Origin of the sequence: Pseudoalteromonas sp. P1-11 (assembly GCF_001399995.1) — a bacterium.
Lineage (GTDB): Bacteria > Pseudomonadota > Gammaproteobacteria > Enterobacterales > Alteromonadaceae > Pseudoalteromonas > Pseudoalteromonas atlantica.
In genome coordinates this window covers 1-57,671 of the sequence record NZ_LJSP01000018.1, presented here as the reverse complement: position 1 = coordinate 57,671, position 57,671 = coordinate 1, and the positions used below count along the sequence as shown (strand labels likewise).

Below are 57,671 nucleotides of genomic sequence, written 5' to 3'. Positions count from 1 at the left end.
TGGGCGCTATTGTAATGGATAATGTAATAGTAGAGGACGACGTTATTATTGGTGGGGGGTCATTAGTACCGCCAAATAAACGATTGGAGTCTGGTTATTTATATGTTGGTAGTCCAGTAAAGCAAGCCCGCCCATTAACAGAGCAAGAGCTTGCCTTTTTAAAAGTATCGGCAGATAACTATGTGCAATTAAAAGACGAGTATTTAGCAGAGATCAACTAGATTCACTTCTATCTGCCCTGCCGAGTTATAACTTTCATCTTCTATAAGTTGCTCGGCACATTCTTCGTAATCAAATCGGTATTTATCGAAATGCTGCGTTGCATGGCTTTCATCTTGAAGCCCTAGCTTTCGTAAATCTATAATACACTCCACCAGCATCCCTGTTACTTGTGCAAAAAAGACTAGTTGGTGGGAAGGTTCTCTAAACTCGAGTCTATCTATAAACTGTATGGCTTGATTCATTTAAGCATGCCTTGTTTTAGTGCTTTAACAACAGGAAGTATAGCGGGCATTTTATTACGCCATACATAATATGCCTGTGCGGCTTGGCCTACCAACATACCACTGCCATCTAACAGCTTAGCGTGGTTATTATGCTCTGCAACCCAGTTCATAAATACGGTATTTTGCTGGGAGTAAAACATATCGTATGCCACCGTGCACTGACTTAGGTGTTTTTCGTCAAGTGCTGGTAACTCGTTGTTCATACTGCTAGAGGTAGAATTTACGATAAGTGAGTAATTGCTTACTGGTAATGTATCAAACCCATAGCCTGTTACCTTGCCATATTCAGCAAATAGTTGCGCTAAGTCTTGCGCTTTTTTTGCCGTGCGATTAACAATCGTTATTTCAGCTGGATTATGCTCAAGTAGCGGTAGTATTACCCCTCTTGCTGCGCCACCAGCACCAATAATTAAAATACGCTTATTGGTAATTGTCACTTCATTGGCAAGTAAATCATTAACAAAGCCCACGCCATCGGTGTTATCGCCTAATAAAGTGCCATCATCGCGTTTTTTAAGTGTATTAACTGCACCAACAATTTTAGCAAGTGGGGTGAGTTCATCAGCCATGGCATACGCTTGCTCTTTAAATGGCATAGTAACGTTGGCACCTATCCCGCCTTGCTCAAAAAAGGTGGTTACTGTTTTTTCAAAGTGATCGATAGGTGCTAATATTGCGCGGTAGTCGATTTGCTCGCCCAAAGATACAGCAAATTGTTTATGTATCGCGGGGGATTTTGAATGTTTGATTGGATTTCCAAAAACCGCATATTTGTCCATTTTAAAGCAACCTCTTTGCAGTTGTACACTGCCTATTAACGATGATAAGTAATATGATTAAACGACTTTTTTCAAAATCTAAACCAGCTCCTGAGCAACCAGCGCCCACTCCTGAGAAAACACCGTATGAAATTATTGGTGGAGAAGCAGGTACCCGTGCTATTGCTAATAGATTCTACGACATAATGGCCAGCGATGAATACGCCAAACCATTATATGATATGCATCCTCTGCCATTAGATAGAATTCGCCAAGTATTTTTTGAGTTTTTATCAGGTTGGTTAGGCGGCCCTAACCTATTTACTGAAAAACATGGCCAACCTATGCTGCGCAAACGCCATATGCCTTTTACTATAAATAAAGACCTGCGCGATCAGTGGATGTATTGCATGAATAAAACCCTCGATATAGAAGTAGACAACCCCCTACTGCGCGAAGGGTTAAAGCAGTCTTTTGGACAACTTGCCACCCATATGATTAATGAGCACTAATTGTAACTGCTTAGCAAAAAGGCGCTGTTAAGCGCCTTTTATTAGGGTTTATTGACCTTTGCGGATTAAACAGCCCCTACCTTAATTTAATATTTATAACTGCCACTCTCTGGCTATCAAATCAGTAGGTTTAGTGGTTAGCCACTCTTGTGGACGTAAATAGTATTGATACAAATTAGCCTCTGCGCTGTCGGGCGCGGGCTTATAATTGTATTCCCAACGCGCCAGTGGCGGCATCGACATTAATATAGACTCTGTGCGCCCACCGCTTTGTAAGCCAAATAAAGTGCCTCTATCCCACACAAGGTTAAATTCTACGTAACGACCGCGGCGATACAATTGAAAGTCGCGCTGCTGTTGCGTGTATTCGTCATTTTTACGACGCTCAATAATAGGTAAGTACGCATCTAAAAAGCCATTACCAACCGATTGCATAAATGCAAAGCTCTGCTCAAACCCTAGTTCGTTTAAGTCATCAAAAAATAAGCCGCCTACACCGCGTGTTTCGTCGCGATGTTTTAGGTAAAAATATTCATCACACCACGTTTTGTATTTTGGATACACTTGTTCACCAAATGGTGCACAAATGTCGTGTGCGACTTGGTGCCAATGCTGTACATCTTCAAAAACGGGGTAAAAAGGCGTTAAGTCAAACCCTCCGCCAAACCACCAAATAGGCTCTTCGCCTTCTTTTTCAGCTATAAAAAAGCGTACATTGGCATGACTTGTAGGAACATGTGGGTTTTTTGGATGAATAACTAATGAAACGCCACATGCATGGAAGCTTCGCCCTGCAAGCTCAGGCCTATGAGCGGTCGCAGAGCCCGGCATAGATGCACCAAACACATGCGAGTAGTTAACGCCGCCTTGCTCTATTACATTGCCGTTAGTGGTAACACGCGTACGCCCGCCACCGCCTTCGGCACGTTGCCAGCTATCTTCTACAAATTTTGCACTGCCATCGGCCTGCTCTAAACCTTGGCAAATGGTGTCTTGCAAAGCCATAAAATACGCTTTTACTTGTTCCAATAATTCGCTTTGCATATTAACCTCTAAATACTTTGCCGGTCATGGCATCTTTAATTGTGCTTGGCTGCGTGTTGCCCCCTAAGGGCTCATCAATGTAACAGCCTACCTTATCTGCAAATTGCTGCTTGGCTTGTTCAATACTTGTTACCGTTGGCTGTCCGGTTAAATTAGCACTAGTAGAGACAAGAGGCTTCCCTAATTGCTGGCATAAGCGCTTAACACTTGGATGATCAGTAACCCGTACGGCAATCGTATCAAACTGCCCTGTTAACCATTTAGGCGTATTTTCAGCTGCAGGCATTACCCAGGTAATAGCACCGGGCCAACTAGAGAAAATATCAGCGCGCTTGTCCATTGGCAGCTTTACATCGTCAACATACTTTAATAACTGGCCGTAGTTATCGGCGATTAAAATAAGGCCCTTTTCAACGGGACGCTGTTTTATTTCTAGCAACTTCTCAACAGCTTGCTGATTATCTGGATCACACCCTAAACCATAGACAGCTTCAGTAGGATATAAAATAACTTCACCTTGCTCTAAGCAAGATATAGCCGTAGGCAATGTAGAAAGGTCTGACAAAATATGCTCCAGAAATTTATATTAATCAGTAGTGGTAAGTTTATGCAGGCAACTTTTTTGTGGGCACTGTAGCACAGTACCATTGGCCATTTTTTTCTCAATAACAAGCGGCCAATCGCACTTAGGGCATGGCTTGGCAATGGGTTTGTTATTTAGAGTATATTTACAGCTTGGGTAACAATCGCATGAGTAAAACGTTTTACCAAATTTATTGCTGCGTGCAACTAGCTGCCCTTTTTTGCATTTAGGACACCCAGGTAATACATCATCGTTATTATTAGGTTCGTCATCGTGGGCGATATAATGACACTCAGGGTATCCTGTACAGCCAATAAACATGCCATAACGGCCGTTTTTAACCACCAGCGGTTTTGTGCACTGTGGGCAGGCTGAATCTTCAAGAACCTTTATTTCGTTGCTGTCGTGATGCGCTAATGGACGAATAAAGTCGCATTTAGGGTAACTAGCACAACCCAAAAACGGACCTGTTTTAGAGTTACGGATCACTAATTCAGAACCACATTGTGGGCAGACTTCGTATTCTTTTTCTAAGGCGTGTTTATCCGCCGAGAAAAGCGAATGGTCGATTTTACTCATGAGGTTCCTAATGGGTTGCTGAATTTTCGCCTAATATACCCAAACCACTTAAAGATACAAGCTGTGCATATATCTTTAAGTGGTTTGGTATACAATTTTAATGTAGAAGTTCGGTGGGTTCGTCAAATATAAGGTCTTCCATTTGCTCGTAAGCCTCTTCTGAGCCAGGTACGTTAAATAACACCATAAGCACCACCCACTTTAAGTCGTCGAGCGAAATATAAGGTTTATCTAATGCGGCAAGGCGGTCCATAACCATTTCACGGGTTACACTGTTAACGACCCTTATTTGCTCTAAAAACATCAAAAAGCCACGGCATTCAACGTTTAACATTTTGCATTCGCTATCGGTAAAAATGCGCATTGCTTGGTGAGGCTTTGTAATTAAGTAAGGCGACTCGTCGCTGCGTTGTAAATCGGCCAATTGTTCAAGCCAGTTTAACGCTTTAAAAATTTCGGTCTTATTAAAGCCCGCGCGAAGTAATTCATCGGTAAGCTCGTTTTCTTCAATATAAATATCGGCTTCACTGTGAATGTAGTTTTCAAAAAGATACATGAGAATATCAAACATATTACCTTCCTGTGCTTAGCTTTATATACCCGTCTAACACTCGCTCTATTTCGTCGTCTAACTCTAAATCGAGCAACCTTGCCAGCACTTTATCAATTGGCCACTTGGCGCGACGTACAATTTCATCAACACTGGTTACCTCATACCCTATACTATTTAACACCTCACACTGTGACTGTTTGTTTACAGGCTCCTCTTTATTATATAGACCGCTTTGATAAGAAAAGCTCACCTCATCTAAAATATCTGTTACATTTTCGACTAACTTAGCGCCCTGCTTTATTAAAAAATGACTCGCTTGCGATAATGGGTTTTTAATAGAGCCTGGTACTGCAAACACTTCTTTATTTTGTTCAATAGCGTAACGTACCGTGATCAATGAACCGCTTTTAATTTCAGCCTCTACAATAACCACGCCTAAAGACAGCCCAGATATAATACGGTTTCTGCGTGGAAAGTTATGCGCATTAGCGGCGGTACCCGGTAAAAACTCGCTTATTAATAAGCCATGCTCTAATACTTGGTCTGTTAATAATTTATGGCGTTTGGGGTAGTAAATATCAACCCCAGTCCCTAATACACCAATTGTTTTGCCATTATTGGCCAATGCGCCTTTGTGCGCGGCACCATCAATACCCCGCGCCATGCCCGAGGTAACAGTAATACCGGCTAAAGTAAGCTGATAAGCAAGCTCCGAAGCTATTTCAAGCCCCGTAGGGGTCGCGTTTCTACTACCAACAATAGCCACTTGCGGGCTAGATAACAGCGATATATCGCCTTTACAAAATAACAGTAAAGGGGCACTGGCTATGTGTTTTAGCTCGTTTGGGTATAGCGCATCAAAAATACACACCACTGTAATATTAAGCTGCTGTATTTGTTGCTCGTAATGGTTTACTTGCTGCCAATTGGTATTGAGTAAGTTGCAGGCTTGGTTTTGGGTAAGGCCAAGCTGTTGTAATTCACTTTGGTTTAAATCAAATAATGATTCGAGGGGGTGAGTATGTGATAAGGCTAACAGTGTTTTAATACCTAAGCCTTTACACATATAAAAGGCAAGCCAGTGGGCTAGCTTGCCAGATGACTGATCCATGCTCTCTCCTAGAGCACCGACTCGCTACAACTTAATGAATTACTACACTATCTCCAACGCGAATTGGGTGCTGATTTTTTGTTATTAATGCATAACTCACTTTGTCATACACTTTAAATACAATTAACTCACCCACTTTTTCGTGTGGCATTGTCCATGTTGTGGTGTCTTCATCTGGCTCGCTGCCAAATAATTCACCTGCATCAGATAAAAGCTTTTCAAATTTGCTCGAATCCTCTGGATAACGCGGTCCTCGTGGGCCATCAATAACGGTGGGTGATTGGCGTTCTAAATCGAGGATATGACCAACTTCAATTTGTTGCTCAGCACCTAAGTTTAGCACCACTACATCCATTGTGCTGAATTCTCTTACTTGGCGCGGCGAGTCAATAACATTGCCGGATACACTTTGCTTAGGACGATGCATATTAAAGTACGCTGGTAACATTTGCCCTTGCATAGCAGGGAGTAAAAAATCGCCTTGTTGTATTTCTTGTTTAACTGACTCAACCCGTAAAGACGATGGTACGCCATTGCTTTCATCGCCCGTTCTAAATGCACGAGCCATACCGACATAAGTAGCGCGAGTGGCTAGCTCTTCACCGGTTTGTGTATCTATGTAAGGTTCGCCTTTGTGATAAATAGCATACGCTTTATGTACTTTTAAATCGCCCTTAACGTATAAAATATGCCCGAGAGTTTGCGTTTTAGTATTTTCGTTTGCCCCTAAAATATAAGGCTTATCATCTATGTCATCGCTGTTAATCGCTTGCTCATAGCTTAAATAAGGTTTAATTATTTCAAGTGGCAAAGTGGTGATGGCGTTATTACCTTTTGGTGTAATACGCCCTTGCGGCGATAACTTTCTGTACGCTTTATTAATCACCAAACGCGGGTTACCGTCGGCGTCGTACACTAACGCGAGTGCATCGCCTGGGTAAATTAGATGCGGGTTATCTATTTGCGGGTTCATTTGCCACAACTCTGGCCACAGCCATGGTTCTTCTAAATAAATGCCGGAAATATCCCAAAGGGTATCGCCTTTTTTTACAACATATTGTTTTGGAGCATCTTTTTTTATTTGTAAAACATCAGCGACTGCAGGAAAAGCAGTACTTAGTGCAAACATAATTGCAGCCAATTGAGATTTCATTGGGCTTCCTTGTATTGTTTTTTCATTATTATTGACCAAAACCTGTTAAAGGGGAACGCGAATGGCTAAAATAAGAGCATACAATACCCTAAATTAAGCACAAGTGTAAAAAGGTAACTATGGCTAGGTTAGAAGTTTTAAGATTTCCAGATGAGCGTTTACGTACGGTAGCAAAAGAAGTTGCACAGGTTGATGACAACGTTCGCCAAATTGTAAAAGACATGCTAGAGACAATGTACGATGAAAACGGCATTGGGCTAGCTGCTACACAGGTTGATATTCATCAACGTATTGTGGTGATCGACGTATCAGAAGAACGCGACGAACCACTGGTTTTAATTAACCCACAAATTATTAAAAAAGATGGTGCAACAATTAGCGAAGAAGGCTGTTTATCAGTGCCTAACTCTTACGCAAAAGTAGACCGTGCTGAAACCGTAACCGTTGCTGCTCTTAACGAAAATGGTGAAGAATTTGTACTAGATGCAGATGAGCTATTAGCTATTTGTATTCAACACGAACTAGATCACTTACAAGGTAAACTATTTATTGATTACCTATCGCCATTAAAGCGTCAACGTATTCGCAAAAAGCTTGAAAAAGAAGCTAAATTTGCCGCGAAGTAATAAGCACCTTAGGAAAACTCAGTGACAAAACCACTACGCATTATATTTGCCGGTACGCCGGACTTTGCCGCTCGTCACCTACAAGCGTTAATTCAAAGCGAACACAAAATTGTTGGTGTTTACAGCCAACCAGACCGCCCTGCTGGGCGTGGTAAAAAGTTAAAAGCCAGTGAAGTAAAAGCGCTTGCGCTTGAACATGAGCTACCTGTTTTTCAGCCACAATCATTAAAAAATGAAGACGCACTCACTGAGCTTAAAAGCTTAAATGCCGATATCATGATTGTGGTGGCTTATGGCTTAATTTTACCAAAAGCCATTTTAGAGGCGCCACGCTTAGGGTGTTTAAATGTGCATGGCTCTATTTTACCGCGCTGGCGCGGTGCTGCGCCTATACAGCGCGCAATTTGGGCTGGCGATGAAGATACCGGCGTAACCATAATGCAAATGGATGAAGGGCTTGATACCGGCGACATGCTGCACATTAGCCGCTGCCCTATTGCTGCGGATGAAACCAGTGCCAGTTTATACACTAAACTGGCTGAGCTTGGTCCCGGAGCACTTGTTCAAACCATTAATAAGTTAGCCAATGGCGAGCTTATAGCTGAGCCGCAAAACGACGAGCTGGCAACTTACGCTAAAAAGCTTTCAAAAGAGGAAGCGAATATTGATTGGACGATGGATGCCGTACAAATTGAGCGTAATATTCGTGCGTTTAATCCATGGCCAGTGTGTTTTACTCAAATGGGTGAGCACAACGTAAAAATTTACCAAGCCTCCGTCGTTGAGCAAACAGGCCCTGCGGGCGTTGTTTTATCAAGCGATAAAAACGGCATTGTAGTGGCGTGTGGCAAGCAGGCATTAAGTATTACACAGCTGCAACCCCAAGGTAAAAAACCAATGGCAATTAGCGACTTTTTAAACGGTCGCAGTGACTGGGTAACTCCTGGCACCGTATTAGGCGAAAACAATGAGTAATGTTCAAAACGTACGTGCGCTTGCCGCTGAAACTTTATATAACGTGGTTGATAAAGGCGCTTCGCTAAATCAAGAGCTACCATTTGCCAGCCAAGGGCTGCCCCCTAAAGACAAAGCGCTATTACAGCAAATTTGTTACGGCGTGTTGCGCTACCTACCTAGCCTTGAAAACTACTGCCAACATTTAGTAGAACAGCCACTTAAAGGTAAGCGTCGTATTTTTCAGTTTTTGTTGTATGTCGGTATCTATCAGCTGCAGCATATGCGCGTGCCACCGCATGCCGCCATTTCTGAAACCGTTAATGCCCTTGGCCAAATGCGTGCATTAGGCTTAAAAGGCTTAATCAACGCTATTTTGCGTAGTTTTCAGCGCCAACAAAGCGAGCTTGAAGAAAAAGCCAAGCAAATACCAGTGTGTTTATATAACCATCCAAATTGGTTTATTAAACAAGTGCAAGCTGCGTACCCAGACAACTGGGAAGCGCTTCTTGAAGAAAACCAACAACAAGCCCCTATGTGGTTACGTGTCAATCAAGCACAATACAGCACGCAACAATACAGCGAAATGTTAACGGCTAACGATATAGAGCACACGTTAAACCCTGAGTTTGTTGATGGTATTAAACTAGCTAAGCCGCGTGATGTATTTTCGTTACCAGAATTTGATGTGGGCGCCTGCTCTGTACAAGACGCCGCAGCACAATTAGCCGCACGCTTTTTAGCACCTCAAGCTGATGAATACATTTTAGATGCCTGTGCAGCACCTGGCGGTAAAACATGTCATATATTAGAGCTTGCTGATGCAGAAGTATTAGCACTTGATAGTGACGCCACTCGCCTAGAACGTGTTAAACAAAATTTAACCCGTATCGGTTTAGGCGCAGACCTACAATGTGCAGACGCTTCGCAGCCACACACATGGTGGGATGAGCAACAGTTTGACCGCATTTTATTAGATGTCCCTTGTTCGGCAACCGGTGTTATACGCCGCCACCCAGATATAAAATGGCTTCGCCGCGCATCAGACATTGAAGATTTAGCTACACTACAAAGCGATATACTCAATAGCATTTGGCCGCTACTAAAACCAGGCGGCACAATGATATACGCAACCTGCTCGGTACTGCCGCAAGAGAACCAACAGCAAATCGCTAAATTTTTAGCTAATAATAGTGACGTTGAGCATATACCACTGCACGACAACGACACAGTTACCAGCCCTGGTTTACAATTACTACCAGGTGAAAGCGACGGATTTTATTACGCTAAGCTAGTTAAAAAAGCCTAATAGCCGTACACTCAATAGCCATTTATTAAACAGTAAATGGCTATTTTTTAATTAAATAGTAATTCGGGTAAATAATGAAAATAATCATACTCGGTGCCGGACAAGTCGGTGGTACGCTTGCTGAAAACTTAGTTGGCGAACAAAACGAAATAACCGTTGTTGATATAGACGGCAACCGCTTACGAGAGCTACAAGATAAGTACGACTTACAAGGGGTCACGGGGCACAGTGCACACCCAGATGTGCTCAGACGTGCAGGTGCTGAAGACGCCGATATGATTATTGCGGTAACCAGCTCAGATGAAGTTAATATGGTGGCGTGCCAAGTCGCGTATAGTATTTTTAATACGCCAACTAAAATAGCCCGTATCCGATCAGAGCAATATTTAAAATACCGCGAAAAACTATTTCATAACGATGACCTCCCGGTGGATCACTATATTGCCCCCGAAGCACTTGTTACCAAATATATTCGCCGTTTAATAGATTACCCGGGCGCGTTGCAAGTGCTGCAATTTGCCGATGGCATGCTCTCTCTTGTGGCTGTAAAAGCCTACTACGGTGGTTTATTAGTGGGTTATGCGCTTTCTGCTTTAAAAGAGCATATTCCGAATGTAGAAACCCGTGTAGCAGCAATTTATCGCCAAGGTAAAGCTATAAAGCCGCAGGGCACCACGGTAATAGAAGCGGACGATGAAGTATTTTTCATTGCTGCCACTAAGCATATTCGTGCGGTTATGAACGAGCTACAAAAGCTTGAGCGTTCTTACAAAAAAATTATGATAGCCGGTGGCGGTAACATTGGTGCAGGCCTTGCTCGCTCATTGGAAAAAAACCACAGCGTTAAGTTACTAGAGCGCAGTAAAGAGCGTGCTGAGCAACTCTCTGAAATGCTAGATAACACCGTCGTGTTTTGTGGAGACGCCTCAGACCAAGAACTACTATCTGAAGAGCACATAGAACAAGTTGATGTGTTTATTGCCGTAACCAACGACGATGAAGCAAATATAATGTCGGCCATGCTTGCAAAACGCATGGGCGCACAAAAAACCATGGTGCTTATTCAGCGTGGTGCTTATGTAGATTTAGTGCAAGGGGGTGAAATAGATATTGCTATATCACCACAACAAGCAACTATTTCGGCGCTACTTACACACGTACGCCGTGGCGATATTGTTAATGTGTACTCGTTACGTAAAGGCGCGGCAGAGGCCATTGAAGCCGTTGCCCATGGCGATGAAAACACATCAAAAGTAGTTGGCCGTGCGATTGCCGATATCAAGCTACCTGCAGGTACAACGATTGGCGCTATTGTACGTAATGACGACGTACTGATTGCCCACGACGACACGGTTATTATGTCTGGTGATCACGTTATTATGTTTTTAATCGATAAAAAGCATATCAACGTAGTAGAAAAGCTATTCCAAGTTAGCGCTATATTTTTATAGTTAAACACAAAAAAGCCGCTGACTAAGGCGGCTTTAGTGGAGTATGTTTTTTTAATGCTAGGCAACCCTGCTTAGCAGCTTCTAATTACTGTACTTTTGAAAACTCTTGCTCAGAAATTTCACCATTACCATCAGTATCTAGCTGGTCAAAAATTTTCACTAGCTGTGAATTTACCTGCGCTTCTTGCTTTGAAATTGCACCATCACCATCGGCATCAAACGAGGCAAAGTCGACTGCAGCATATGCCGCTGATGAAGAAGCTAATACGATAACGGCAAGTGCTGTATTTAATGTTTTCATAGTTGTGTCCTAATTAAGAGGAAATCCTTTTCTAAGATCCATGGGTTTAAAAATTAACTAAAAAGTGCTTTTGCCAATGTGCATTACTAAGTTTTAATGCACATTGGATTAGAGAAAATGACTCTTTGCTAAGTGAACATGCGCTGTCCTGCCTCAATTGGCAAAGATCATCACACCCTAGTATTTAGAGAACTCTTGTTTTGAAAGCTCACCATTTCCATCGGTATCAAGCTCCACAAACTCAGCCATTAAATCCGCATCAACCGATGCTTCAGCTTGGCTAATGGCGCCATTGCCATCTACATCTAGCGTGTCAAAATCAGTTCCTGCAAAGGCAGCAGAAGAAGAGGCAATAGCCATAAATGCGAGTGCTTTATTTAAATGCTTCATAATTTAATCCTTCAATATAAACAAATTAGTTAAGTTCACTACGTGGTGTACGCAATCCTTGTAATCCTTTTTCGTAAGCTCCCTTGCCTACTTAGGTTGTCATTGGCAACTCAGGATTGTTACCACACTTTAAGCTTCTGAAAATTCTTCTTTTGATAGCTCACCATCTTGGTCAGTATCTAATTCTGAGAACATGCTCATCAGTTTTGCATCAATTGATGCCTCTGATTTGCTAATCGTGCCGCTGCCATCTACATCTAACGTATCAAAATCGGTTGCTGCAAATGCCGCTGATGATGAAGCAAGGGCGATAAGTGCTAAAGTTTTATTAATGCTTTTCATAATATAATTCCTTCAAGTATATGTGTGCGATTAAGTGTTTTACTTTAAATCACGTTATTGTTCAGTACAGCCAGACTATTACAACTTGAATGCCAAGTTTTAAAAGTTCATTAATTTCAATCAGTTAAATGAGAGCTTGGCTATTTTTGATAAATTTGCGGGGGTTTTATGTTGCAAACTAGCAACAAAGGGTAAAGCTAAGTTTTTAAATACAATAAAAACAGCTAGTTACATAAGAGAAAAAAGCTACAATTTTCGGCGTAAATTGTAAGGATGAAGATTTATCGAAAAAAGAGACTAAATTTTAGCCGTGAGGGGAGCTAACGTATTAAAATAACTCACTCGTAAAACTAATCTATACTACTGATTTTTATAGAAAATAAAAATTATTTTGTGAAGTTTCAAAAAATATGACTGCCACTCAAATAAAAAATGGCCATTTGTTGCTATTAAGCGAAAGTGCTTATTCTAATGGCAGCTCAAGCATCGCGGGATCGATAAAATGCTCTTTCATAAATGCCTTCATTTCATCTTCACTGGCTAGAAGTTTAATACCACAATTAACTCCTGCGGCGTGTTCTTTTACACTGCATATTTCGCCAGTAAATGCTTTATTGTTGGTATCAACCGTCACCGTGCATTGCATATCTTTAATATTTTCATCGTTTTGATCGCCGCGTACATCAAACATCACCCCGGTAAGCGAGATGTCTTTAATCACCCCTTCAAGTACTCTATCGTCACTGAGAGTTAATTTTGCAGGTAATAAGGTAGGTATGCGTGTTTGCGCGCGCAGTGCAAATAACTGCACTTGCGTAGGGTAATTAATAAAAATGAGCCTAGCAGGGTGTGAGGCAACCGACATAAGCTGCTGCCTAAATGCTATTACTTGTCCGCCACTGCCTTCTATAACCGCTCTTACCACCACCATTACACCGTCTCGTAGGTAATCACTTGCAGCAGGTAAACGCTTTGAACTTGGGTAATTTAAAATAATAAATTTATTTTCTAACAAGCCAATAAACTCTGTTTTTACGCGTTTACTACTGGTAGGCGTAACAATTTCCAAGTCGACCAATCGCCCTGTTGTTAACTGGTGTAATTTATCTAAATTAGAATGTGGCATGCCTGTTCCTAAGCATCATTTGTATATTATTACCCACGCCAAAAGGTCGGCGTAAATAGCACGAGTAAGGTGAATATTTCTAAGCGACCAAATACCATGGCAATGGTTAATAGCCATTTGGCACCATCGCTCACCGCCCCATAATGCGAGGCAACATCACCTAAGCCTGGGCCTAAATTATTTAAACACGCCGCCGTAGCAGAGAACGCGGTAATGTTGTCCATGCCGGTTCCCATTAGTGCCAGCATTATAATAATAAACACCAATGCGTACGCTGAGAAAAACCCCCAAACCGCTTCAACTACTTTATCGGGCAAGGCTTTACGACCAAGCTTAATAGAGTATATAGCACGTGGGTGCACTAAGCGGTTAAGCTCACGTATGCCTTGTAGGTAAAGTAAAAACACGCGTACAACTTTCATACCGCCACCGGTTGAACCTGCACAGCCACCTATAAAGCTCGAAAAAATAAGCAATATAGGCAAAAACAGCGGCCAAGTAGAAAAATTATCGGTGGCAAAACCGGCTGTGGTACTCATAGACACCGCCTGAAATAAAGCCTGATCGAGGGTTTCATCGCCATCGGCAAATATTTCGTTAGATGAGAGCACCGTAAAACAAATAACCACCAGCGCTAACTGTATCAGTAAAAAAACTTTAAATTCAGGGTCGCGGATATATACCTGAATATTACGACTCGCTACCGCCGCGTAATGCAGTGAAAAGTTAACCGCAGCAATAATTAAAAAGAAAACACATATAAAGTTAATGACAGGGCTATCAAAGTGCCCTATTGAGGCATCGTAAGTAGAAAAACCGCCAATCGCCACTGTAGAAAACGCATGGCATATAGCATCAAACCACTCCATACCTGCCGCCCAATACGCCAACATACAGGTTACCGTTAACGACACATAAATGTACCAAAGGTGCTTTGCGGTGTCGGCAATACGGGGGGTCATTTTTGAATCTTTTACTGGGCCTGGGATCTCAGCTCGGTATAACTGCATGCCACCGACCCCAAGCATGGGCAGTATAGCAACAGCAAGTACAATGATACCCATACCGCCAAACCACTGTAATTGCTGGCGATAAAACAAAACAGACTTAGGCAGGTATTCAATTCCGGTAAGTACCGTGGCCCCAGTGGTTGTAAGGCCAGAAAAGGCCTCAAACACCGCATCGGCCATAGACAAATTAGGTTCTTGTAAAAAAATCAGCGGTAACGATGCAAACGCCCCTAGTACCAGCCAAAACAGTACAACAATTAAAAAGCCTTCGCGTGCTTTTAAGTCGCCGTTTTCATGCCTGTTTGGGTAATAAGCTGTTAAACCAATAACCACACTAAATATAAACGCTAATACAAAAGGAACACCACCACCATCTTTATAAAATAAAGACACCACCGCAGGCGGCACCATGGTAATACTAAACAGCGCAACAAGTTGGCCAAGGATTTTTATGATGGTACGAAATTGCATGTAGCTTATCGCTTTTATTATTAGTAAATATAAGTGTGTAAGTTATTGTCTTACTCTTTGATAGTTAACTCAACTGCGCCATGGCTTAAATCAAAAATATCTTTAATGGCCTGTTTTGCTTGGCGGCTATCAATAGTAATAACCCATTCAATATTAGCAGTAAATTGTTTTTCTATATTAAGTACTTGATAATTGGTTTTTAACAATTGCTCTATTGCGCCCTGCATGCTGTATTCACTTTGGCCTACAATCTCGATACTCGGTACTTTAGTCACAGTTTTTAGCTGCGAAAGTGCATTATTAAGCGACCCACCATAGGCACGCACTAACCCACCGGTGCCCAGCTTTATACCGCCAAAATAACGGGTGACAACCGCAGTAATTTCGCCAAGTCCAGAACCCACCAGCACATTAAGCATCGGCTTTCCTGCGGTACCATTTGGCTCGCCATCATCAGAAAAACCATAAACATGGCTTCCGCCCGGGTTACCCGCTACGTGCGCCCAACAATTATGACGAGCATCTGGGTACTTTTCTTCAATGCTTTTAATAAATGCTTTAGCAGCCTGTAGGTCTGGCGTATGCGCGATATGAACTATAAAGGTGCTTTTTTTAATTTCTTCTTGATGAAACACATCATCGGCGGGGTATTTATATTCAAACATAATTAAAGCTCAATTAAAAATGGGGCCAAAAGGCCCCTTTGCATTCGCGTACTTTAGCGCGTATTGGCAAGCTCGTCTTTATTAGCTTAGTCGAGCGCTAAATCACGAGTCATATTTTCTAGGCTGTCTTCGTGAACAATAATATTGTCTTCAATACGAATACCGCCGTATGGTTTTAACGACTCGATTTTTTCCCAGTTAATAAACTGCTTACTGTCGGTTTGCGCTAAATCACCTAATAATGAGTCTATAAAGTAAAGCCCTGGCTCAATAGTAAACACTTGGTTTTTCTCTATTTTACGAGTACAACGCAAGAATGGGTGCCCTTCTGGCGATGGCTGGTGGGTGCCTTTATCATCACGCATAAAGCCGCCCATATCGTGCACTTGTAGGCCAAGGTGATGGCCCAAGCCATGAGGGAAAAATGTTGAGGTAATTTTACGTTCCACAATTTCTGTTGCAGGTAAGTTTACAATATTGAAGTCGCTAAGAATTTGCGCAATACGGTTATGGCAATCAACGTGTAAATCGCCATATAACATGCCAGGCTTTAATGCGTTGCCTAGCTCAATTTGTATTGCCGTCATAGTTTGTACTAGCTCAGCAAATTCGCCCTGTTTTTTAAAATCGTACGTACGGGTTATATCTGCGGCATACCCATTAAAGTTTGCGCCAGCATCGATTAAAAACGAATTATGAGTAAGCGGTGCTTTTGGCTCAAAATGTGTGTAATGCAAAATAGCGCAGTTTTCGTTAAGCGCTACTATGTTGCCATACGGCATTTCGTTTTCGCTTTGGCGTGTAGCCATAAGGTACGCTTGCTGAATATCAAATTCGCTACCACCATTATAAAACGTATCGCGTGCTGCTTTATGTCCATCTACCGCAATGCGGTTGGCTTGGCGTAAACATTCAAGCTCGTACTGCGTTTTATAAGCGCGGTTATAATGATAATAGTTAAGCACCGGCTCAGGATTCATAATACTAAAGCCAAGCGCTTGCGCTACCTCTAGGTATTCGCCCATGTAAGCGTATTTAGCTTTATCGTAAGGTAATAGTTTTTCAACTTGATCAGGCTGTAGCAACAGTTCTATATCAAAGTACTCAGCCCAAAAATCACGCGGCTCATCTGGTACTTTGTGCCAAAAATCAACTGGGCGGTAAAAAATAAGCTTAGGTTTATCGCTACCATTTACCACAATCCAACAATGTGGGTTATCAATAACAGGAAGCCATGCTTTAAAGTGTGGATTAACTTTAAATGGGTAATACATGTCGTCTAAAAACTGGCGCTTAGCTTGGCCTGAGTGAATAACTAAACCCTCGAGCCCTTCACGGTCACAAATTGTACGCGTACGTTGTTGTAATGTGGCAATATGCTCTGCATATAAAACGGCTAATTTATCCATTGTTAATCCATCTGTTAAATTTAACTTGCTTTGAGTCTACCACTTAAACGTAAAGCGCTCAAAAAAGGGGGATATTTAACATGTAAATATCCCCCCTAATACTTATACCCATCGTGTTACGTTATTAGCCCTTTATTTAGCACGCTAGAATGGCTAAATATTTTAGGCAATTGGTATTACATAATTTACCCGCCCATTTTCATGTTGAGTAACGGCGCGAGCACGTTTCCTTCTCGGCCCATCCGGGTGTGATAAACCTGGCGATAAGCAAACACATTTTTTACGTAATCTCGCGTTTCTCTATACGGGATCAGCTCAACCCATAGCTCTGCAGGTATGGCTTCGTCAGGTAACCAGCGTTTAATACGATGATACCCTGCGTTGTAAGAAGCCGTAGCAAGTATTTCATTCCCTTTGTTTTTCTTTTTTAAGTACTGCAAGTAACTAGTACCTAAGCGTATATTGGTTTTAGGTTGGTACAAACGCGTACTCGATACCCTTGCTTTGTTAACGTATTCTGCCGTACTAGGGAGCAATTGCATTAAACCACGCGCATTTGCATGCGAACGCGCATCTGGTGCAAACGAGCTTTCGCGCCGTGCAATTGCAATACTCCACGCGGGGTCTATTTTGCTGCGTTTACTGTAGCGCTCAAATATATCTTGAAATGCAAACGGAAAACGCAGTTCAACATAATCCCATGCTTTAATTTTAGCTAACGTGAAAATAACGTTATCGTGCCAATTGTTTTGCGCTGCAACCTTTGAGGCAGCTAGTTTTTCTTCATCAGTAGAGGTGTTCGTTAAGTAATTCCATTCTCTGCGAGCAGAGGTAAAACGCTCGAGTTCGTAAAGTGCTTTTGCACGTTTAAAGCCCGGCGCATTCTTCACCTTCTCTACTAGTTTTTGATCAACCTGCAAAGGCTGATTGTTTAAATCAACCGGCAGTCCTAATCGAGCTGCCGCTAAAAAACCATAGTAATCGCGGTTAGCGGCCACTTTAGTCCAAATTTCGTCTGCTTTTTGTTGCTCGCCTCGCTTAGCATAGCTATAAGCAAGCCAATATTGCTGGCCTAAACTTAAATCGTCTTTACCTGTAAAAAAAGCCGCTATGCCTTCCCAGTCTTGGGTTTTAAGCATATTACCAAGTTGCCACTGAATTAACTTTCTGTCTTGTCGCGCTTTTGGCACCTTATTAAGCCAAAAACTGGCCTGTTTATGCCCACTTGAAGCAAGTGATAAAGCAAACGTGTAATATAAATCTGCTTTTTCTTCATCGCTGTAGGTAAACATTTTTTCTAGCTTTTGCCAGGCTCTTAAAGCCAGCGCTTTATCGCGCCAAATTAAACGCTTAACACCATAAATGGCTATTTGCGCTTCTTTTGCCGACTTAGTTTTATAACGATACAAGCCTGCTGCCGCACTAGGGTCGCGGCGTACTTTTAAGTATAAATCGGCTAAGTAACGCTCGTTTTTAGGTAACAACGTTTTTAAATAAGGGAGTAAACTTTGCGTACCGCCCTGCGCTGCAAGCGTTATGCGCTTCCATACAAGCTCATTATTTAAATAACCTTTTTTGCGCCAAAGCGAAAATAGTGGGTCGCATTCATTCGGTTGCGACTTACCCACCGTCCATAAATCGGTAACCTGATTAAAAATGGCTTTTTCTGGCGCCCCTAAATCAAGCTGAAAATCTAAAAACGTGCATGTTAGCGCTGCGTTAGACGTTTCTCGGTAGTTTTTTATATACGCTGCTTTTTTATTGTTTTTTTCAAGATACTCTAGCCACGCTTTACGTACCGGCCACTCAAGCGGGGTATGTTCATAAATGGTTAGGTAATCTTCTATTTCACTTTGGTATTTAAAATTGGGATGGCGTTGCCAATATGTTTTTTCGACATACGGCTTTAGCGGGTGGTCTAACCCGTTTATTGCTTCTTTAAAGTCTTGGTAGCTTCCATAGCGCACTTTTTTTTCAGCATCTAAAAACGCGTCATTATCGATACTCGCTTGGGCAGAACTAAAAGGAAGAATAAAGGCAGCTGCCACAGCGCTTAATAAAAATTTTTTCATAATATCCTTTAGGTTTAACGACCTGTCAGGGTTAATAATTTCCAGTTTGAGACACTAAAACAATAATGAGAGTGCCTTTAATAAAGTATGAACAACATTTAATTTACGCACTCATAATAATTAATGAGTACCTTTAGCACATTCCAGTACACCTTAGCACCAAACCAGCTATATTTTAACCAACCGTTTGTAACCGAGTTAAATTTTTCGTTGCATTTTAATTTTAAAGCAAGCACACTGGTCGAAATGCAAACTCATCGTACCAGTCTTAGTTCGTCAACTAGGGAGAATAATAATGTTATATAAAAGCGATTCCTTTGAAGTTAGCTTCCTAAAGGAAAACATCGCCGAGTTTAAGTTTTGTGTTGCAGGTTCTGTAAACACACTATCTCAGCAAACTCTTTCAGATTGTGCAGCAGCATTAAAAGAATTAGCGTCTAATTCTGATATCAAAGGCATGATTTTCACCAGTGATAAAGATCACTTTATTATTGGTGCAGATATCTTCGAATTTTTACCAACATTTACTAAACCAGAAGAAGAATTAGTAACGTGGATCAAAAACGCAACCGACGTTTTTGACGCAATCGAAGACTTACCATTCCCAACTCTTAGCGCTATAAATGGCTTGGCACTTGGCGGCGGCTGTGAGTGGGCACTTGCTACCGATTATCGCGTTGCAAGCGAAACCGCTAAAATGGGCTTACCAGAAGTTAAACTAGGTATAATGCCTGGTTTTGGTGGCACAGTGCGCTTACCACGCATTATTGGCGCAGATAACGCCATGCTTTGGATCACCTCAGGCAAAGAAAACCGTGCCGCTGACGCCCTAAAAGTAGGTGCGTTTGACGCGGTAGTTAGTGCTGACAAACTTTTAGAGTCAAGCCTAGCAACACTTGAATTAGCAATTGCCGGCAAACTAGATTGGCAGGCAAAGCGCGATGTTAAACTTCAGCCACTTAAATTAAACCGTGTTGAGCAAGGCATGAGCTTTGCGATGGCAGAAGGTATGGTAATGGGTAAAACCAAAGGCCACTATCCTGCTCCGGTTATGGCAGTTCGCACTATTAAAGCAGCGGCCAACTGTACTCGCGATGAAGCAATGGCAATCGAAAATGCTAACTTTGCAAAACTTGCGCGCACTAACGAAGCAGCTGCACAAACCGGTATTTTCTTAAATGACCAGTTTATTAAAGGTAAAGCACGTAAGCTTGCTAAGCACAGCGATGTTGAAATTAAACAAGCGGCTGTATTAGGCGCTGGTATTATGGGTGGCGGTATTGCATACCAGTCAGCTTATAAAGGTACCCCAATTGTAATGAAAGACATCCAACAGGATGCGCTTGATTTAGGTATGGGTGAAGCATCTAAACTACTGGGTGCAAAAGTTAAACGCGGCCATATGCCAATGGAAAAAATGCTGGCAACGCTTAGTAAAATTAAGCCAACGCTTAACGATGCAGACCTACAAAACGCCAACATTATTGTTGAAGCCGTAGTAGAAAATCCTAAAGTTAAGCAAGCGGTATTAGCTGACCTTGAAAAGAACATGCCAGAAGGCACGGTACTTACATCAAACACATCGACTATTTGTATCGACTTGCTTGCAGAAGCGTTAGATAAACCAGAAAACTTCTGTGGTATGCACTTTTTCAATCCAGTGCCAAAAATGCCATTAGTAGAAATTATCCGTGGTGCAAAAACCTCTGATAAAACAATTAATGCAGTCGTTGATTACGCGCTTAAACTTGGCAAGTCTCCAATTGTTGTAAACGATTGCCCAGGCTTTTTTGTAAACCGTGTTTTATTCCCTTACTTTGCAGGCTTTAGCAAATTAGTTGTTGAAGGCGCTAACTTTGCAAAAGTAGATAAAGTAATGGAAAACGTATTTGGCTGGCCAATGGGCCCGGCTTACCTGCTTGATGTTGTAGGTATTGATACGGCGTATCACTGTACTGGCGTAATGGCTGACGGATTCCCTGAGCGTATGGCACGCGCAGAAAAAGATCCGGTGACTGTTTTTGCTAACGAAAAACGTTTTGGTCAAAAGAACAAAGCAGGTTTTTACAAGTACGAAACAGACCGTCGTGGTCGTCTTAAAAAATCAAGCGATGCAACAGCAGTTGAGCTACTAGCGCCAATTACTGATGCACCTAAAGAATTTGATAAACAAGAAATTATCGACCGTTGTATGATCCCAATGATCAACGAAGTACTACTTTGTTTACAAGAAGGCATTGTTGCTTCTCCTCAAGAAGCTGATATGGCCCTTGTATACGGCGTTGGTTTCCCTCCATTTAGAGGCGGCGCGTTCCGTTACTTAGATCAAACAGGTTTAGCTAACTTTGTTGCAGCAGCAGACAAATATGCTCACCTAGGTGCGATTTACCAAGTATCAGAGCAAACTCGCAAATGGGCCGAAGAAGGTCGTGTTTTCTATAAGGTGGAAGGTTAATATCATGAATAATCCAGTAATTGTAGATTGTATCCGCACACCAATGGGTCGCTCAAAAGGCGGCGTATTTAAAAACAAGCGTGCGGAAGATTTAAGTGCTCACCTTATGAAAGGGTTATTAGAGCGCAACCGAGCAGTTGATCCTGCATCAATTGACGATATTTATTGGGGTTGTGTACAGCAAACATTAGAGCAAGGCTTTAACGTTGCACGTAACGCATCACTGCTTGCGGGTATTCCACATTCAGTACCAGCTACAACCGTTAACCGTTTATGTGGCTCGTCAATGCAAGCATTGCATGACGCAGCACGCGCTATTATGACAGGCGCTGGCGACACTTACCTTATTGGTGGTGTTGAGCACATGGGTCACGTACCTATGACTCACGGTAACGACTTTCACCCAGGCTTAGCAACTTCAATTGCACAAGCATCTGGCTCTATGGGTTTAACTGCAGAATACCTTGCTACTATTCACGGAATTAGCCGCCAGCAGCAAGACGAATTTGCATACCGCTCACATCAACGTGCACATGCTGCAACAGTTGAAGGCCGTTTCCGCCGCGAAATTTTAGCAATGGAAGGTCACGCAGCTGATGGCTCTTTAATTTTAGTTGAAGATGATGAAGTAATTCGCCCTGAAACAACGGTTGAAGGTTTATCTCAGCTTCGCCCAGTATTTAACCCTTCCTCTGGCTCGGTTACTGCGGGTACATCTTCTGCACTTTCTGATGGCGCATCAGCCATGTTAGTAATGAGCGAAGAGAAAGCAAAAGAGCTTGGCTTACCAATTCGTGCACGCGTTAAAGCAATGGCTGTTGCCGGTTGCGATCCATCAATCATGGGTTACGGCCCAGTACCAGCAAGTAAAAAAGCACTTGCACAAGCTGGTATTACTATTGATGACATTGACGTAGCAGAGCTTAACGAAGCATTTGCAGCACAATCACTGCCTGTACTTAAAGACTTAGGTTTAGCAGACGTGGTTGATGAAAAAGTGAATTTAAACGGCGGCGCAATCGCACTTGGCCACCCACTAGGTTGTTCAGGTTCGCGTATTAGCACCTCGCTTATACACTTAATGGAAGACAAAAATGCAAAATATGGTCTAGCAACTATGTGTATTGGTTTAGGCCAAGGCATCGCGACTGTATTTGAACGTGTTCAAGACTAATTATTAGCTTAAACATGTAAACCATCTTGGTGATTAAAAAGGCGAACTAGCGCAAGTTAGTTCGCCTTTTTTTATGCCACCAGCTTATTGCTGATATGAATAATGTGATCGGGTGTATTAAATTTAAACCAGATTATTTTTTACTGTATTACGCTTACCCGTTATATGCAAAACAGTTAACCAAACAGATTAATTGCGCTAAACTACCCGACCAAACCAAGCCGCGACTATTTTTACAGGTAACTTTTTATGAGCTTTGATAATCCCGATCACCAATTAGACGCCATGGGCCTACGCTGCCCAGAACCTGTAATGATGTTACGCGCTGCAATTCGTAAGATGAACGACGGTGAAACGTTATTAATTACCGCGGATGACCCATCAACCACTCGCGATATTCCAAGTTTTTGTACATTTATGGATCACACACTGGTGGCTAAAGATGCCGATGAAGCACCGTATAGGTATGTGGTGAAGAAAGGGCTTTAAGGTTCATTGCTCAAATACTGCGTTCTAATTAAATTACTGCTTTTGAAGTGAGAATTATTTTTCTCTTCTAAATAATGAGCCACTCGGAACCACTCAAAATCCAAGTGAAATTTCTTTTCATTGTTAACTACTAATGCTGGTGGGCCCAAGAGTCGATTCATGTTTAAGTCTATATTTTGATCAAGTAACTTACTAAAATAGTCTTCAGCCTCAGTTACTGACTTATCCACCAAAGTGCGTAGTTTAATCATTAAATCAAAAATCCCTTCAAAATAACCATCTATCGCTCTGTTGAGGTCAACTAAATCAGAATTTAAGAGCTCATCTTTAAATGCAGAGTTTAACCCCTTTAACAACTTTATCCTTTCTTTCTCTTCCATTACCGATAATACGAGTGGAATCTGAAATTTTGTTATTACTCCATTTCCATGTTTACTTATAGATGGATATTTTAAAGTTAGCCTATTTACGGGTAACATTTTATGTTGGCATAAATTTCTCAAATTACAGCATAGAACATAATACTGATTCTCTTTAAAGATCTTCTCTCTTTCTATCAATAATTCAGGTAATAATGATTGATCAATATCATTAATTATCGAAAACTTATCACGTTCAATGTACAACCGATCTAAAACTAATTTTCCAGTATTCAAAATGTTTAGATAGGAGATATTTAATTTAGTACGGGCTTTTTGATTTTCTATATAAGCATGTACCTCAGATAAACGTGAAAACTCTTGTGAGAGCTGAGCCATAGTAAGCAATGATTTGAATGTTTTAACTTCCTCTATCAAAACATCAAATAAATTTTCTATCTCAAGTTTTCTTGAGAATACTCTATATTTTTTTAAGCACTCATTTGAGTCTGATTCAGTTAACTTACTTCGTTCAAACCTGGGCTTATCATTTTCTAGATAGCAGTACTCTATATAATTATCCAATGTACTACCCCTTAATCCAAAGGCTCAATTTCATATTAACGTCCTTGTCGCAAATCTATAAGCCCACTCGGGCAACTAAAAGCTGACAGCTCCCAACTAACAGCTATTTCTTAGTAATCGTCACTTGTGGCTTATCGTAATCACTGTAATCAATACTTACTATGTAGGTGCCTTTTATCGCTGGCGTGTAGCTAAAGTAGTTATAAATAGTATTGCAGTCTGCAAGTACGGGTTGGCCGAGCGTTAGTTTTTGCCCTGCTGGTTGTGAGTCGCTATAGCCGCAGTTGTAGCCTTCGCTAAAATCGGCATCGGCTATTTTAAATTCGTACACTTTACCTGGGGTGCTAAATTTAACTTCTGCTTGGTAAAGCGCGCCGCCTACTGGCATAAACTGGTACTGAGGCTCTGCATCCCAAAGCGTAAAATCGCCTCTTAGGTAAATTGTTTTATCCAGCTCTTGCTGTGGCAGTACGTCGTTAATAGACACTTGGCTAGTACACGCTGTGAGTAAGCCGGCAATGGCAAGCGTTAAAATTCGTTTCATTGGCATCATTAATGGGTTTCCTTCGTTCTGTTAAAACTAAAAAGCCAGCAATACGCTGGCTTTTTATTGGCTTAAGCGGTGTTATTTTTGTAGTACAGATATATCTGCAATATCTAAAAATAAGCGGCTTAACTGGCTTAATAGTGCGAGGCGATTTTGCTTTACAGCTTCATCGTCGGCCATAACCATGACGTTGTCAAAAAAGTTATCAACACTTTGGCGAATACCTGCCAATTGGCTTAATGCCTCTTGGTAGTTTCCATCGGCGTAAAGTGGTGCAAGCTCAGTTGCAAATTTTGCTACTTGTGATGCTAATACTTTTTCAGCGTCATCGCTTAATAGGCTCTCATCAACATCACCTTCAGTGGTAATGTTATTTTTAGCTAGTATGTTACCTACACGCTTATTCGCTGCTGCAAGCGCTTCTGCGGCGTCTAACGTACGGAAGTGGCTTACTGCTTTAACACGACGGTCAAAGTCAGTAGGCTTAGTAGGACGACGTGCCAGTACTGCCTGAATAACATCTACTTCAATGCCTTCGTCTTGATACCATGCGCGGAAGCGCCCTAGCATAAAGTCAAATACGTCGGTTGATACATTTAGGTTAGTAAGCTTTTCGCCAAACAGTGTTTGTGCTTTTGCTACTAGGTCTAAAATATCAAGCGGTAGCTCTTTTTCTACCATGATACGCAGTGCACCAATGGCAGCACGACGAAGTGCAAATGGGTCTTTGTCACCTTTAGGTGCTTGGCCTATACCAAAAATACCCACCAGCGTATCAAACTTATCTGCAATTGCTACTGCACAGCTGATTAGGTTTGTAGGTAAATTGTCGCCCGCAAAACGCGGCATGTATTGCTCGTTTTGTGCTATAGCTACATCTTCTGCTTCGCCATCAAAGCGCGCATAGTGCATGCCCATTACACCTTGCACGTCGGTAAATTCCATTACCATTTCGGTCATTAAGTCTGTTTTACTTAATAGGCCAGCACGTTTTGCAAGGTCTTTGTCGGCACCTAGTTGCTCTGCAATGTAGCCGGCAAGTTCGCTAATACGTACAGATTTATCTTTAAGCGTACCTAACTGCTTTTGGAATAAAACAGTATCAAGTGATTCTAGGCGGCTTTCTAGGGTTTTCTTTTTATCTGTTTCAAAGAAGAACTGCGCATCAGCTAAACGTGGGCGCACTACTTTTTCGTTACCAGATATAACCACACTTGGATCTTTACTTTCGATGTTAGATACAAACAAAAACTTATTTAAAAGTTTGCCGTTTTGATCTAATAGCGGGAAGTATTTTTGATCGTCCTTCATGGTGTAAATTAGCGCTTCGGCAGGTACATCTAAAAATGCTTCTTCAAATGTTGCCGTTAGCGTTACTGGCCACTCTACTAGTGAAGTAACTTCTTCTAATAAGTCTTCATCCATTGCAACAACCGCATTCACTGCGCTTGCCGCTTCTTCTATTTGTGCACGGATTTGCGCTTTACGTTGTTCGTAATCAGCAATAACGTAGGCTGATTTTAATACGTCGAACACGTCATCAGCATGGTTAATGGTGATTTTTTCTGGATGATGAAAACGGTGGCCTTGTAACTGATTAGTTACTTGCTTACCTAAAATTTCGCCTTCAATAAGTTCATCACCAAATAAAATAGTTACGGTATGAACTGGGCGAATAAATTGTGTTTTATTCGCGCCCCAACGCATTGGCTTAGGTATTGGCAGCTTTGCTAACGACTTTGCAATGGCATCGCTCATCAGCGTTTTGGTTTCTTGTCCAGCTACTTTAGCAATATGTAAAAGCCAAGCGCCTTTATCGGTCTCAAGAGTTTGTGCTTCACTTACGTCAATACCACAACCACGTGCCCAACCCATTGCTGCTTTAGTTGGGTTACCTTCACTATCGAACGCTGCTTTAGTTGCAGGGCCACGCTTTTCTACTTCTTTATCTTGCTGCTTTGCTTCAAGCGCTTTTACTTGTAAACCTAAACGACGAGGCGATGCATACCAGCTTACGCCTTCATGCCCAAGCTCTAGTGTTTCAAGCTCTGCAGTTAAGTTTGCGGCAAAGGCTTCTGCTAATTTGCGCAGTGCTTTTGGTGGCAGCTCTTCGGTGCCAATTTCTACTAATAAATTTTGTGCTGACATGCTTACTTATCCTTACACAGCGGGAAACCAAGCGCTTCACGTGCATCGTAATAGCTTTGTGCACACGCTTTTGATAACGCTCGAACGCGTAAAATATAACGCTGACGTTCGGTTACTGAGATTGCATGGCGCGCATCGAGTAAGTTAAACGCGTGCGATGCTTTCATTACTTGCTCGTAAGCAGGTAGTGGTAAATTTGCTTCAATTAGCTTTTGGCTCTCAGCTTCACACTTATCAAACTGTGCAAATAAGTCATCTACGTTTGCGTGTTCAAAGTTGTAAGTAGATTGTTCTACTTCATTTTGATGGAATACATCGCCGTAAGTTACACGCCCTAATGGACCGTCTGCCCATACTAGGTCGTAAATACTGTCTACGCCTTGAATGTACATTGCTAAACGCTCTAGGCCGTAGGTAATTTCACCGGTTACAGGAGAGCACTCTAAGCCCCCTACTTGCTGAAAGTAAGTAAACTGCGTTACTTCCATACCGTTTAGCCAAATCTCCCAACCTAAGCCCCATGCGCCTAGTGTTGGCGATTCCCAGTTATCTTCTACAAAGCGTACTTCGTGCGTTAGGGTATCAATTCCCATCGCTTCTAGTGAGCCTAGGTAAAGCTCTTGAATGTTATCTGGTGATGGCTTTAAAACTACCTGAAATTGGTAGTAATGTTGTAAGCGATTAGGGTTTTCGCCGTAGCGGCCATCGGTAGGACGGCGACACGGTTGTACGTATGCGCTCGACATTGGCTCAGGGCCAATAGATTTTAAGAATGTTTGCGGGTGAAATGTCCCTGCGCCCACTTCCATATCAAGTGGTTGAATAATGACACAGCCTTGCTGCGCCCAATAATCCTGTAAAGCCAGGATCAAACCTTGAAAGGTTTTAACGTCATATTTTTGCATATTTGGCTTTTTACTATCTGAAAGTAGCGTGAAAATTACCCTCAGTATACCTTGTGCACACGCAGGTTTTAAGCAGTTTGTGCGGTTGTTAAAATAAAAAAGGAGCCATTAGGCTCCTTTTAAGATGTAAGTATAATTTTTTACACGTCTAAGTTAACTACGCGAAGCGCGTTGGTTTCTATAAACTCACGACGAGGCTCAACTTGATCGCCCATTAATGTTGCAAACAATTGATCTGCCGCTACAGCATCTTCAATTGTTACTTGTAACATACGACGAGCTGAAGGATCCATCGTGGTTTCCCACAGTTGGCTAGGGTTCATTTCGCCTAACCCTTTATAGCGCTGAATGTAGATCCCGCGCTTAGATTCTGCGATCAACCATTCCAAAGCATCCACAAAGTTATCAACAGGTTTTGTTTTCTCACCACGTTGAACATATGCGCCTTCTTTTAAGATGTTTGCGATCTTCGTGCCAGTAACAGCAATGCGTTGGTAGTCACGTGATGCAATAAAGTCGTAATGTAATACGTGTGCTTTATCCACACCGTGCTGACGAATATTCACAACCGGGAAGTACAAGTTGCGCTCTGCATCATGCTCTGTTCCAGCGTGGAAAATTGTCGCATCTTCATCACGTTCAACTAAGTCGTCAACTAGTTCTTTAGTCCACTCAATTACCTTAGCTTCGTTAGATAAGTCTTCTACTTTTAACTCGCTTTGGTAAATCAAACGTTCCATTACCGTGTTAGGGTATTTACGTTTTAAGCGCTCAATGACTTTAACTGTGTTTTGGTAATCTTGTACTATTTGCTCAAGCGCTTCACCTTCAATTGCACTTGCATCTTCGCTTGTGTAAAGCGCTGCATTATTTAGTGCAAGTGATGTTAGGTACTCTACAAGTGCAGGATCGTCTTTAATATAACGCTCTTGCTTACCTTTTTTCACTTTATAAAGTGGTGGTTGTGCAATGTAAATATAACCACGCTCAACAATTTCTGGCATTTGGCGATAGAAGAACGTTAGTAGCAATGTACGAATGTGAGAACCATCCACGTCCGCATCGGTCATGATAATGATGCTGTGGTAACGAAGTTTTTCTGGGTCATATTCATCACGGCCAATACCACAACCTAGAGCTGTTATTAGCGTTGCTACTTCTTGTGAAGAAAGCATCTTATCAAAGCGTGCTTTCTCTACGTTCAAGATTTTACCTTTAAGTGGCAAAATTGCTTGGTTTTTACGATTACGACCCTGCTTGGCTGAACCGCCAGCTGAGTCACCCTCCACTATGTATAGTTCAGATAATGATGGGTCTTTTTCTTGGCAGTCAGCTAATTTACCTGGTAAACCTGCTAAATCCATAGCGCCTTTACGACGAGTCATTTCACGGGCTTTACGCGCCGCTTCACGTGCTCGTGCTGCATCAATAATTTTACCAACAACAATTTTGGCATCCATTGGGTTTTCTAATAAGAAATCAGAAAACTTTTCAGCCATTGCTTGCTCAACCGCAGATTTAACTTCGCTTGATACTAGCTTGTCTTTAGTTTGTGATGAGAACTTAGGATCAGGTACTTTAACACTTACAACCGCTGTTAAGCCTTCACGCGCATCATCGCCCGTTGCATTACTGGTTGTTTTAGCTTTTTTGTTAAAGCCTTCTTTTTCCATGTAGTTATTAAGTGTACGCGTTAGCGCAGATCTAAAACCGGCTAAGTGAGTACCACCATCACGTTGTGGAATGTTATTAGTAAAACAGTAAATGTTTTCTTGGAAGCCATCGTTCCACTGCATTGAAACTTCAACGCTAATACCATCTTCTTCACGCTCGTGAGTAAAATGGAATACACCTTTATGTACAGGTGTTTTATTGCGGTTTAAGTATTCAACAAACGCTTGAATACCGCCATCATATTTAAAGTGGTCGGTTTTATTTTCTTCGCGTTCATCAGATAAGATGATGCTTACACCAGAGTTCAAAAACGAGAGCTCGCGTAAACGCTTAGCTAAAATATCATAATGAAAATCAAGGTTTGTAAATGTTTCTGCACTTGGCCAAAAACGCAGTTCAGTACCCGTAGTGTCAGCATCGCCAATAACAGTTAATGGAGCGTTAGGTACGCCCATGCTGTAAGTTTGCTCGTGCAATTTGCCTTCACGACGAATAGTAAGAGTTAGTTTTTCTGATAATGCATTTACTACCGATACACCAACTCCGTGTAAGCCACCTGATACTTTATAAGAGTTATCATCAAACTTACCACCGGCATGAAGTACCGTCATGATAACCTCGGCAGCAGACACACCTTCTTCTTCATGGATAGAAGTTGGGATACCACGACCGTTATCTCTTACAGAGACTGAACCGTCTAAGTGAATCGTTACATAAATATCATCACAATGACCTGCTAAGGCTTCATCGATAGAGTTATCAACGACCTCAAACACCATGTGGTGTAAGCCTGTGCCATCATCGGTGTCCCCTATATACATTCCAGGACGCTTTCTTACAGCGTCTAATCCTTTAAGTACTTTAATACTCGACGAATCATAATTCTCAGACATGGTTAATCCCACTTATCTTGTTATTAGGTTGCCATGTTTCACGTGGAACATTTGTAGTTCTCGTTGCATGGGTTCCACCACAGCAGAAATACTTTCAGACAAAATTGAAGAGATAAAAATTTGAGAACTGCAATGAGCCAATAATTGTCCCACTTTCTCTTTTGTATCCTCGCCTAACTCTGAAGGTAGATCATCTATTAGCAATATAGATTGCTTATCTGTCTCTGACTCAATTAAACTATTTTGCGTTACTTTTAACGCATAAAGCAATAACTTCAATTGACCGCGTGAAAACGTATTCTCTACGCTGTTGCCAGCGACACTAAAACTAAAATCGGCCTTATGAGGGCCTTTACTTGTAAAACCTTGGCGAGCGTCTCGCTCAAAGTTTTGCTCTAATGCATCACTTAAAGACTCACTGTCTTTCCAGCCTGCATTAAAGTTGATTTCTAAATCGCGTATAAGCGTTAATTCTGCACACATTTTATCAAAAAACTGCTGCTTAAACCTACTTATATACGCCATTCTTAATTTATTTATTTGTTCTGCCAGTCTAACAAATTCTTTGTCCCAAAACCTAATTTGGTCAAAATAATTCTTTGGCTTACTTTTTAATAATGCATTGCGTTGTTTAAGCACTTTATTAAACGATTGCCATAAATAAAAAAACTCATGTTCCACGTGGAACAAACCCAAATCTAAAAACTTACGTCGCTCTTTTGGGCCACCAAAAAACAATGAATAGCTTTCGGGTGTAATAATTTGCACTGGCATTAACTGTGCAAGTTCAGAGATTTTTCTACTGGCTTTGCCTTGTATTTTTAAATTAGTTTCACCACTTTGGGTTTTACTAATCCCAATAGGAATAGACAAGTCGTGTAGCGCTTTGCGGCCGTGTATTACAAACTGATCTTGCTGATGTTGAATAATACTTTTATGTTTAGGTGTTCGAAAAGATTTGCCGTGAGAAAGGTAATAAATAGCCTCTAAAAGGCTGGTTTTTCCGCTGCCGTTTTCACCATAAATTATATTAACGCCGTTGACTGGTTCTAGCGTCAGTGCCTCAATATTACGAAAATACTTGAGGCTCAAGTGACTTAAACTCATTTATAATGGGTATCTTATAATCGCATAGGCATAACCACGTACATTGCTTCTTCATCGCCCGCACCTTCAATAAGTGCACTGCTGTTTGAATCTGCTAATGTAAATAGTACATCTTCTGTTTTTAATGTATTTAGTACATCTAATACATACGATACATTAAAACCAATTTCTAGCTCATCACCCTCATACATTACTTCTACTATTTCCTCAGCCTCTTCTTGCTCAGGGTTATTAGCCGTAATTTTAAGTAAGCCATTGGCAAGGTTTAAACGCACACCTCTAAATTTTTCGTTAGATAAAATAGACACACGTTGAAACGCATTACGTAACCATTCACGGTTAGCAGTAATTACTTTATCTCCACCACGCGGTAATACGCGGCGGTAATCAGGGAAGCGGCCATCCACTAACTTACTGGTAAAAGTAAATTCCACATCGATAATACGAATATGGTTAGCGCCAAATTGAATAGTAACTAATTCTTCGTCGGCAACCATAAGGCGCATAATTTCTTGCACACCTTTGCGCGGTATTATTAATTGGCGCTGCGTATTTAACGATTGGCCTAATTCTTTTTGCGCTATTGCCAAACGGTGGCCATCGGTTGCCACTGTTTTAATGTCGGTATTATCTACTTCAAACGACATGCCATTTAAGTAATAGCGAACGTCTTGGTTAGCCATTGAAAAATGCGTGCTTTCAAGTAACTTACGTAACTCTAAACGCGTTAGCTGAAACTCAACCTCGCCATCCCACTGCTCTAAATTAGGAAAGTCTTCCGCGGCAAGTGTAGTAAGTGAAAAGCGGCTTTTACCACTAGTTAAAAGCAGTTGGTGCTCTTGTAAGCTCAATGTAAGCTCAGAACCATCAGGCAGGCTTTTACAAATATCGAGTAATTTTTTAGCAGGTAGCGTTAACTTTGTATCGGCAATATCATCACCAACAAAAACACCTGCAACTAGTTCAATTTCAAGGTCTGTGCCTGTCATTGAAAGTTGCCCGTTTTCTACCACTAACAATACATTAGATAATATAGGTAACGTATGTTTACGTTCAATCGCACCCGATACTTGCACTAATGGCTTTAAAAATTGTTCTCTTGAAATGGTTATTTGCATAATAAAGTCAGCCCTAAGATGACAACGTTCTTATTAAATTTTGATAATCTTCTTTTATTTCGTGGCTTTCATCACGAAGTGATTTAACCTTTCTACACGCATGTAATACCGTGGTGTGGTCACGTCCACCAAATGCGTCACCAATCTCAGGTAAGCTGTGATTAGTTAATTCTTTAGATAATGCCATAGCTACCTGACGCGGCCTCGCGATAGAGCGGCTGCGGCGCTTAGATAACAGATCTGACACACGTATTCTGTAATACTCAGCCACGGTGCGCTGTATGTTGTCTATAGTGACAAGCTTATCTTGTAGTGCCAATAAATCGCGCAGTGCTTCTTTTACAAAGTCGATAGAAATTGGGCGTCCGGTAAAATTAGCATTAGCTATTACACGGTTAAGCGCGCCTTCTAATTCACGTACGTTTGAGCGTAATTTTTTAGCGATAAAAAAAGCGACTTCGTGCGGTAAATTAATTTTACTCTGCTGCGCTTTTTTCATCAAAATGGCAACACGCGTTTCAAGCTCTGGCGGCTCTATAGCAATCGTTAAACCCCAACCAAATCGTGATTTAAGCCTGTCTTCTACGCCCTCAATTTCTTTTGGGTAGCGGTCAGAGGTTAAAATAATTTGCTGATTACCTTCTAATAATGCATTAAAGGTATGAAAAAATTCTTCTTGTGAGCGTTCTTTATTAGCAAAAAATTGAATATCATCAATCATTAGCGCATCTACACTACGGTAATAACGTTTAAATTCTTCAATGGCGTTATTTTGTAGTGCTTTTACCATGTCTTGCACAAAACGCTCAGAATGCATGTAAACAATTTTAGCATCGGGCTTGTTAGCCATAATGCCATTACCTACTGCATGTAATAAGTGAGTTTTACCTAAGCCTGTGCCACCGTAAATAAATACCGGGTTAAAGGCAGAGCCAGGGTTATCTGCAACTTGTGTTGCAGCCGCTTTTGCTAGCTGGTTAGATTTACCCTCAACAAAGCTGTCAAAGGTATAGTTATCTTTTATATTAGATTTATAGCCTGATTTAGGCGCAGGCTCTACTGCTGCTTTTTGTTCTACAGGTTGCTGTTTAGCAGGTGCCTGTGAACTAGGTGATGCAGGGGCTTCAACACTTGGCGCCGCCGCTTGAGTATTTAGTAGTGGTTTACTACCTACATCAAAACGTAATTCGGGCGCTTCATCACCACAAATTTCTACCAGTAACTCATTAATACGGTTTAAATACTTTTCTCTTACCCAATCAAGAACAAAGCGATTAGGTGCGTAAATCGTTAAGGTATCTTCGGTACTTTCTGCTTGTAGTGGTCTTACCCACATACTGAATTGTTGCGAAGGCAACTCATCTTGCAATACATATAAACAACTTTGCCAAACCGACAGATACACAGTTAAACTCCCAGAGGTATAATTTTTATTCCCGCACATCAATAATGATTAAAAATCATGCATTTATTGCGTTCAATTGGCCAGCTACCCGACCCAAGACCGGGTATTATGAAGGCACTTTATCCACAAGTAAAAGATTGATTTTTATAAAATTGTTGATATCAGTGTATAAATATCTTAACAGACTGATTTATAGCGACTTTTATTTTAAAGCCTGATAACAGATCATAACAAAAACACACTGAGATCGCGAACCAATTTTACGATCTAAATGAGTTTTCCCATGCTTTTATTCACTTTTTAAACACCAGCTGTGGAAAACTTCTTAATTATGATGATCCTAGTTGATCACCCTACTTTATTACGATCCACATTCTTTTAGTCAGTCTCGGCCATTAATTCGCCTTTTTGCGCAAAAGCAGACCATTTTGCTTTAAAATTAATCCATAAATATCAAGCCAGCGTACAAAAAATGTAATAAACACGGAGTTTACAGCGCAATTATGATTGACTTTAAAGTGCTTAATCTATAATATCTCGCGCTCGCAATGGCACCTGTGCCAGGATCGCGACCTGCATAGGATGTTTTAACTTTAACCGATCGGATGAGATTGTTATGAAAAGAACTTTTCAACCTAGCGTTTTAAAACGCAAACGTGCACACGGCTTCCGTGCTCGCATGGCAACTGTAAATGGCCGTAAAGTATTAGCACGTCGCCGCGCTAAAGGCCGCAAAGTTCTTTCTGCTTAATATATAAGTGGAAGACTTTAGCTTTGGCAGGGAGTTACGTCTGTTAACTCCCTCGCATTACTCTCGCATATTTAATGAACCCGCTCGGGCTGCAACTCCTTTATTTACTCTTTTAGCTAAACCTAATGACCAAGATAAACCTAGGTTAGGACTCACTGTTGCTAAAAAACGTGTAAAAAAGGCATGCCAACGTAACCGTATTAAACGACTCGCTCGCGAAAGTTTTCGTTTAAATCAACACACCATCGATAATATCGATATTGTGCTTATGGTAAAAAGTGGTATTGATGAGCAGTCTAACGAAGAAATAACCAAACAACTTACAAAGCTGTGGCGTAAAATAAATGAACGCTGCAAACCTGGTGCACCTAAACCACCACCTTTTAAAAAACGCCCAAACAAATCAGCTAAATCTAATAAACAAACCCGATAGCAATAGAATTGCAGGGTTAATTAGGGTATCTTTAGCTCACCTTTTAATCATGCGTTTAAAATCTCTAATTGAGCCTTTAAATACATGGTATCTATTCACTAAATATACGCAGGGGTATAAACACCATGAGGTTACTTAAACCACTTGTTGCTATTCCAAAGCGTTGTTTAGTGTTATTTATCCGCGGTTATCAAATGTGGATAAGCCCACTACTAGGCCCGCATTGTCGTTTTAATCCAAGCTGCTCTCATTACGCTATTCAAGCAATTAATTTGCATGGATTTGTAAAAGGGAGTTGGTTAGCACTTAAACGCATATTAAAATGCCATCCTTTACATTCAGGCGGAGAAGACCCCGTTCCTGAAAAATTAACCCGTATTAACCACCAACACGAGAAATAAGAGCTGTTATGGAATCGCAACGCACGTTTTTATTAATCGGTTTAATGTTAGTGTCGTTTTTATTATTTCAAGAATGGAATAATGACTACAACACACCTAAAGCCGATCCTAGTGCCACTACACAAACACTAAACACAACGTCACCAGAGTCAGATGATTATATACCGTCATCGTCAGATTCAGGTTTACCTGCTTCGGCTACCGCTGCTAAGCGTTCAGTTATTGACATTACGACTGACGTTTTCAAAGTAAAAATAGACACCAAAGGCGGTGACATTGTTGAAGCAGACTTACTCCAATATGAAGAAGTAAAAGGTGAAGAAACACCATTTATGCTTCTAGGCGAGTTTGATGGCAATCAATACTTCTCACAAAGTGGTTTAATTGGTTTAAATGGCCCAGACGCATCAGCGAATGGTCGCCCTACTTACCAATCAACGCAAAAAGCCTACACGCTAAGCGGTGATGAGCTACGTGTACCACTTACCTATGTTGATAGTAATGGCGTTAGCTTCACTAAAACATACGTATTTAAAAAAGGTCAATACGATGTAGGCCTAGAGTACACAGTAAATAATGCGACAAGTGCGCCAGTGCAAGTACAGCTATACACGCAAATTAAGCGTACCGTACAAGAAAAAGGCAGCTTAGTAGATCAAAACTATTTAGGTGCAGCTTACGGTACTGATGAAGAGTCGTACGAAAAATACAGCTTTTCAGATATGGCTGACAAAAACCTAAATAAAAACACCCAAGGCGGTTACGTTGCATTTATTCAGCATTACTTTGTAAGTGCATGGGTACCTAAGCAAGACGAAACACACACGCTTTACAGCTTAATTACTAAAAGTAATGCCGCTATTATTGGTACAAAAGCAGCGCCTATAAATGTACAAGCCGGCAGCGAGCAAACTCTTAATGCGACTTACTACATGGGTCCTAAAGAGTCAGATATTCTTGAAGCGATTCACCCAGATTTAGACTTAACTGTAGATTACGGTTGGTTATGGTTTATTTCGCAGCCTTTATTTGTACTTCTTAAATGGTTACACAGTATTTTAGGTAACTGGGGTGTCGCTATTATTGCCATCACTATTATCGTTAAATCGTTAATGTACCCACTGACTAAAGCGCAATACACGTCAATGGCAAAAATGCGCGCCCTTCAGCCTAAAATGGCTGCACTAAAAGAAAAATATGGTGATGACCGTCAAAAGTTCGGCCAAGCTACTATGGAAATGTACAAAAAAGAAAAAGTTAACCCTATGGGTGGCTGTTTCCCTATTTTGCTACAAATGCCAATTTTCTTAGCGCTATTTTACGTATTCTTAGAATCAACAGAGCTGCGCCATGCAGAGTTCATTCTTTGGCTTACTGACCTTTCTACAAAAGACCCATACTACGTATTACCAATATTATTTGGTGCAAGTATGTTTGTGACGCAAAAACTACAACCAATGACGGTTACCGATCCTATGCAGCAAAAAATGATGACCTTTATGCCGGTTATCTTCTCTGTATTCTTCTTATGGTTCCCATCTGGTTTAGTACTTTACTGGTTAGTGTCTAACCTTATTTCTATTGTCCAGATGCTTATCATCTACCGTGGCATGGAAAAGCAAGGTATAAAAGTAAGAGGCTAGCTTAACGGCTACTCATATAAAGGCGACTTAGGTCGCCTTTTTTATTGCCTATTTTTTACCACAGCTATTCGCTACCAATAAATGCATAGGTTACAATAGCGCCATTAAAGTTACTCTCGTTGGCAAATAAATAGCATGATCAATCAAGACACAATTGCAGCACAAGCGACCGCCCCTGGTCGTGGTGGCGTAGGTATAATTCGGGTTTCTGGCAGCCTTGCTAAAAGCGTGGCCGAAAAAATAATAGGTAAAGTACCTAAGCTTCGCTATGCCGACTACGTTCCTTTTAAAAGTTTAAGCGGCGAGCAACTCGACCAAGGCATCGCTATTTATTTTGCAGGCCCAAACTCATTTACCGGCGAAGACGTACTTGAACTGCAAGGTCACGGCGGCCCAGTTGTACTCGACATGCTATTAAAAGAAATTAGCCAAATAGAAGGCGTTCGCTTAGCTAAGCCTGGTGAGTTTTCTGAGCGCGCCTTTATGAACGACAAGCTTGATTTAACCCAAGCAGAGGCTATTAGCGATTTAATTAATGCAACCTCAGAGCAAGCAGCTAAAAGCGCCCTACAGTCGCTACAAGGTGAGTTTTCTAAACACATTGAAACCCTAGTAGAAAAAGTTATTCATTTACGTATGTATGTAGAGGCAGCCATTGACTTCCCTGATGAGGAAATTGACTTTTTATCCGATGGCAAAGTATCGGGCGATTTAGATGCCATTATCAGTCAATTACACACAGTAACGAGCCAAGCTAAGCAAGGCAGTATTATGCGCGAAGGTATGCGCGTTGTTATTGCTGGGCGCCCTAATGCCGGTAAATCAAGCCTACTTAATGCCCTAGCAGGCCGCGAAGCTGCCATAGTAACCGAAATAGCCGGTACTACTCGCGATGTACTACGTGAGCACATTCATATTGATGGTATGCCACTGCATATTATCGATACCGCAGGCCTACGTGAAAGCCCAGACCGCGTTGAACAAATAGGTATAGAGCGCGCGTGGGATGAAATAACCCAAGCTGATCGCGTGTTGTTTATGCTTGATGGCACCGACACCACCGACACCGACCCACACGCAATTTGGCCTGAGTTTATGGCAAAGTTACCGCAAGGTATGGGTGTTACCGTTATCAGGAATAAAGCCGATTTATCGGGCGATGCAGTAGGTATGGATGAAAACCAACAATACCCAGTAATTAGTTTAAGCGCTAAAAATGCGCAAGGTATTGAGCTTGTGCGCGACCACTTAAAAGCCTGTATTGGCTTTCAGGGCGCAACAGAAGGTGGATTTATGGCGCGTCGCCGCCATTTAGATGCACTTGAACATGCGGCCTATCACTTAGATACTGGTAAAACGCAGTTAGAAATGCACGTAGCCGGCGAAATATTAGCCGAAGAGCTACGCTTAACGCAGCAGTACTTAAACGAAATAACCGGTGAATTTACCTCAGACGACCTACTAGGCAAAATATTTAGCTCGTTCTGTATTGGTAAATAACTCACTAAAGCAGCATAAAATAACACTTACTTTAGGGCACATTAGTGCCCTTTTTTATGCCCGGTATAAAAATTTAAAAAGCTAAAATGGGGCTAAAGTTAAATAAAAACGCGCCTGATTTTAGCGTATTCAACTCACCTGTTTAATCTCTCACAGTATAAAAATACACCACGTTAAGCGCGTAATTGGCGCTCGATATAGCTTAAAAAAGTACCAATATGCCGCTAAAAAGTATCCTTAAGTAGATCGTTTTAACTACGGTTTGTGAATTTATAAGCAAAAGTAACCGGTACTATTAAGGCCAACGCCCTCGTTTTTAATTGATCCACCAGCAAAACTCCTCGCTGAACTTGAAAAATAATAAGACTAATTAAAAAAGGTTATCCACAATCGCCTACTTTATGGCTAATAAATCAAAAATAGCGGCACATTTATAAGCTTAAACCGTCACGATCTATAAAAAAGCGTGGTTTATTACACTTATTTTCACTTTTTTAGGGCAGATCTGCTTAATCGGATCGTTTTTAAAAATTATTTTTGATCGCCTTTTTAAGTTATCAACAAGATTACTATCCACATTATGATCAACAACAGCTTAGCTATATAAAAACGTGGGCTGGTGGCCTCACTTATAATAAAAAATCAATGACTTAGCTTTATTTAGATCTACAAAGCATACTAGTTAAGCAGAGCTTTCCCCAACCTTATCAACAACTTGATCAGAAGATTACATTTAAATAGTTTTTGTTAATTCATTTATATTCAATAACTTATATAAGCAATTACACCAAAGAGTAAAAACAACTCAAAAATAGTTATACAAAATTACAAAGGTTTTCTTTACTGCAAGGCTAACTCAGTTATCATAGCGGGCAAATAAGTAATGTGTGATCAGTTTAAATATGAGTTCTGTAAATATAATCGTTGGTAGTCAAATGGGATCTGCAGAATATGTAGCAGAACAACTATGTGATGAGTTAAATAACCAAGGTATAAGTGCTGAACTACATGATCAACCTAATTTATCTGATATTGATCAACACAATACAATCTGGCTTATATGCACATCGACCTATGGCGCGGGCGATTACCCCGACAACCTTTTACCATTTGTTGAGCAGCTAAATCAGCAAAGTGACTTATCTGCAATTAAATATTCAGTCATTGGCTTAGGCGATACCAGCTACGACACCTATAACCTTGCTGGGCGTAATATAAATAGTTTAATGGCAAGCCTTGGCGCAATATGCATAGCGCCAAGGCTTGAATTAAATATTCTTGATGAGGCATTACCCGAAGATACCGCCCTAGAGTGGTTAGATTCGTGGATAGAGAAAACACAATTAAAGTAATGTGATCGATTAAAATGCATAAACAAAGTTACCCACAATTTACTAATAATTTAATAGCTTTTGTGGATAACCGCTGATCAAACTGCGTTTTTAAGCATGCTTATCCATGGGATAAGATCCAATCGATATTGGGCTGTGTATAAACCCCCTTTTTGATCAGAGCTTATTTGCCTGATGATCCGATCATATTAACACCTTTAGATCTGATCTAATTTTATGTTTTAAATGAATAAATAGAGCTTATCAACAGAAAACTCGATCACTAGTAGTAATTGTATTAAAAGATCTCTTTAAAAGATCCTTTATATTATAAGTGATCAGTGACTTAGATCTTGCCCACTGTTTAATCATTTATCTTCTGCTAATTTCTAGGTAGAATACGCTCCCTTTTGAAGTTTACTGGTTTGATTAAGTAGGATCCCATTAATGATTTTTCACGAAAAGTTTGACGTTATCGTAGTAGGTGGTGGACATGCAGGCACTGAAGCCTCATTGGCTGCTGCACGTATGGGGATGAATACCCTGCTGCTAACTCATAATATGGATACACTTGGTCAAATGTCTTGCAACCCTGCAATTGGTGGCATAGGCAAAGGCCATTTGGTTAAAGAAATTGATGCGCTAGGCGGTGCTATGGCACAGGCTATTGATAAAGGCGGTATTCAATTTCGTACCTTAAATTCTTCAAAGGGACCTGCTGTTCGTGCAACTCGAGCACAAGCTGATCGCGCTTTGTACAAAGCTGCAATTCAAAACACATTACAAAACCAAGAAAACCTAAAAATATTTCAACAATCGTGTGATGATCTTATCGTTGAAAACGACAAAGTTGTTGGCGTAGTAACCCAAATGGGATTACGTTTTAGCGCACCTAGTGTTGTATTAACCGTAGGTACTTTCTTAGGTGGCCAAATACATATTGGTTTAGAGAATTTTAAAGGTGGTCGTGCAGGCGATCCCCCTTCAATTGCACTTGCTGATCGTTTACGTGAGTTACCTTTTAGAGTAGACCGTTTAAAAACAGGTACTCCACCACGTATTGATGCCCGTACAGTTGATTTTAGCAAGATGCAAGAACAACCAGGTGATGCGCCCACACCAGTATTTTCGTTTATTGGTAAACAAAGCGATCACCCACAGCAAATACCGTGTTATATCACCTACACAAACGAAAAAACCCATGAGGTTATTCGTAACAATTTACATCGCTCGCCTATGTACTCTGGCGTAATTGAAGGTATAGGACCACGTTACTGCCCTTCAATAGAAGATAAAATTGTGCGCTTTGCTGATAAAGACAAGCACCAAATATTTGTAGAGCCTGAAGGTTTAACATCGTACGAGCTTTACCCAAACGGTATTTCAACCAGCTTACCTTTTGATGTGCAGTTACAAATTGTGCAATCGATAGATGGTTTTGAAAACGCACATATTTGTCGTCCTGGTTATGCTATTGAATATGATTTCTTTGACCCGCGTGATTTAAAACAGTCATTAGAAACCAAGTTTATAGACGGATTATTTTTTGCAGGCCAAATAAATGGTACTACTGGTTACGAAGAAGCCGGTGCACAAGGTTTAATTGCCGGCATGAACGCCGCTTTACAAGTACAAGGCAAAGATGCATGGACTCCACGTCGTGATGAAGCGTATGTGGGCGTACTGATAGACGACTTAGCAACGCTTGGTACAAAAGAACCGTACCGTATGTTTACTAGCCGTGCGGAATACCGTTTATTATTGCGTGAAGATAACGCTGATATTCGCTTAACAGAAAAAGGCCGTGAACTTGGTTTAGTTAACGATGAGCGCTGGCAGGCATTTAACGAAAAAATGGAAGTGATCGAAAAAGAGAAACAGCGTATTAAAGAAACCTGGATCCATAAAGATCATGCTGTGGTTGATCAAGTAAACGCCTTATTAAAAACACCGCTTACTCGTGAAGCAAGTTTAGAGGATCTACTTCGTCGTCCAGAAATTCGTTACGACGATTTAATGGCTATTGATGGGCTTGGATCTGAGTTTACAAACCAAGCTGCACTTGAACAAGTTGAGATCCATACTAAATACGCAGGCTACATTGCGCGCCAGCAAGATGAGATCAATAAACAGCTTCGTCATGAAGAAACCATTTTGCCTAAAGAGTTCGATTACTCAACGGTATCGGGTTTATCAAACGAGGTAGTTGCTAAGCTAACGGATGCGCGTCCAGACACTATTGGCCAAGCTTCTCGTATTTCTGGTATCACCCCAGCGGCGATTTCGCTATTATTAGTGTATCTGAAGAAGCAAGGCTTATTACGCAAAACTGCGTAATGGTAAAGGTAAACTGTGTTACAGCAACAATTAACAACATTGTTAGCGCAAACTGATATTGCGCTAACTGAAAAACAACAACAGCAATTAGTTAAATACGTTGAGTTACTAAACAAATGGAACAAAGCGTATAATTTAACGTCTGTACGCTTACCAGAAGAAATGATGATTAAGCACATTATGGATAGCTTAGTTGTTGCACCTCATTTACCCGGTCATCATTATATTGATGTAGGCACAGGTCCTGGCTTACCAGGTATTGTATTAGCTATTGCACTACCTGATACGCAATTTGTATTGCTTGATAGCTTAGGCAAACGTGTTCGCTTTTTAATGCAAGTTAAACACGAGCTCGGGCTAAATAATGTCACCCCTGTGCAGTCAAGAGTTGAAGAATATCAACCAAGTGTTAAATTAGATGGCGTACTAAGTCGTGCGTTTGCTTCACTGCAAGATATGGTTGATTGGTGTTCACACTTAATTGATCACTCAGGCAAATTTATAGCGCTTAAAGGTGTGTTTCCTAGTGAAGAGCTAGAGTCGCTTCCTGAGGGGGTAAAATTTGAAGATAAAATCTCGCTAGTAGTGCCTGAGCTTGATGCACAACGACATTTAATTATTCTTTCTAAAGACTAGGGATCAGAGACATAGTGGCAAAAGTCATCGCATTAGCAAATCAAAAAGGCGGCGTTGGTAAAACAACAACGGCTGTTAATCTCGCTGCATCTATGGCTGCAACGAAGCGTAAAGTGCTGTTAATAGATCTCGACCCCCAAGGCAACGCTACGATGGGTAGCGGTGTAGACAAATATGGCGATGTCGCCACCATTTACGATTTACTCATTGAAGAAAAACCAATGGATGAGGTGATAATCACTGAAACCTCGGGTGAGTATCATATGATAGCGGCCAACGGCGATGTAACCGCAGCCGAAGTAAAGTTAATGGAATTGTTTGCACGCGAAGTACGCCTTCGTAATGCGCTTGAAAAAATACAAGATAAATACGAATTTATTTTTATCGACTGCCCGCCTTCACTAAATATGTTAACAGTAAACGCCATGGCTGCTGCTGATTCTATTTTAGTACCTATGCAATGTGAATATTATGCGCTTGAAGGGTTAACCGCATTAATGGACACTATTACGCAACTTGCAAAGTTAGTTAACCCTAACTTACAAATTGAAGGCATTCTTCGTACTATGTACGATCCGCGCAATCGATTAGCAAATGATGTATCAGAACAATTAAAACAACATTTTGGCGATAAAGTATACCGCACCGTGATCCCACGTAATGTGCGTCTTGCCGAGGCACCTAGTTTTGGTGCACCAGCAATGTACTACGACCGCGCATCAAGTGGCGCAAAAGCCTACTTAGCACTTGCGGGCGAAATGCTACGCAGAAAAGAAAAAACAGCGCCGGTAGTCGCCTAACTTTAAGGTAAAAAAATAACATGTCTGCTAAAAAACGAGGTTTAGGCCGAGGACTCGATGCCCTTTTAAGTTCATCAAAACCAGCGCCGAGCTCAAGCAAGGAACAAGACACAGTAAATGTGACTGAAGCTGTACAAACTGCAGCACAGCCCGTTGCGAATGAATTGCAAAAGCTGCCTATTGAGTTTTTACACTCAGGAAAATACCAGCCTCGTAAAGATATGTCTGAAGAAGCGCTTGAGGAGTTAGCAAGCTCTATCCGCTCTCAAGGCATTATTCAGCCAATTGTGGTGCGCCCAGTTGCAGAAAATAGCTTTGAAATAATAGCCGGTGAGCGCCGTTGGCGTGCTGCACAAATAGCAAAGCTTGAAAGTGTACCTTGTATTGTAAAAGATGTGCCAGATGAAGCCGCCGTTGCTATTGCGCTGATAGAAAATATTCAGCGTGAAGATTTAAACGCAATGGAAGAAGCTATCGCTTTAAACAGATTATTGAATGAATTTGAATTAACGCACCAGCAAGTTGCCGATGCGGTGGGTAAGTCGCGCACTACCGTGACCAATTTACTACGATTAAACAATTTAAATAGTGATGTTAAAATTCTGTTAGAGCATGGCGACATAGAAATGGGCCACGCACGCTGTTTATTAGCTCTTGAAGGTGAAGCACAATCTGACGCTGCAAGATTAGCCGTAGCTAAAGCGCTAACTGTGCGCGAAACCGAAAAGTTAGTACGCTCAATTTTAGAGCCGGTTGCTGCTAAAGAAGCACCTGAAAAAGACCCAGATGTTAAGCGCTTAGAGCAAAAATTAGCCGACAACTTAGGGGCTAAAGTAGAAATAAATTATAACGCGAAAGGCAAAGGTAAGTTGGTTATTTCTTACACCAATTTAGATGAGCTTGATGGCATTTTAAATCGTATAAATCACAGCAATACAGACCATTAAAATTTTACATGTCCGATAAGAGACATTTGTAGCTATTTTGTGTTACAAAGCGTCTACTCAAGTTGCAAAACTGGTAGGATTAAGTATAATTTCGCCAGTTTTCACACCCTAACAATTAGAACGCCATAAAGGTTAACTAAACGTGACTAATAAGTTAGCAAGACCTTATAGGCTTGCCGCATTTAAATTAATTTGTCTTCAGGGTATCGTAGCACTTGTAGCTGCAGTAATTATTTTTGTTGGTTGGGGAGTAAACGCCAGCGTATCAGCACTTGCCGGTAGCAGCGTAGCAATACTTCCCCACCTAGTATTTGCGCTTTATGCATTCAGATATATGGGTGCAAGCAAAGCAAATCAAGCGTATACCTCGTTAAAACGCGGTAACGGATTAAAATTTATGCTAACAATCGTATTGTTTGCACTGATACTCAAGTCAACCACGGTCGTTTTAGTGCCGTTTTTTTGTGTTTACGTATTTGTGCTCTTTACTGGATTGTTTGCACCCGTTTTTTTTAAACATTAACTTTTGGGATATAACATGGCTGCAGAAGAAGTTACTATATCAAGCCATATCCAGCATCACTTAACAAACGCTAAGATGTGTATGACCGACTCAGGTCTTGCCTTCAACAAAGCGTGTGCAGACAGTGGTTTCTGGACATGGAATATAGATACCCTCGCATGGTCAATCGGACTTGGTCTATTATTTTTATGGACCTTCCGAAGCGCCGCAAAGAAAGCTCACACCGGAGTACCGGGTAAATTTCAATGTTTTATTGAAATGATTGTTGAGTTCGTTGGTGACAACGTACGTGACACATACCACGGTAAAAGCAAATTAATTGCTCCATTAGCCTTAACAATTTTTGTTTGGGTGTTCTTAATGAACTTAATGGATTTAATCCCAGTTGATTTCTTACCTGCACTTGCTGGTTTTGTTGGTGAACAAGCCTTTGGCATGGACTCACACGACGTTTACATGAAAATTGTACCTACCACAGACATAAACTTAACCGCTGCATTAGCACTGGGTGTGTTTATTCTGATGATTGGTTACTCTATTAAAATTAAAGGGGTTGGTGGCTTCATTAAAGAGCTTACACTTCACCCGTTTAGCTCTAATAGCAAAGTGGCTATGATTTTCTTAATTCCTTGTAATTTATTACTAGAAACAATCGCTCTAGTGTCTAAGCCTTTCTCGTTAGCACTGCGTTTATTCGGTAACTTATACGCTGGTGAATTGATATTCATACTTATCGGCGCAGTTGGTTTAATGCAACTTCCGTTGCACTTTGTTTGGGCTGTATTCCATATCTTAGTAATCGTGTTACAAGCATTCGTATTTATGATGCTAACCATTGTTTACCTAAGCATGGCAAGTTCAGACAATCACTAATTTATACACTTTTTATATTTAACTTTAACAATTGAAACTTTGGAGAAAAAAATGGAACTAGTATTAGGTCTTAAGTACATCGCAGTTGCTTTACTTATCGGCTTCGGTGCAATCGGTACTGCTATCGGCTTCGGTAACATGGGTGGTAAATTCCTAGAAGCATGTGCGCGTCAGCCTGAACTTGCACCTTCATTACAAGTTAAGATGTTCATCCTAGCTGGTCTAATCGATGCGGTAGCAATGATCGGTGTTGGTATCGCAATGGTAATCCTGTTCGTACTTTAATTTTATTTTTTGAACAGCTTACTATTTTAAGGAGGAGCGGTCGTGAACATAACAGCCACTCTTATCGGTGAATTAATTGCGTTTACGGTGTTTGTACTATTTTGTATGAAATATGTATGGCCACCACTTAATGATGCAATTGAGTCTCGCCAGAAGAAAATTGAAGATGGTTTAGCTGCCTCTGATAGAGCCGAAAAAGACTTAGAACTTGCGCAACAAAAAGCTGCAGAACAGCTTAAAGATGCAAAAGCTCAAGCGGCTGATATCATTGAACAAGCTAAAAAGCGTGCCGTGCTTATTGTTGACGAAGAAACTGTTCGTGGACAAGAAGAGCGTGAAAAAATTATTGCTCAAGGGCACTCTGAAATTGAATCAGAGCGTAACCGTGTAACAGAAGAGCTACGTAAGCAAGTAGCAACTCTGGCAGTGGTTGGCGCTGAAAGAATTTTAGAGCGTGAAATCAATCAAGCCGCACATAGTGACATCGTTGAAAAACTTGTCGCTGAGCTGTAATTAGGAGGGTATGAGCATGTCTGAATTGACTACTATCGCTCGCCCATACGCTAAAGCGGCTTTTGAACTTGCCGTTGAAAAAGGCACGATTGAAAGCTGGAATGACATGTTGTTTTTTGCAGGCGAAGTTGCCAGCAATGAACAAGCATCAGCCATTCTAGCTGGATTGCCTACTGCTACTGCACAAGCTGAGTTATTTATTAACTTATGTGCTGAGCAGCTCAACGAACAAGGTCAGAACCTAGTTAAGGTGATGGCTGAAAATGGACGTTTGATTGCACTGCCTGAGGTTGCTCAGTTATTCGCTGCGTTTAAAGCAGAGTATGACAAAGAAATCGACGTAGATGTGATTTCGGCAACCCCTCTTGCTGCAGCGCAGCAAGAGTCATTGGTAGCGACACTTGAAAAACGTTTCGCACGCAAAGTTAAGCTGAATTGTAGTGAAGACGCTGCAGTTGTTGGCGGCCTTATTATTAAGGCGGGTGACACTGTAATCGACGGCTCAGTACGCGGTAAATTAAACCGCTTAGCCACAACACTACAATCGTAATTGGGAAAAAGAGCATGCAACTTAATTCCACTGAAATTTCAGATCTGATCAAACAACGTATTGAGCAGTTCGAAGTTGTAAGTGAAGCTCGTAACGAAGGTACTATCGTATCTGTTACTGACGGTATCATCCGCATCCACGGTCTAGCTGACTGTATGCAAGGTGAGATGATTGAGCTTCCAGGCAACCGTTATGCTATCGCACTAAACCTTGAGCGTGACTCAATTGGTGCAGTAGTTATGGGTCCTTACGCTGACCTTACTGAAGGCGTAAAAGTATACACAACTGGTCGTATCTTAGAAGTTCCTGTTGGTGCTGGCTTACTTGGTCGTGTTGTAAACACACTAGGTGCTCCTATCGACGGTAAAGGCGCTTTAGATAACGACGGTTTTGAACCTGTAGAAAAAATTGCACCAGGTGTAATCGAGCGTCAATCTGTAGATGAGCCAGTTCAAACTGGTTACAAATCTATTGATGCGATGATTCCAGTTGGTCGTGGTCAGCGTGAGCTTGTTATCGGTGACCGCCAAACAGGTAAAACTGCACTAGCAATCGATGCAATCATCAACCAAAAGAACACAGGCGTTAAGTGTGTGTACGTAGCGGTTGGCCAAAAAGCATCTACTATTGCTAACGTAGTACGTAAATTAGAAGAGCACGGTGCACTTGCAAATACTATCGTAGTTGTAGCATCTGCTTCTGAGTCTGCGGCACTTCAGTACTTAGCACCGTTCTCGGGCTGTACTATGGGTGAATACTTCCGTGACCGTGGTGAAAACGCATTAATCGTATATGATGATTTATCTAAGCAAGCTGTTGCTTACCGTCAAATCTCATTACTACTTAAGCGTCCACCAGGTCGTGAAGCATACCCAGGTGACGTATTCTACCTTCACTCGCGTCTTTTAGAGCGTGCATCGCGTGTAAACGCTGATTACGTTGAAAAGTTCACTAACGGTGAAGTGAAAGGACAAACTGGTTCATTGACGGCATTGCCAATCATTGAAACTCAAGGCGGCGACGTTTCTGCGTTCGTACCGACAAACGTTATCTCTATCACCGATGGTCAGATCTTCTTAGAAACTGACTTATTCAACTCAGGTATCCGTCCGGCAGTAAATGCTGGTATCTCGGTATCGCGTGTTGGTGGTGCTGCACAAACTAAAATCGTTAAGAAACTAGGTGGCGGTATCCGTCTAGCCCTAGCTCAGTACCGTGAATTAGCTGCGTTCTCGCAGTTCGCGTCTGACCTTGATGATGCAACTCGTGCTCAACTTGAGCATGGTGAGCGTGTAACAGAGCTAATGAAGCAGAAACAGTACGCACCAATGTCTGTTGCTGAAATGTCTTTGTCGTTATTTGCAGCTGAGAAAGGTTATCTTAAAGATATCGAAATCTCTAAAATTATGGATTTCGAAGCAGCTTTACTTTCTTATGCAAGTAGCACATACGCAGAGCTTGTGGCTCAAATCAATGAAACTGGTAACTACAACGCCGAGATCGAAGCGCAGCTTAAAGAACTTCTTGAGAAGTTCAAGTCTACGCAAACTTGGTAATTTAGTTATTAATGGTGCGCTTTAGTTTACTAAAGCACACCTTGATTCGGAGAGAGAGTCATGGCCAGCGGAAAAGAGATTAAAAGCAAGATCGGGAGTATTAAAAATACTCAAAAGATCACTAGCGCAATGGAAATGGTTGCTGCGTCTAAAATGAAAAAGGCGCAAGAACGAGTGGCTTCAAGCCGTCCATACGCTGACAAATTACGCAAAGTAATTGGTCGTGTTGCTCAAGCAAATCTTGATTTTACTCACCCGTTCTTAGAAGAACGAGAAGTAAAACGAGTTGGTTATATTGTTATCTCTACAGACCGTGGTCTATGTGGCGGCTTAAACTCAAATGAGTTTAAAAAAGTTGCATTAGACATTAAAGCGTGGAAAGAAAAAGGTGTGGACGCTGAGTTTGCAACTTTAGGTAGCAAAGCTGCTAGTTTCTTTCAACGTTTTGGCGGTCAAGTGCTTGCTAAAAAAGCAGGCCTTGGAGATAAGCCTTCAGTACAAGACGTAATTGGTCCTGTAAAAATTATGCTAGATGCATTCTCAGAAGGTAAAATTGACCGTTTATTCCTGGTATATAACAACTTCGTTAATACCATGAAGCAAGAACCAACAATTGACCAGTTACTCCCTTTGCCAAAAGCTGAAGAAGAAGTATCTGCCCACACATGGGACTACTTATACGAGCCAGGCCCAGACGCTATATTAGAGTCTTTGCTTGTACGCTTTGTTGAGTCTCAGGTATACCAAGGTGTGGTTGAGAACGCTGCCTCTGAACAGGCTGCCCGTATGGTTGCAATGAAAGCTGCAACAGATAATGCCGGCGACCTTATGGATGAGTTACAGCTTGTTTATAACAAGGCCCGCCAAGCGGCAATCACACAAGAAATTAGTGAGATTGTTTCTGGTTCAGCCGCAGTTTAATGCTTCAGGCAAAGATTAACGAGAGGAATAGACATGAGTTTAGGTAAGGTCGTCCAAATTATCGGTGCCGTTGTGGATATTGAGTTTTCTCAAGACAACGTGCCAGCCGTATATGACGCGCTAAAAGTAACAGATGGCGATTTAGCTGGTTTGACTTTAGAAGTTCAACAACAGCTAGGTGGCGGTGTTGTTCGTACTATCGCACTAGGTACTACTGACGGTTTACGTCGTGGCGCAGCGGTAGAAAATACAGGTGAAGCGATTCAAGTTCCAGTTGGTAAAGCAACGCTTGGTCGTATCATGAACGTACTTGGTGAGCCAATCGATGAAGCTGGCCCAATCGGCGAAGAAGACCGTATGTCTATTCACCGTGCAGCGCCTTCATACGAAGAGCAATCAAGTTCAGTAGAACTTTTAGAAACTGGTATCAAGGTAATCGACCTTGTATGTCCATTTGCTAAAGGTGGTAAAGTTGGTTTATTCGGTGGTGCCGGTGTAGGTAAAACCGTAAACATGATGGAACTTATCCGTAACATCGCAATCGAGCACAGCGGCTACTCAGTATTCGCAGGTGTTGGTGAGCGTACTCGTGAGGGTAACGATTTCTACCATGAGATGAACGATTCAAACGTACTTGATAAAGTATCGCTTGTATACGGTCAGATGAACGAGCCTCCTGGTAACCGTTTACGCGTAGCGTTAACTGGTCTTACTATGGCTGAGAAGTTCCGTGACGAAGGTCGCGATGTACTTTTCTTCGTAGATAACATCTACCGTTACACGCTTGCTGGTACAGAAGTATCTGCACTTCTTGGCCGTATGCCATCAGCGGTAGGTTACCAGCCTACACTTGCTGAAGAAATGGGTGTACTTCAAGAGCGTATCGCTTCAACGAAGACAGGTTCAATTACATCAATCCAAGCGGTATACGTACCTGCGGATGATTTAACGGATCCATCTCCAGCAACTACCTTTGCTCACTTAGATGCAACAGTAGTACTTTCACGTGATATCGCATCACTTGGTATCTACCCAGCGGTAGACCCACTTGATTCATCTTCACGTCAACTTGACCCATTAGTAATTGGTCAAGAGCACTACGATACAGCACGTGGCGTTCAAACAGTTCTTCAGCGTTACAAAGAACTTAAAGACATCATTGCTATCCTAGGTATGGACGAGCTTTCTGACGAAGATAAGCAACTTGTATCTCGTGCACGTAAAATCCAGCGTTTCCTATCTCAGCCATTCTTCGTGGCAGAGGTATTTACAGGTGCGCCAGGTAAATACGTTTCACTAAAAGACACAATTGCTGGCTTTAAAGGCATTCTAAGCGGTGAATTTGATGACCTTCCAGAGCAAGCGTTCTACATGGTTGGCTCTATCGAAGAAGCTCAAGAAAAAGCTAAAAGCATGTAATTAGGAGGGTAGTATGGCAGCTATGACTGTACATCTTGACGTAGTAAGCGCAGAGCAGAGCTTGTTCTCTGGTCTAGTTGAATCGATTCAAGTATCTGGTAGTGAAGGTGAGCTTGGTGTTAATGCCGGTCACGCCCCACTACTAACTGCCCTTAAACCTGGTATGGTACGTTTAGTTAAGCAACATGGTGAAGAAGAACTGATCTATATTGCTGGCGGTACACTAGAAGTTCAACCGAACATAGTAACCGTACTTGCTGATACAGCTGTTCGTGGTGAAGACCTAGACGAGCAAGCCGCAGAGCAAGCTAAGCGTGACGCAGAAAGCCAAATGGCTAATGCGTCAGCAGCTGAATTTGATTATCAAAAAGCAGCTATGCAACTAGCAGAAGCTATTGCACAACTTCGCGTAATTCAGCAATTACGTAAAAAGTAAGCCTATCCGGTTTTTAAAAGCCCACATTATGTGGGCTTTTTTGTGCCTGTATTTTGGCTTTGCACTTATATCGGTTAGCAAAGCTGGTTACAATAAGTGTAATTATTATGAATAGTTTGTTTATCATAGATTCAGTCATAATTTTTTATAATACGGCTGAGTATGTATACATGGAGTGACATGCGTAATCTAGTTAAGCTACTTTCATTAACTCCTCACTAAAACAACGGAAAAAGGAAATTGTTTTAATGGCTCTAACAACAGTAATTCTTGCTGCGGGTAAAGGTACTCGTATGCGCTCTGCTCTACCAAAAGTACTGCATAAAGTGGCAGGTAAACCTATGGTGCAGCATGTTATAGATAACGCAAAGGCACTTGGTGCAACCACCACTAATTTAGTTTACGGGCATGGCGGCGAACTATTACAACAACAACTTGCCGATAATGACGTAAACTGGGTACTGCAAGCAGAACAACTTGGTACTGGCCACGCAGTAGCACAAGCAAGCCCTCATATTAATGATGACGACACTGTACTTGTTTTATACGGCGATGTACCCCTTACAAAACAGTCAACTCTTGAGCGCTTATTAGCTGCAACCCCTGAAAATGGTTTAGCAGTACTCACAGTAACCTTGGCTAACCCAAATGGCTATGGCCGTATGCTACGAGAAGATGGCAAGCTTGTAGGTATTATTGAGCAAAAAGATGCAAGCGCTGAGCAGCTACTTATCAGCGAAGTAAACACCGGCATTATGGCGGTTAACGGCAAGCTTTTAAAAACATGGTTAGGCAATCTATCTAACAATAATGCGCAAGGCGAATACTACCTTACAGATATTGTTGCTATGGCGCACAGTGAAGGTGTAGAAATCACCTCAGCACAGCCCGATCATGCAATGGAAGTTGAAGGCGCAAACAACCGCGTACAACTTGCAGGCCTAGAGCGTGCTTATCAAGCATGGCAAGCAGAAGAGTTAATGTTAAATGGTGCCACCCTAGCCGACCCTGCCCGTATTGATGTACGTGGCAATGTTAAAACAGGCGAAGACGTATTAATTGATATAAACGTTATTTTTGAAGGTAATGTAACCCTTGGCAATAACGTACAAATAGGCCCTAACTGTGTACTTAAAAACTGTACCATAGGCGATAACGTTGTAATAAAAGCGAATACTCTAATTGAAGATGCAAGCGTAGCAGCTAAATGTACGCTAGGCCCATATGCTCGCCTGCGCCCTGGTGCGGTAATGGAAGAAGACTCGCACATTGGTAACTTCGTAGAGATGAAAAAAACCCGCTTAGGTAAAGGCTCTAAAGCAAACCACTTAAGTTACTTAGGCGATGCTGAAATTGGTGAAAAAGTGAATATAGGCGCAGGTACTATTACCTGTAACTACGATGGAGTTAATAAAGCAAAAACCATTATTGGTGATAACGCCTTTATTGGTTCTAACTCATCGCTTGTTGCCCCAGTAAACATTGGTGCAACAGCAACTGTAGGTGCAGGCTCTGTGATCACCAGTACCGTTGAAGATGAGCAGCTTGCAATAGCACGTTCTAAACAGCGTAATTTAACGGGCTGGAAACGCCCGGTTAAAAAATAATTATAAAAGGCTACTTAGGTAGCCTTTTTTATTTCAGTTGAAGTTTAAACTGTTCTTTATAGCGTCTAGATAAGTTAAGCATCTTACCTGTAGTTAGTTTTATTTCACTATCGCCACTAGGTAGCGGTGTAATAGACTCTATTCTATCAAGGTTTACGCCATGGCTGCGATGGACTCTGCAAAAGCCTTTATCTTCTAGTTGCTCACTTAGTGCTGTAAGGGTCGTTCTTAAAGGGTAAATAGATGTGCCAATATACAAGTTTACATAGTTGCCCGATGATTCAAGCCAATCAACATCATCTATTTTTACAATAAACTCTTTACCATGCTTTTTTACAAGCAACCGGTTTAGACTGGGTGTGGCTTGTTGCTCGCTTTCTTCTATAGAAGATGCCTCCCCAATTAATTGCTGAACGACATATTGATATACTTTTATGAGCGCAATAAAAAATATAAAGCTTATAGCATCCTTTTGATATTCGTATATTAATTCAAACCAACTCAAACCAAAATCATAAGAGCGACCCCAAGCTAAATATACAAGCTTGCGACTGCCTACCATAATAGCAATATGTAACATGCTAAATACAATTGAAGCGCCAAAATACATACCCAATGAAGCAGGTATTTTATGCCATTTAAAAGGTGTGTTATTCAAAAACCAAATTAAAGCCGGAAACATAAGCAAAGATCCTAACGCGCTTGAATACTCCCATACAAATGGCTCCCAAATTAAAAATGGTAAATCTCCTGATCTTTTTACCTCCATGATTTGGGTTGTTGCATTTACGGTATTATTAATTAATACGTAAGCACACAGTAATACTGATGCGTATAAGGTTTGAAAACGCTGAAAGTGTTGTAGGTTCATAGTATGTGCTTATATTTATGTGGTGGGTTTATCCCTAAATACCACCGTTTATCACTATTGCCTGTAATATAAGCACTTATGAATAGTTTTTGCGAGTCGTTTAAGTCTTACTAGTACCAATAGGTATACATTGGTTTTAGCATGAATAAACAATTACACGTAACAAACCGCCATTACTTTCTTGATTGGCTGAGAGTCATTGCGTTTGCTGTACTTATTTTTTATCACATTGGCATGTTGTACAGCGAAAACTGGGGCTTTCACTTTAAAAGCACTTATATATCTCACTACGTAGAGTATTTTTTGTTGGTGTTTGCTCCTTGGAGAATGCTACTGATTTGGTTTATATCTGGAGTAGCACTTCGCTTTATGCTCGATAAAGTGAGAGGTGTTAAATCAAATGCGTTATTTGTTTTAAATCGCTCTATTTTTATATTACTACCATTGCTGGTGGGGTTATGGTTAATAGTTCCCTTTCAGTTGTATGCAGAAATGTCGCAAAAAAGCGTAATAGACATAACGTATTGGCAGTTCTACTTAGCGTTTTTAGATATTAATAATGAGATGTTTGCTAATTACCAGTCTGGGGTATGGCCGCACGTAGATGTAAATCATTTATGGTATTTACGCTCTCTTTGGCAGTTTATGCTTATCATTATTTTATTTTCACTATTCATGAAACTCCCTTTTTTTATGCCTTTACTCAAGTTAGGTAAAGTGAGCCTGCCATTACTGGTAAGCTTATTAGTCATAGCCATGTTGCTTACACATAACTACTTAGAAGGAGATGCTGTAAGGGAGGCTAACGGCTTTATATTTCTATTTATAGGGTATCTGTCAGCCAAACACGATTATTTTTGGGCGAGCCTAAAACACTATTATTGGGTGTTATGTGTAAGCTTTACCCTGCTGTGTATATACATATTAATGGCTTACCAAAACGTATTTGATTTACCTAGTTATATTTTTACTACTATATACAATATTCAAAGAGTACTGGGAGTGCTTACCATGCTTGCACTCGCACAGCATTTTTTAAACTTTAAAACTAATTACTTAAAAACATTTAATAGCTGGGTGTTCCCTTTTTATTTATTGCACCAAAGTGTACTCATAATCCTATGTTTTGTTTTGCAGCCTTTAGAGGTAGGTTCTTTTATTGAACCACTCTTGGTTGTTATTGGTACATGGTGTATTTGCGCGGTTATTACGTTAATAGTGACACGTATTGATATTTTAAGGCCCTTAATAGGTGTTAAAACTCAAAATAGCTATATCAAGCCTTATAAATTATTAGGTTATACAGTAAGCCTTATTCTTGTGTGCCCCTTAGCATTTAAACTCGTTTTTTAAGTTAAAAAAGCTTTATTAAAAGTGCCATAGCTTTGTCATACCTGTGTGTTGTTATTTTGTTCAACACCACACTAAGGAAAATAACAATGTTAAAAAGGTCACTTATAGCACTTTCACTCATATCAATATTAACGGGTTGCTCACTAGATGGAGATGACGGCCAAGACGGCACGCAAGGTATCCAAGGGGAGCAAGGCACAGCGGGTCAAAATGGTACTAACGGCACTAATGCAAACTCTGCGTTAAATATAAGTTTAGTAGGCCGCGCTGTACTTAATGCCCAAAGCCCCGAAGGTGCAGCCGAAATAGTTGCTTATCAAGCATCTAAAAAGTGGATATACGCCATTAATAGCTCTGGTGATGAAGCCGTTGTTAATATTATACCCACCGACACCTTTGATACGGCGGCCCTTGTTCAAGATAACGAAGGGATAGTGAGTGCAACTAACCTAACATCAGCCATTACCCTTACCTTAAACGACAACACCCCAGGCGATGCCAACAGCATAGCAATAGATGAAAACAACCAAATGCTAGCTGTGGCTATGGCTGCTAAAAATGTGGGCGAAGCGGGTCAAATTGCATTTTACGACATAAGCGGCGATACACCCGCCTTCATAAAAAATGTACCAGCGGGCTTTTTACCAGACATGGTGACTTTTAACCACGACGGTACAAAAGTAGTTGTAGCCAATGAAGGTGAACCTAATGGCGATTACAGTATCGACCCAGAAGGCTCTGTAAGCATAATTAATATAGTAGAAGGTGTAGTAGCTGATACGGCAACTAATATTGACTTTACTACTTACAATAGTCAGCAAGCTGAACTTGAGTCTGATGGATTTGTGTTTGCTAACCCTACAGGGCGCACTATTAACGGAAATGTAATAAATACGACAGTAGCTATGGATTTAGAGCCTGAGTACGTCAGCATTTCTAAAGATAACAAATATGCCTACGTATCAATTCAAGAAAATAACGGTCTCGCTATTATTAACCTAGAAGATAATAGCGTAGAGCTAAAAGCGCTAGGTTTTAAAGACTGGTCAGATTTACAAATAGATGCATCAGATAAAGACGGCGGTGTTAATTTTAAATCGTACCCAGGGCTTTATGGTATGTATCAGCCAGATACAATTTCAAGCTTTAGCTGGAAAGGTGCAAATTTTATAGTATCGGCAAATGAAGGTGATGCACGCGAGTACTTCTTTGATGTAACAGATGAAGCAGACTGCACAGCAAAGGGCGGCCTAGATTACGATGAAGATGATGGCTGTCTTGCCTATATAGATGAAAGCCGCGTTGAAGATTTAACGCTTGCAGCTAATTTTGACTACTTAAATAACGACGATGACGATATAGGCCGCTTGAAGGTAAGCACTGTAAAAGGTGATACGAATGACGACGGTCAATACGAATCGCTTTATGCCTATGGTGCACGCTCATTTACTATTTGGGACAGCAATGGGCTGGTGGTATTTGACTCAGGCGATGACATAGGTCGTATTACCGCATCGGTTCATGGTGAAGCCTTTAATAACAATGAAGATGAAAACGAAGGTGACACACGCTCAGATGATAAAGGCGCAGAACCCGAAGCGCTAACAATAGGTACGATAGACGAACGCACTTTTGCCTTTATAGGTCTTGAGCGCATGGGCGGGATTATGGTTTACGATATTACCAACCCTTACGATGTGCAATTTGAAGATTACTTTTATAACCGTGGTGTAATAGAAGGGGCAGATATAACCGGCGACCTTGCACCCGAAGGCATGGTGTTTGTACCTGCCGAACAAAGTGCGACAGGCGAGCCACTGCTTATAATCGGTAATGAGATCTCAGGTTCTATAGCTGTATGGCAAATTGCAGCAAATTAAAACCAACAAAGCAGTACAGCGATTACTAAATGTACTGCTTTTTCTAACGCGCAAATATTAGCTGTAAAATAGCGACTTAACATGCGCGTTTTTTAATCTAAAATCAGCCCGTAGGCCTTTATTTGTATGCGTTTCATACTAAATTCATTTATTTGTCAAAAAGCTGAAATAAAACATTGACCCCCGCTCGAATCTCCCTATAATGCGACCCCACTGAGACGGGAAACGCTGAAGCATAGCAAGGCACAACGGCTCAGAGAGTTAAGTGAAACTTCGGTTTTAAATCTTCTAAAAAGAAAGTTTAAAATTAAGTGTTGACTC

At 41.2% G+C, this 57,671-nt stretch carries 56 protein-coding genes (1 of these 56 running past the window's edge); 31 read left to right on the top strand and 25 right to left on the bottom strand.

Annotated elements, in window-relative coordinates; genetic code table 11:
• Window positions 1-221 carry the end of a gamma carbonic anhydrase family protein gene (locus tag AN390_RS18625; protein WP_055255676.1) on the top strand. Its footprint begins 316 nt before the window's first position, so the window shows 221 of its 537 coding nt (coding positions 317-537); the start codon falls outside the window, past its left edge; its stop codon occupies window positions 219-221.
• On the opposite strand, the gene AN390_RS18620 is transcribed toward AN390_RS18625, so the two are convergent.
• Both AN390_RS18620 and aroE read right to left on the bottom strand, forming a co-directional pair.
• Complete coding sequence (locus AN390_RS18620; protein WP_024031321.1) at window positions 204-464, bottom strand: DUF1488 domain-containing protein; 261 nt, start codon at window positions 462-464, stop codon at window positions 204-206. The two genes, AN390_RS18625 and AN390_RS18620, sit on opposite strands and share 18 nt — an antisense overlap.
• The gene (gene aroE / locus AN390_RS18615; protein ID WP_055255675.1) at window positions 461-1,285 is read right to left on the bottom strand and encodes a shikimate dehydrogenase; all 825 of its coding nucleotides are present in this window, start codon (window positions 1,283-1,285) and stop codon (window positions 461-463) included. The genes AN390_RS18620 and aroE overlap by 4 nt, the downstream gene beginning before the upstream one ends.
• Before the next feature lie 53 nt (window positions 1,286-1,338).
• Between aroE and AN390_RS18610 the strand changes: the two genes are divergently transcribed.
• Window positions 1,339-1,776, top strand: coding sequence for a group II truncated hemoglobin (locus tag AN390_RS18610; protein ID WP_029773006.1), 438 nt, complete (start codon window positions 1,339-1,341; stop codon window positions 1,774-1,776).
• Between the two features lie 93 nt (window positions 1,777-1,869).
• Here the strand turns inward: AN390_RS18610 and hemF are convergent, their stop codons facing one another.
• The 6 genes from hemF to AN390_RS18580 all read right to left on the bottom strand — a co-directional run bounded on the left by hemF (window position 1,870) and on the right by AN390_RS18580 (window position 6,799).
• On the bottom strand, window positions 1,870-2,820 hold the full coding sequence (hemF, locus tag AN390_RS18605; protein ID WP_055255674.1) for an oxygen-dependent coproporphyrinogen oxidase: 951 nt from the start codon (window positions 2,818-2,820) through the stop codon (window positions 1,870-1,872).
• Window position 2,821: 1 nt separating this feature from the next.
• A complete protein-coding gene (locus AN390_RS18600) occupies window positions 2,822-3,385 on the bottom strand; it encodes an L-threonylcarbamoyladenylate synthase (RefSeq protein WP_055255673.1) in 564 nt (187 codons plus the stop codon).
• Window positions 3,386-3,406: 21 nt separating this feature from the next.
• On the bottom strand, window positions 3,407-3,982 hold the full coding sequence (locus tag AN390_RS18595) for a type I DNA topoisomerase (RefSeq protein ID WP_024032146.1): 576 nt from the start codon (window positions 3,980-3,982) through the stop codon (window positions 3,407-3,409).
• 97 nt (window positions 3,983-4,079) lie between these two features.
• Window positions 4,080-4,553, bottom strand: a complete 474-nt coding sequence (locus tag AN390_RS18590; RefSeq protein WP_004588034.1) for a DUF494 family protein — start codon at window positions 4,551-4,553, stop codon at window positions 4,080-4,082.
• Between the two features lies 1 nt (window position 4,554).
• Window positions 4,555-5,646 carry a DNA-processing protein DprA gene (dprA, locus tag AN390_RS18585; protein ID WP_004588035.1) on the bottom strand — a complete coding sequence of 364 codons (1,092 nt, stop codon included), beginning with the start codon at window positions 5,644-5,646 and terminating at the stop codon, window positions 4,555-4,557.
• Window positions 5,647-5,677: 31 nt separating this feature from the next.
• Window positions 5,678-6,799, bottom strand: coding sequence for a LysM peptidoglycan-binding domain-containing protein (locus tag AN390_RS18580; RefSeq protein ID WP_055255672.1), 1,122 nt, complete (start codon window positions 6,797-6,799; stop codon window positions 5,678-5,680).
• Window positions 6,800-6,918: 119 nt separating this feature from the next.
• Between AN390_RS18580 and def the strand changes: the two genes are divergently transcribed.
• The 4 genes from def (at window position 6,919) to trkA (ending at window position 11,139) form a co-directional block, all read left to right on the top strand.
• Entirely contained in the window at window positions 6,919-7,425 is a 507-nt protein-coding gene (gene def, locus AN390_RS18575) for a peptide deformylase (protein ID WP_004588037.1), read from the top strand.
• Window positions 7,426-7,446: 21 nt separating this feature from the next.
• On the top strand, window positions 7,447-8,400 hold the full coding sequence (gene fmt / locus AN390_RS18570) for a methionyl-tRNA formyltransferase (RefSeq protein WP_055255671.1): 954 nt from the start codon (window positions 7,447-7,449) through the stop codon (window positions 8,398-8,400).
• The gene (rsmB, locus tag AN390_RS18565; RefSeq protein ID WP_055255670.1) at window positions 8,393-9,688 is read left to right on the top strand and encodes a 16S rRNA (cytosine(967)-C(5))-methyltransferase RsmB; all 1,296 of its coding nucleotides are present in this window, start codon (window positions 8,393-8,395) and stop codon (window positions 9,686-9,688) included. The genes fmt and rsmB overlap by 8 nt, the downstream gene beginning before the upstream one ends.
• 74 nt (window positions 9,689-9,762) lie before the next feature.
• Entirely contained in the window at window positions 9,763-11,139 is a 1,377-nt protein-coding gene (trkA, locus tag AN390_RS18560) for a Trk system potassium transporter TrkA (RefSeq protein WP_055255669.1), read from the top strand.
• Window positions 11,140-11,224: 85 nt separating this feature from the next.
• On the opposite strand, the gene AN390_RS18555 is transcribed toward trkA, so the two are convergent.
• From AN390_RS18555 to AN390_RS18520, 8 genes are all read right to left on the bottom strand, one after another.
• Entirely contained in the window at window positions 11,225-11,440 is a 216-nt protein-coding gene (locus AN390_RS18555) for an EF-hand domain-containing protein (RefSeq protein ID WP_004588041.1), read from the bottom strand.
• A gap of 177 nt (window positions 11,441-11,617) precedes the next feature.
• Window positions 11,618-11,830, bottom strand: coding sequence for a calmodulin-like protein (locus tag AN390_RS18550; protein ID WP_004588042.1), 213 nt, complete (start codon window positions 11,828-11,830; stop codon window positions 11,618-11,620).
• A gap of 129 nt (window positions 11,831-11,959) precedes the next feature.
• Window positions 11,960-12,172 carry an EF-hand domain-containing protein gene (locus tag AN390_RS18545; protein ID WP_004588043.1) on the bottom strand — a complete coding sequence of 71 codons (213 nt, stop codon included), beginning with the start codon at window positions 12,170-12,172 and terminating at the stop codon, window positions 11,960-11,962.
• A gap of 463 nt (window positions 12,173-12,635) precedes the next feature.
• Window positions 12,636-13,298 (bottom strand): flagellar brake protein, encoded by a 663-nt coding sequence (locus AN390_RS18540; RefSeq protein WP_004588044.1) that lies wholly within the window; start codon window positions 13,296-13,298, stop codon window positions 12,636-12,638.
• A gap of 29 nt (window positions 13,299-13,327) precedes the next feature.
• Window positions 13,328-14,779 carry a TrkH family potassium uptake protein gene (locus tag AN390_RS18535; RefSeq protein ID WP_004588045.1) on the bottom strand — a complete coding sequence of 484 codons (1,452 nt, stop codon included), beginning with the start codon at window positions 14,777-14,779 and terminating at the stop codon, window positions 13,328-13,330.
• Between the two features lie 50 nt (window positions 14,780-14,829).
• The gene (locus AN390_RS18530) at window positions 14,830-15,444 is read right to left on the bottom strand and encodes a YigZ family protein (protein ID WP_055255668.1); all 615 of its coding nucleotides are present in this window, start codon (window positions 15,442-15,444) and stop codon (window positions 14,830-14,832) included.
• A gap of 86 nt (window positions 15,445-15,530) precedes the next feature.
• Window positions 15,531-16,853 (bottom strand): Xaa-Pro dipeptidase, encoded by a 1,323-nt coding sequence (gene pepQ / locus AN390_RS18525; protein WP_055255667.1) that lies wholly within the window; start codon window positions 16,851-16,853, stop codon window positions 15,531-15,533.
• Window positions 16,854-17,038: 185 nt separating this feature from the next.
• Window positions 17,039-18,925, bottom strand: a complete 1,887-nt coding sequence (locus AN390_RS18520; protein ID WP_055255666.1) for a transglycosylase SLT domain-containing protein — start codon at window positions 18,923-18,925, stop codon at window positions 17,039-17,041.
• A gap of 295 nt (window positions 18,926-19,220) precedes the next feature.
• On the opposite strand from AN390_RS18520, the gene fadB reads away from it, so the two are divergent.
• The 3 genes from fadB to tusA all read left to right on the top strand — a co-directional run bounded on the left by fadB (window position 19,221) and on the right by tusA (window position 23,043).
• Window positions 19,221-21,380 carry a fatty acid oxidation complex subunit alpha FadB gene (fadB, locus tag AN390_RS18515; RefSeq protein WP_055255665.1) on the top strand — a complete coding sequence of 720 codons (2,160 nt, stop codon included), beginning with the start codon at window positions 19,221-19,223 and terminating at the stop codon, window positions 21,378-21,380.
• A gap of 4 nt (window positions 21,381-21,384) precedes the next feature.
• Window positions 21,385-22,554 (top strand): acetyl-CoA C-acyltransferase FadA, encoded by a 1,170-nt coding sequence (fadA, locus tag AN390_RS18510; RefSeq protein ID WP_055255664.1) that lies wholly within the window; start codon window positions 21,385-21,387, stop codon window positions 22,552-22,554.
• Between the two features lie 249 nt (window positions 22,555-22,803).
• Window positions 22,804-23,043 carry a sulfurtransferase TusA gene (tusA, locus tag AN390_RS18505; RefSeq protein ID WP_055255663.1) on the top strand — a complete coding sequence of 80 codons (240 nt, stop codon included), beginning with the start codon at window positions 22,804-22,806 and terminating at the stop codon, window positions 23,041-23,043.
• On the opposite strand, the gene AN390_RS18500 is transcribed toward tusA, so the two are convergent.
• The 8 genes from AN390_RS18500 to dnaA all read right to left on the bottom strand — a co-directional run bounded on the left by AN390_RS18500 (window position 23,040) and on the right by dnaA (window position 33,784).
• Window positions 23,040-23,987 carry a hypothetical protein gene (locus AN390_RS18500; protein ID WP_055255662.1) on the bottom strand — a complete coding sequence of 316 codons (948 nt, stop codon included), beginning with the start codon at window positions 23,985-23,987 and terminating at the stop codon, window positions 23,040-23,042. The two genes, tusA and AN390_RS18500, sit on opposite strands and share 4 nt — an antisense overlap.
• A 103-nt stretch (window positions 23,988-24,090) precedes the next feature.
• Entirely contained in the window at window positions 24,091-24,540 is a 450-nt protein-coding gene (locus tag AN390_RS18495) for a hypothetical protein (RefSeq protein ID WP_055255661.1), read from the bottom strand.
• 72 nt (window positions 24,541-24,612) lie between these two features.
• Window positions 24,613-26,682: a glycine--tRNA ligase subunit beta gene (glyS, locus tag AN390_RS18490; protein WP_004588054.1), complete on the bottom strand. Its 2,070-nt coding sequence runs from the start codon at window positions 26,680-26,682 to the stop codon at window positions 24,613-24,615.
• A 2-nt stretch (window positions 26,683-26,684) separates the two neighbouring features.
• Window positions 26,685-27,587, bottom strand: a complete 903-nt coding sequence (gene glyQ, locus AN390_RS18485) for a glycine--tRNA ligase subunit alpha (protein ID WP_004588055.1) — start codon at window positions 27,585-27,587, stop codon at window positions 26,685-26,687.
• A 140-nt stretch (window positions 27,588-27,727) separates the two neighbouring features.
• Window positions 27,728-30,154, bottom strand: coding sequence for a DNA topoisomerase (ATP-hydrolyzing) subunit B (gyrB, locus tag AN390_RS18480; protein WP_055255660.1), 2,427 nt, complete (start codon window positions 30,152-30,154; stop codon window positions 27,728-27,730).
• A 12-nt stretch (window positions 30,155-30,166) separates the two neighbouring features.
• Entirely contained in the window at window positions 30,167-31,261 is a 1,095-nt protein-coding gene (recF, locus tag AN390_RS18475; protein ID WP_024032132.1) for a DNA replication/repair protein RecF, read from the bottom strand.
• Between the two features lie 14 nt (window positions 31,262-31,275).
• Window positions 31,276-32,379, bottom strand: a complete 1,104-nt coding sequence (gene dnaN, locus AN390_RS18470) for a DNA polymerase III subunit beta (RefSeq protein ID WP_004588058.1) — start codon at window positions 32,377-32,379, stop codon at window positions 31,276-31,278.
• A 13-nt stretch (window positions 32,380-32,392) separates the two neighbouring features.
• Window positions 32,393-33,784: a chromosomal replication initiator protein DnaA gene (dnaA, locus tag AN390_RS18465; protein ID WP_004588059.1), complete on the bottom strand. Its 1,392-nt coding sequence runs from the start codon at window positions 33,782-33,784 to the stop codon at window positions 32,393-32,395.
• 616 nt (window positions 33,785-34,400) lie between these two features.
• Here dnaA and rpmH point away from each other — a divergent pair.
• The 20 genes from rpmH (at window position 34,401) to glmU (ending at window position 53,246) form a co-directional block, all read left to right on the top strand.
• Window positions 34,401-34,535, top strand: a complete 135-nt coding sequence (gene rpmH / locus AN390_RS18460; protein WP_004335215.1) for a 50S ribosomal protein L34 — start codon at window positions 34,401-34,403, stop codon at window positions 34,533-34,535.
• A 7-nt stretch (window positions 34,536-34,542) separates the two neighbouring features.
• Window positions 34,543-34,968, top strand: coding sequence for a ribonuclease P protein component (gene rnpA / locus AN390_RS18455; protein ID WP_029772813.1), 426 nt, complete (start codon window positions 34,543-34,545; stop codon window positions 34,966-34,968).
• A 125-nt stretch (window positions 34,969-35,093) separates the two neighbouring features.
• Window positions 35,094-35,369 (top strand): membrane protein insertion efficiency factor YidD, encoded by a 276-nt coding sequence (gene yidD / locus AN390_RS18450; protein ID WP_004588061.1) that lies wholly within the window; start codon window positions 35,094-35,096, stop codon window positions 35,367-35,369.
• Window positions 35,370-35,377: 8 nt separating this feature from the next.
• Window positions 35,378-37,012 (top strand): membrane protein insertase YidC, encoded by a 1,635-nt coding sequence (gene yidC / locus AN390_RS18445; protein WP_055255659.1) that lies wholly within the window; start codon window positions 35,378-35,380, stop codon window positions 37,010-37,012.
• Window positions 37,013-37,147: 135 nt separating this feature from the next.
• Entirely contained in the window at window positions 37,148-38,512 is a 1,365-nt protein-coding gene (mnmE, locus tag AN390_RS18440; protein ID WP_055255658.1) for a tRNA uridine-5-carboxymethylaminomethyl(34) synthesis GTPase MnmE, read from the top strand.
• Window positions 38,513-39,414: 902 nt separating this feature from the next.
• On the top strand, window positions 39,415-39,864 hold the full coding sequence (gene mioC, locus AN390_RS18435; RefSeq protein WP_055255657.1) for an FMN-binding protein MioC: 450 nt from the start codon (window positions 39,415-39,417) through the stop codon (window positions 39,862-39,864).
• 426 nt (window positions 39,865-40,290) lie between these two features.
• Window positions 40,291-42,180, top strand: coding sequence for a tRNA uridine-5-carboxymethylaminomethyl(34) synthesis enzyme MnmG (gene mnmG, locus AN390_RS18430; protein WP_054983815.1), 1,890 nt, complete (start codon window positions 40,291-40,293; stop codon window positions 42,178-42,180).
• A gap of 15 nt (window positions 42,181-42,195) precedes the next feature.
• Window positions 42,196-42,816, top strand: coding sequence for a 16S rRNA (guanine(527)-N(7))-methyltransferase RsmG (rsmG, locus tag AN390_RS18425; protein ID WP_004588066.1), 621 nt, complete (start codon window positions 42,196-42,198; stop codon window positions 42,814-42,816).
• Window positions 42,817-42,830: 14 nt separating this feature from the next.
• Window positions 42,831-43,616 (top strand): ParA family protein, encoded by a 786-nt coding sequence (locus AN390_RS18420; protein ID WP_004588067.1) that lies wholly within the window; start codon window positions 42,831-42,833, stop codon window positions 43,614-43,616.
• Between the two features lie 20 nt (window positions 43,617-43,636).
• Window positions 43,637-44,563: a ParB/RepB/Spo0J family partition protein gene (locus AN390_RS18415; protein WP_004588068.1), complete on the top strand. Its 927-nt coding sequence runs from the start codon at window positions 43,637-43,639 to the stop codon at window positions 44,561-44,563.
• A gap of 142 nt (window positions 44,564-44,705) precedes the next feature.
• A complete protein-coding gene (locus AN390_RS18410) occupies window positions 44,706-45,086 on the top strand; it encodes an ATP synthase subunit I (protein ID WP_024032126.1) in 381 nt (126 codons plus the stop codon).
• Between the two features lie 15 nt (window positions 45,087-45,101).
• Window positions 45,102-45,959 carry a F0F1 ATP synthase subunit A gene (gene atpB / locus AN390_RS18405; RefSeq protein WP_004588070.1) on the top strand — a complete coding sequence of 286 codons (858 nt, stop codon included), beginning with the start codon at window positions 45,102-45,104 and terminating at the stop codon, window positions 45,957-45,959.
• 51 nt (window positions 45,960-46,010) lie between these two features.
• Entirely contained in the window at window positions 46,011-46,244 is a 234-nt protein-coding gene (gene atpE / locus AN390_RS18400) for a F0F1 ATP synthase subunit C (protein WP_004588071.1), read from the top strand.
• A 42-nt stretch (window positions 46,245-46,286) separates the two neighbouring features.
• Complete coding sequence (gene atpF / locus AN390_RS18395) at window positions 46,287-46,757, top strand: F0F1 ATP synthase subunit B (protein ID WP_004588072.1); 471 nt, start codon at window positions 46,287-46,289, stop codon at window positions 46,755-46,757.
• Between the two features lie 16 nt (window positions 46,758-46,773).
• Window positions 46,774-47,307 (top strand): F0F1 ATP synthase subunit delta, encoded by a 534-nt coding sequence (atpH, locus tag AN390_RS18390; protein WP_004588073.1) that lies wholly within the window; start codon window positions 46,774-46,776, stop codon window positions 47,305-47,307.
• Between the two features lie 14 nt (window positions 47,308-47,321).
• Window positions 47,322-48,863, top strand: coding sequence for a F0F1 ATP synthase subunit alpha (atpA, locus tag AN390_RS18385; protein WP_004588074.1), 1,542 nt, complete (start codon window positions 47,322-47,324; stop codon window positions 48,861-48,863).
• 60 nt (window positions 48,864-48,923) lie between these two features.
• On the top strand, window positions 48,924-49,784 hold the full coding sequence (gene atpG / locus AN390_RS18380) for a F0F1 ATP synthase subunit gamma (protein WP_004588075.1): 861 nt from the start codon (window positions 48,924-48,926) through the stop codon (window positions 49,782-49,784).
• Window positions 49,785-49,817: 33 nt separating this feature from the next.
• Complete coding sequence (atpD, locus tag AN390_RS18375; protein ID WP_004588076.1) at window positions 49,818-51,203, top strand: F0F1 ATP synthase subunit beta; 1,386 nt, start codon at window positions 49,818-49,820, stop codon at window positions 51,201-51,203.
• Window positions 51,204-51,216: 13 nt separating this feature from the next.
• Window positions 51,217-51,639, top strand: a complete 423-nt coding sequence (locus tag AN390_RS18370) for a F0F1 ATP synthase subunit epsilon (RefSeq protein WP_004588077.1) — start codon at window positions 51,217-51,219, stop codon at window positions 51,637-51,639.
• Window positions 51,640-51,887: 248 nt separating this feature from the next.
• Window positions 51,888-53,246, top strand: coding sequence for a bifunctional UDP-N-acetylglucosamine diphosphorylase/glucosamine-1-phosphate N-acetyltransferase GlmU (gene glmU, locus AN390_RS18365; protein WP_055255656.1), 1,359 nt, complete (start codon window positions 51,888-51,890; stop codon window positions 53,244-53,246).
• A 28-nt stretch (window positions 53,247-53,274) separates the two neighbouring features.
• On the opposite strand, the gene AN390_RS18360 is transcribed toward glmU, so the two are convergent.
• Entirely contained in the window at window positions 53,275-54,117 is an 843-nt protein-coding gene (locus AN390_RS18360; protein WP_054983813.1) for a LytTR family DNA-binding domain-containing protein, read from the bottom strand.
• Between the two features lie 141 nt (window positions 54,118-54,258).
• On the opposite strand from AN390_RS18360, the gene AN390_RS18355 reads away from it, so the two are divergent.
• Both AN390_RS18355 and AN390_RS18350 read left to right on the top strand, forming a co-directional pair.
• Window positions 54,259-55,470, top strand: coding sequence for an acyltransferase family protein (locus AN390_RS18355; RefSeq protein ID WP_095206687.1), 1,212 nt, complete (start codon window positions 54,259-54,261; stop codon window positions 55,468-55,470).
• An 86-nt stretch (window positions 55,471-55,556) separates the two neighbouring features.
• The gene (locus tag AN390_RS18350) at window positions 55,557-57,350 is read left to right on the top strand and encodes a choice-of-anchor I family protein (RefSeq protein WP_055255655.1); all 1,794 of its coding nucleotides are present in this window, start codon (window positions 55,557-55,559) and stop codon (window positions 57,348-57,350) included.
• The last annotated feature ends 321 nt before the right edge of the window (window positions 57,351-57,671 follow it).

Coding starts and splice junctions, on each gene's coding strand:
- AN390_RS18530 (WP_055255668.1), bottom strand. CDS start 15,444: ATGTTTGAATATAAATACCCCGCCGATGATGTGTTTCATCAAGAAGAA.
- fadA (WP_055255664.1), top strand. CDS start 21,385: ATGAATAATCCAGTAATTGTAGATTGTATCCGCACACCAATGGGTCGC.
- fadB (WP_055255665.1), top strand. CDS start 19,221: ATGTTATATAAAAGCGATTCCTTTGAAGTTAGCTTCCTAAAGGAAAAC.
- yidC (WP_055255659.1), top strand. CDS start 35,378: ATGGAATCGCAACGCACGTTTTTATTAATCGGTTTAATGTTAGTGTCG.
- rpmH (WP_004335215.1), top strand. CDS start 34,401: ATGAAAAGAACTTTTCAACCTAGCGTTTTAAAACGCAAACGTGCACAC.
- mioC (WP_055255657.1), top strand. CDS start 39,415: ATGAGTTCTGTAAATATAATCGTTGGTAGTCAAATGGGATCTGCAGAA.
- atpB (WP_004588070.1), top strand. CDS start 45,102: ATGGCTGCAGAAGAAGTTACTATATCAAGCCATATCCAGCATCACTTA.
- def (WP_004588037.1), top strand. CDS start 6,919: ATGGCTAGGTTAGAAGTTTTAAGATTTCCAGATGAGCGTTTACGTACG.
- hemF (WP_055255674.1), bottom strand. CDS start 2,820: ATGCAAAGCGAATTATTGGAACAAGTAAAAGCGTATTTTATGGCTTTG.
- rsmB (WP_055255670.1), top strand. CDS start 8,393: ATGAGTAATGTTCAAAACGTACGTGCGCTTGCCGCTGAAACTTTATAT.
- AN390_RS18555 (WP_004588041.1), bottom strand. CDS start 11,440: ATGAAAACATTAAATACAGCACTTGCCGTTATCGTATTAGCTTCTTCA.
- AN390_RS18495 (WP_055255661.1), bottom strand. CDS start 24,540: ATGATGCCAATGAAACGAATTTTAACGCTTGCCATTGCCGGCTTACTC.
- gyrB (WP_055255660.1), bottom strand. CDS start 30,154: ATGTCTGAGAATTATGATTCGTCGAGTATTAAAGTACTTAAAGGATTA.
- AN390_RS18595 (WP_024032146.1), bottom strand. CDS start 3,982: ATGAGTAAAATCGACCATTCGCTTTTCTCGGCGGATAAACACGCCTTA.
- AN390_RS18590 (WP_004588034.1), bottom strand. CDS start 4,553: ATGTTTGATATTCTCATGTATCTTTTTGAAAACTACATTCACAGTGAA.
- glyQ (WP_004588055.1), bottom strand. CDS start 27,587: ATGCAAAAATATGACGTTAAAACCTTTCAAGGTTTGATCCTGGCTTTA.
- AN390_RS18580 (WP_055255672.1), bottom strand. CDS start 6,799: ATGAAATCTCAATTGGCTGCAATTATGTTTGCACTAAGTACTGCTTTT.
- yidD (WP_004588061.1), top strand. CDS start 35,094: ATGAGGTTACTTAAACCACTTGTTGCTATTCCAAAGCGTTGTTTAGTG.
- AN390_RS18550 (WP_004588042.1), bottom strand. CDS start 11,830: ATGAAGCATTTAAATAAAGCACTCGCATTTATGGCTATTGCCTCTTCT.
- AN390_RS18415 (WP_004588068.1), top strand. CDS start 43,637: ATGTCTGCTAAAAAACGAGGTTTAGGCCGAGGACTCGATGCCCTTTTA.
- glyS (WP_004588054.1), bottom strand. CDS start 26,682: ATGTCAGCACAAAATTTATTAGTAGAAATTGGCACCGAAGAGCTGCCA.
- mnmE (WP_055255658.1), top strand. CDS start 37,148: ATGATCAATCAAGACACAATTGCAGCACAAGCGACCGCCCCTGGTCGT.
- AN390_RS18520 (WP_055255666.1), bottom strand. CDS start 18,925: ATGAAAAAATTTTTATTAAGCGCTGTGGCAGCTGCCTTTATTCTTCCT.
- AN390_RS18370 (WP_004588077.1), top strand. CDS start 51,217: ATGGCAGCTATGACTGTACATCTTGACGTAGTAAGCGCAGAGCAGAGC.
- recF (WP_024032132.1), bottom strand. CDS start 31,261: ATGAGTTTAAGTCACTTGAGCCTCAAGTATTTTCGTAATATTGAGGCA.
- AN390_RS18610 (WP_029773006.1), top strand. CDS start 1,339: ATGATTAAACGACTTTTTTCAAAATCTAAACCAGCTCCTGAGCAACCA.
- mnmG (WP_054983815.1), top strand. CDS start 40,291: ATGATTTTTCACGAAAAGTTTGACGTTATCGTAGTAGGTGGTGGACAT.
- trkA (WP_055255669.1), top strand. CDS start 9,763: ATGAAAATAATCATACTCGGTGCCGGACAAGTCGGTGGTACGCTTGCT.
- AN390_RS18535 (WP_004588045.1), bottom strand. CDS start 14,779: ATGCAATTTCGTACCATCATAAAAATCCTTGGCCAACTTGTTGCGCTG.
- atpG (WP_004588075.1), top strand. CDS start 48,924: ATGGCCAGCGGAAAAGAGATTAAAAGCAAGATCGGGAGTATTAAAAAT.
- AN390_RS18540 (WP_004588044.1), bottom strand. CDS start 13,298: ATGCCACATTCTAATTTAGATAAATTACACCAGTTAACAACAGGGCGA.
- glmU (WP_055255656.1), top strand. CDS start 51,888: ATGGCTCTAACAACAGTAATTCTTGCTGCGGGTAAAGGTACTCGTATG.
- atpD (WP_004588076.1), top strand. CDS start 49,818: ATGAGTTTAGGTAAGGTCGTCCAAATTATCGGTGCCGTTGTGGATATT.
- AN390_RS18350 (WP_055255655.1), top strand. CDS start 55,557: ATGTTAAAAAGGTCACTTATAGCACTTTCACTCATATCAATATTAACG.
- AN390_RS18360 (WP_054983813.1), bottom strand. CDS start 54,117: ATGAACCTACAACACTTTCAGCGTTTTCAAACCTTATACGCATCAGTA.
- dnaN (WP_004588058.1), bottom strand. CDS start 32,379: ATGCAAATAACCATTTCAAGAGAACAATTTTTAAAGCCATTAGTGCAA.
- atpH (WP_004588073.1), top strand. CDS start 46,774: ATGTCTGAATTGACTACTATCGCTCGCCCATACGCTAAAGCGGCTTTT.
- pepQ (WP_055255667.1), bottom strand. CDS start 16,853: ATGGATAAATTAGCCGTTTTATATGCAGAGCATATTGCCACATTACAA.
- atpA (WP_004588074.1), top strand. CDS start 47,322: ATGCAACTTAATTCCACTGAAATTTCAGATCTGATCAAACAACGTATT.
- dprA (WP_004588035.1), bottom strand. CDS start 5,646: ATGGATCAGTCATCTGGCAAGCTAGCCCACTGGCTTGCCTTTTATATG.
- AN390_RS18355 (WP_095206687.1), top strand. CDS start 54,259: ATGAATAAACAATTACACGTAACAAACCGCCATTACTTTCTTGATTGG.
- AN390_RS18620 (WP_024031321.1), bottom strand. CDS start 464: ATGAATCAAGCCATACAGTTTATAGATAGACTCGAGTTTAGAGAACCT.
- atpE (WP_004588071.1), top strand. CDS start 46,011: ATGGAACTAGTATTAGGTCTTAAGTACATCGCAGTTGCTTTACTTATC.
- tusA (WP_055255663.1), top strand. CDS start 22,804: ATGAGCTTTGATAATCCCGATCACCAATTAGACGCCATGGGCCTACGC.
- aroE (WP_055255675.1), bottom strand. CDS start 1,285: ATGGACAAATATGCGGTTTTTGGAAATCCAATCAAACATTCAAAATCC.
- AN390_RS18545 (WP_004588043.1), bottom strand. CDS start 12,172: ATGAAAAGCATTAATAAAACTTTAGCACTTATCGCCCTTGCTTCATCA.